This window comes from Sphingomonas metalli (assembly GCF_014641735.1).
Lineage (GTDB): Bacteria > Pseudomonadota > Alphaproteobacteria > Sphingomonadales > Sphingomonadaceae > Sphingomonas > Sphingomonas metalli.
In genome coordinates, this window is sequence record NZ_BMIH01000003.1 from 724450 (window position 1) to 780623 (window position 56174).

Sequence of the window (56174 nt, forward strand, 5' to 3'; positions counted from 1 at the left end):
CAATAGGCGGGGTCTTCCTCCGCAACGGCCGCGACGTAGAGCTGCGCGGTGAAGGCCGCCGCGACCACGGTGAAGGCGGTCGTCACCGCCGCCCCGGCCGCCGCCGCGACGAACGCGGTGACCACTTGCCCGCCCTGTCCCAGGATCAGGCGGAAGACCAGCCCCACCACCGACTGAACCGCCAGCGTCGGGATCAGGACGACGACCCCGAACAGCACCAGCAGCGCCACGAGGCGGAAGGTCATGCCCCGCGTCAGCCGCCACGAGCGGGCGATCGCGCCCACCCCGCGCCGCTCGTTGAGCACCACGGCATTGAGCAGCAGCATCCGCGCGCCGACGAACAGCAGCACGATCAGCAGGATCAGCGAGTAGAGCCCGACAAAGGTCGACAGCTGCGCCGGCATCGACTGCATCGCCGTCTGGCTCGTCAGGTCGACGCCCGCCCGCGCCATCATCACGATCGGCGGCACGACCAGCAGGAAGAAGAGAAGGCCGAGCAGCAGCAGTACTCCGACAGCAGGCAGGACGCGGCGGGTCGCCGCATGGCCGGCATCGGCCCGCGTCGTGGCGGGATGGGTGGCGATCGCCAGCATGGCCAATTGCCCCCAGACATTGGCGAACAGCACGGCAAGGGCGACCACCATCGCCAGGACGGCAGCCGTCGGCGTACCCTTTTTCAGGCCGAGCGACAGGGCGGTATTGACCAGCGACGGCAGGAAGATCGCGACCGCCGCGATCGGCGCCAGGATGCCGGCGCGCCCGCGCAGCACGTCGGTCGTGCGGTCCCACACCGTGCCCATTCTGACCATCGCTTCGTGCCTCCCTGCCCTGTTCGAGCGACCGTCGATACAGGTTGGCGGCGATTCCGCCAATGGCGCACCGGTTGCGCCGGCCGGCCCGCCGCGCCAGATGAGATGCGTGACCGACACACCCCTCGACACCCCTGCGACGATCCCCGCACCCGAATGGCGCGTGACCGCCGGGCTGACGCCCTATGCCGATGCCCTCGCCGCGATGGAGGCGCGGGTGGAGGCGATCGCCGCCGGCACCGCGACCGAGCAGATCTGGCTGCTCGAACATCCCCCCGTCTATACCGCAGGTACCAGCGCCGATCCCGCCGAGCTGGTCTCGCCACGCTTTCCGGTGGTGCCGGCAGGACGCGGCGGCCGCTATACCTATCATGGTCCGGGGCAGCGGGTCGGCTATCTGATGCTCGATCTCGGCAAGCGTGGCCGCGACGTGCGCTGCTTCGTCCACGGCGTCGAGGGCTGGGTGATCGCGGCGCTCGCGACGCTCGGCATTGAGGCATTCCGCGCGCCCGGGCGCGTCGGCATCTGGACCCACGATCGCGACGGGCGGGAAGCCAAGGTCGGCGCGATCGGCGTGCGGGTCCGCCGCTGGGTCACGCTGCACGGATTTGCGATCAACGTCGCGCCGGACCTGTCCCATTTCGGCGGTATCGTGCCCTGCGGGCTGCCCGACTTTCCGGTCACCAGCCTCGCCGCGCTAGGAAATCCCACGCCACTGGAAACCGTTGACCACGCACTTGCGTTGACCCTGCCAGGCTTCCTGCAAACTCTTTCTTGTGGGCAACAAAACGAGACTTGAGGGGCCTGCGTTATCCGGTTAACGTCCATGACGATTTGGGTGTGAAGGGCACATCGATAGCCTGCCAAATCTCGACACTAGGGAGCTTCCAATGCGTGCACTCATCACCAAGGTTCTGACCGGCTCGATGATCGCCGGCGCCGCGCTGGCCGTCTCGGCCTGCGGTCCGAAGACCGAGACCACGACCGACAACACGATGGTCACCGACATGAACACCACCGAGGGCATGGACACCATGACCGACAACATGACCGCGGTCGACAGCACCGCGAACGGTGGCATGATGGCCAACGACACGATGATGGCGAACGACACCATGATGTCGAACGACAGCACCATGTCGAACAACATGATGTAATCTCCCGCTCGGGATTTATGTCAGGATGAGGGGCCGTCCGGGCGACCGGGCGGCCCTTCTGCGTAGAGGCGCCGCCCCGAAGCGCGATCGTTACGTTTGCGACGGACGGTTCGGCGCATGCGATGAACAGGCGGGCCGCCCTTGTGCCGAAATGGGCTGCAACGCGGGCGCAAATGCTCTAGATTCCGCCGCGCAATGTCGATGCGGAGGCGGGTTCAGGTGACGAGTTGGGTGAGGAGCGTAACGGGGGTCGGGACGATGCTGGCGATGATGGCGATGCCGTCAGGTCCGGCAGCGGCGCAGTTCTTCCTCCAGCATCATGTCTACACGGGCGAGCCGGTCACCGGGGAGGAGCCGGGCATCGCGCAGATCCTGCCCGGCGCCACGCCCGAGGAACGACGCGCGGGGCTGATCTGGACGATGCGTTCGGCGCTCAACGTCGCGGCGCTGCAATGCCAGTTCGAGCCGATGCTGCTGACCGTCGGCAACTATAATGCCGCGCTGCTCGACCATAAGGACGAATTGAAGACGGCCTGGGACACGCTGGGCAAGTATTTCGCGCGGACTGCCAAGACGAAGCGCGACGGCCAGATGGCACTCGATAGCTACGGCACCAAGACCTATTCGAGCTTCGCGACCGTGGCGTCGCAATATGGCTTCTGCCGCACCGCTGGCTCGATCGGCCGGGACGTGCTGTTCGCGCCGCGCGGCAGCTTCGGCGACATCGCGGTCGCGCGGATGCGCGAGCTGCGCAACAGCCTGGTGCCTTATGGCGAGCAGCGCTTCTCGCGCTACATCAACGCCGTGCCCGTATCGCTGCCCCGCCTCGATCCCGTCTGCTGGAGCAAGAAGGGCGAGTGGGTGGTGAAGAAGTGCGGTGCGATCGCCTGGGGGCCGGCTGCCGCGCAGATCGCGTCAGCCAACTGACAGGCGGGGCCGTCGCGTAGGCAGGCGCGACGCCTTCGCCCCCCGATCCAAGTGTCACCCCGGCGAGGGCCGGGGCGGCACTTCTGGCCTGCCCGCCTCAGCGCAGCCCCAGAAGCTTGTGCGTCTGGAGTGACAGCCGCCACAGCGGCCGATCCATGACCAGCGCGATGCACGCCTGATGGTTCTCCGCGGCGCGGGCATCGTCGAGCGGCTGGACGAGGCGGTTGGCGAAGTCCCAGGTCTCCAGCGCGACCGGATCGATCCCCGCCTGCGGCCAGACGAGCTTGAGCTCGTCGCCGCGCCGCTGAACGACCTCGCTTCCCGCCTTGGGGCTGACGCACACCCAGTCGAGCCCCGGATGCGCCGCCAGCGTACCATTGGTCTCGATCGCGACGACGAACCCGGCATCGTGCAACCGATCGATCAGCGGGTCGTCGACCTGGAGCATCGGCTCGCCCCCGGTCAGCACGACGAAGCGGCGCTCGCAATCGGGACCCCAATGACCCTCGACCGCGGCGACCAGCGTGGACGCATCGGCGAAGCGTCCGCCGCCCGCCCCGTCCATCCCGACGAAGTCCGTATCGCAGAAGCGGCAGATCGCGCCGGCCCGATCCTCCTCGCGCCCCGACCAGAGATTGCATCCGGCGAAGCGCACGAACACGGCGCGGCGGCCGGCATGCACCCCCTCGCCCTGCAGCGTCAGGAACATCTCCTTGACGGCGTAGCTCATCGTCAGGCGTCGCCGGGCCGCACGGCATAGTCGGTCGGGTCGGCGATGCCGGCCTCGTCGAAGCCCTTGGCGCGGAGCCGGCAGCTGTCGCAGAGGCCGCAATGCAGCCCGCCCGGCGCCGGGTCGTAGCAGGACCAGCTGAGCCCCATGTCGAGCCCGAGCCGCGCGCCCTCGCGCACGATATCGGCCTTGGTCATCGCCTGGAGCGGAGCATGGATACGGAAGGGCTCGCCCTCCACGCCCGCCTTGGTGGCGATCTCCGCCAGTTGCGTGAAGGCCTCGATGAATTCGGGCCGGCAATCGGGATAGCCCGAATAGTCGAGCGCATTGACCCCGATGAACAGGTCGCGGCCGCCGGCCGCCTCTGCCCAGCCGAGCGCGAGCGACAGGAAGATGGTATTGCGCGCAGGGACATAGGTGACGGGAATCCCAGGCTGCACGCCCTCCTTCGGCACCGCAATGTCGGCGGTCAGCGCCGATCCGCCAAAGGCCGACAGGTCGAGCGGCAGCACGACATGACGCTCCGCGCCGAGCGCATGCGCGATGCGCCGCGCCGCCGCGAGCTCGACGTGGTGCCGCTGGTTGTAATCGACCGACAGGGCGAGCAGCCGGTAGCCCGCCTCGCGCGCGAGCGCGGCGGAAACCATCGAATCGAGGCCGCCGGAAACCAGCGCCACCGCAGGAGACTGAAGTGTCATGATGCGCCGGGAGCTAGTCCTTCGCCGCCCAAAAAGAAAGGCCGCGGAGGCGACGCCCCGCGGCCTGAAGGCAATCCGAAGGGCCGGGAGGGCCCATCAAGGGAGATAAGCGTGCCGCTAAGCACCCGTTCTCCTTAACCCGCAAAAGGTTAACGACGCGTTATAGCAGGATGGCGATCGGCCTGTGCTCCGTCCGCCATCGTCAGATCCTCCGCGAAAACCGGGAACTTGACCGCGCAGAAGGCGCAATCGACCTCGATCACGCCGCGCTCGTCGGCCATCTCGCGCCGCTCGGCCACGCCGAACTTGGCGAGGACGCCGCGGATATGCTCGGCAGTGCACCGGCAGCCGCGCCCGATCGGGGTGGACGCGAGCACGCGGACCTCCTCCTCCTCGTTGAACAGGCGCCAGACCAGCGTCTCGAGCGGCAGCGCGGCATCGGCCAGCTCGTCTGCGCCCATGGTCTGGCCAAGCGCGGCGACATGCTCCCATTCGGGATGGTCGAGCCGCGTGTGCAGCCGCTCGCGCCCTTCCTCGCCCTCGGGAAGATGCTGGAGCAGCAGCCCGCCGGCAATTCGTTGCCCGGCCGCATCCCGGTTCACGCCGACGCGCACCAGTGTCGGGATCTGTTCGGACTGGGCGAAATAGCTTTGCGCCGCCGCCGCCAGCGTATCGCCGTCGAGCGGCACGATACCCTGATAGCGCTCGCCGGTGGTCGCGAGATCGAAGGTGATGGCGAGATAGCCTTGGCCGAACAGCGCGAACAGGGTCGGCGCCTCCGGCATTTCGGCCAGCCGCTCGGCATCATATTCGATATAGCCGCGCAGCTCGCCGCCGCGATAGTCGCAGACGAGCAGCGTCACCACGCCCGTCTCGCTGCGGCTCTGCATCGTCAGCTGGCCCTTCTCGTCCTTCAGCGTCGCCCCCATCAGCGCGCACAGCGTCAGCGCCTCGGCCAGCAGCGCCTCGATCGCGGGGGGATAGTCGTGCGCGGCGAGGATCGCCTGCATCGCCGGGCCGAGCCGTACCATGCGGCCGCGCGCATGGCGTCCCGGAATGGTGAAACCGAGCACCCGATCAAGATCGGCCATGGGAAGATCGTTCATCGCAAACCATTCGGGCTGAACCGGACGAAGCCCTGCCCCTCCCCGCCGCCGACACGGTGGAGGACCAGCCCGGCGACGCGCCAGGCGGACGAGTTTCGGTGTTTGCGCCAAGATGGGCGGTCGGGGGGGTTCGATCAACCGGGCGCGGCTGTGGTTGGTGGTCTTGCTCGCATCGGGTACCGGTCGACCCATCAGAACGAAGCGCGCGCCACTCATCCCCCGTCATCCCGGCGCGGGCCGGAATCCATCTCTCCGCGAGAACAGACCCGTCGGCTCATCAGGCCACATGGATCCCGGCCTTCGCCGGGAGGACGGAAGAGGTTGAGGTGCGCGCGCTTCGCCTCTGCCGGCGATGGAAAGGAAGGACCCCGCCTAGCCCAGCTGCCCGAAGCACCAGCGCAGGATGCTCTTCTGGGCATGAAGGCGGTTCTCCGCCTCGGGCCAGATCAGCGACTGAGGGCCGTCGATCACCTCCTCGGTCACTTCCTCGCCGCGATGGGCGGGCAGGCAGTGGAGGAACTTGGCGTCGGGCTTGGCCAGCGCCATCAGCGCACTATCCACCTGATAGGGGGCCAGGGCGGCGAGCTTGGTCTCGGCATGGGCCTGTCCCATCGAGATCCAGGTGTCGGTGACGACGATGTCGGCGCCCTCTACCGCCTCCCGCGGATCGGCGACGACGCGGGCGCGGCCGGAGGCGGCGGTGATCGCCTCCTCCTCCGGCGCAAAGCCTTGCGGGCAGGCGGCGACGACGTCGAACTGCATCAGCGCCGCGGCCTCGACGATCGAGGCCAGCACGTTGTTGCCGTCGCCCAGCCAGGCGACCTTGAGGCCCGGCAGGCTGCGGCCGCTCTCGATGATGGTCAGCAGGTCCGCCATGATCTGGCAGGGGTGCGAGGCGTCGGTCAGTCCGTTGATGACCGGCACGGTGGCATGGCGCGCCATCTCCTCGACCTTGGCATGATCGTCGGTGCGGATCATGATCGCGTCGACATAGCCGGACAGGACGCGCGCGGTGTCGGCGATGCTCTCGCCCCGGCCGAGCTGCATCGACCCGGCATCCATCACGATCGAGGTACCGCCGAGCTGGCGGATCGCCATGTCGAACGACACGCGGGTGCGGGTCGAGTTCTTCTCGAACACACAGGCGAGAACATGGCCGGCGAGCGGCGCGTCGGCATCTGGCCGCCCCTTGGTCCAGCCGGCGCGGGCCGCCTTGCGGTCGATCGCATCGGCCAGCATCGCGGCGATCCCGTCCGCTCCGGCATCCGACAGGTTCAGGAAATGGCGCATGATATCAGCTCCTCCCCGCTGTGCGGGGAGGGGGACCGCCGGCGGAGCCGGTGGTGGAGGGGCGCCTCCACGCACGTGCCGCCTGTGGCTCTCCCCCTCCACCAGCCTGCGGCTGGTCCCCCTCCCCGCACAGCGGGGAGGATCTTCAGGTCAATCGTCCGCGACGGGCACGTAGACCCGCGCCGCCTCGGACAGTTTCTGCGTGAACTCGGCCACATGGCTCTCGTCGATGACGAGTGGCGGCAGGATGCGGACGACATTGTCGCCCGCCGCCACCGTCAGCAGCCCGTGATGATCGCGGCAATGCGCGACGAAGCGGCGACTGTCGCTCTTCAGCTTCAGCCCCAGCATCAGCCCGCGCCCGCGCACCTCCTGGAAGAGGTGGTCGTGATTGGGGATCATCTGCTCCAGGCTGGCGCGCAGCCGCTCGCCCATCGCGGTGACATGGTCGAGAAAGCCGTCGCCCATCAGTACGTCGAGCACCGCCTCGCCCGCCGCCATCGCCAGCGGATTGCCGCCATAGGTGGAGCCATGCGTGCCCGCGACCATGCCCTTGGCCGCACGTTCGGTGGCGAGGCACGCTCCGAGCGGGAAGCCCGCACCGATGCCCTTGGCCACCGCCATGATGTCGGGCGTGATGCCGTACAATTCGTGCGCGAAGAACTTGCCGGTGCGGCCGTATCCGCACTGCACCTCGTCCAGCACCAGCAGCAGGCCCTGCTCGTCACAGACCTTGCGCAAGCCCTGCAAGAAGGCATCCGTGCCGGCCATCAGCCCGCCCTCGCCCTGGATCGGCTCGACCAGGAAGCCCGCCGTCGTCTCGTCGATCAGCGCCAGCGCCGCGTCGAGATCGTTGAACGGCGCATAGCGGAAGCCGGGGAGCAGCGGCTCGAATCCGTCGCGCATCTTGGGCTGGTTGGTCGCCGAAATGGTGCCGAGCGTCCGGCCATGGAAGGCGTTGTTGAAGGTGATGAGCGTGTTCCGCTCCGGTCGGCCCTCGGCACAGTGATAGCGGCGCGCCGTCTTGATCGCGCACTCGACGGCCTCGGCACCCGAATTGGTGAAGAACACCGTGTCGGCAAAGGTCGCATCGACCAGCCGCTGCGCCAGATGCTCGCCCTGCGGGCTGCCATAGAGGTTGGACATGTGCATCAGCGTCGCCGCCTGATCCGCAATTGCCTTGACCAGATGCGGATGGCCGTGGCCGAGTGCGTTCACCGCGATGCCGCTGGCGAAATCCAGATATTGCTGCCCGTCCTCGCCATAGAGATAGACGCCCTCGCCTCGGACCGGACGCACCCCGCACCGTGGGTAGACGGGCATGAGCGGCGTGATGGTCACGGGTAAGCCTCCTCCAGACGAGAAAGGGCGGCCCCGTCGTGAGGCCGCCCGGAGCGCTCAAATACCGGCGGTGCGGGGGCAGCGTCAACATCGCGGCGCGGAGTCCGCTTGCCGGTCCGTTCGCGATCGGCAACATTCTTCCCATTTCGGGGCAATTGGGGGGAGAGTCGATCATGGGACTGGAGCAATCGCGCCTGGCGGTACGGGCCGGGCAGGTAATCAGCGCGCTGGTGGTGCTGTTCCTCGTGGCCGACGGGCTGACCGGGCTGTTCAATCCCGCGGTCCTGGCCGAGCCGATGGCCGCAACCGGCTATGGCGCCGACAAACTGCCCGTCATCAGCATCCTCGCCCTCATCGCTGCGCTCGTCTATGCGGTGCCGCAGACTGCGGCGGTCGGTGCGATCCTCGTCACCGGCTATGCAGGCGGAGCGATCGCGACCCACCTCCGGGTCGATCCGGGCGTGGTGCCCGAGCAGGTCATCTGCCTTCTGCTGGGCGTCCTCGCCTGGCTGGGGCTGTGGCTACGCGACGGGCGGGTCACGTCGCTTCTGCCGGTCCGCCGGTGACCGGTCAGACCGGCAGGGGCACGATCCGGCGGGCGGCAAGCGCCAGCAGCGCCGCCGCGCCGGCGGCCGCCCACAGGCTCCAGCCCTGCGAGTAAAGACCGGCGCCGAGCACCGCGCCCGCGACCAGCCCGCACCAGAGCAGCAACAGCGGAATCCACGCCCAGCGCGGCCCACCCGTCAGCGCGGCCGCGATCCGCTGGCCCAGCCTGACCAGCGCGCCGGTCATATAGGTAACGCCGATACTGACCTCGCCCTGTTGCTGGAAGACGCCGTTCTCGGCGCCCATGGCCGCGGCGAGGCAAAGCGCGACAAAGAGCGCCGGGCCCTCGCCGCGCAGCGCCGCCGCCGCGGCGAGCAGCAGCGAGACGAGGATCAGCACCGCGGCCTTGCGGTTCCGGCCGGCGTGCGACGCCAGCAGCGTCGCGGCGACCACGCCGGCCAGAAAGGCCGCGATCAGCGCCGCCGGCGGCCAGGGCGAGGCCTCGATCCCCGCCGCGGCCACCGCCATGCGCGTCGAATTGCCGCTCATGAACGAAACGAAATAGCCGCCGGCGGTCAGATAGCCGATCGCATCCACATAGCCCGCCAGCAGCGCGAGCAGCGTGGCGAGCAGCCAATGGCGCGGACCATAGCCGGGCGCCACGCCGCCCGCCTCGGTCATGCGTCCAGCGCTTCCTCGTCCAGCCGGGCCGCATTCTCCTGGATGAAGGCGAAGCGGTGGGCGGGATTGGTCCCCATCAGCCGGTCGACCAGGTCCTTCACCCCTGCCCGCTCCTCATATTCCTGCGGCAGGGTGATGCGGATCATCGCGCGCCTGGCGGGATCCATCGTCGTCTCGCGCAGCTGCTGCGGGTTCATCTCGCCCAGCCCCTTGAAGCGCGCGACCTCGACCTTCTTGCCCTTGAAGGCGGTCCGCTCCAGCTCGGCACGGTGCGCGTCGTCGCGGGCATAGAGGCTCTTCGTCCCCGCCGTCAGCCGGTAGAGGGGCGGCTGGGCCAGATAGAGGTGCCCGCGCCGCACCAGCTCAGGCATCTCCTGGAAGAAGAAGGTCATCAGCAGCGTGGCGATGTGGGCACCGTCCACATCGGCGTCGGTCATGATGACGATCCGCTCGTAGCGCAGATTGTCGGGCTGGCAGTCCTTGCGCGTGCCACAGCCCAAGGCCTGGATCAGATCGGCAATTTCTTGATTTGCCAGTATCTTGGCAGACGTTGCTGAGGCGACGTTCAGGATCTTGCCGCGGATCGGCAGGATCGCCTGCGTCTTGCGGTCGCGCGCCTGCTTGGCGCTGCCGCCGGCCGAGTCGCCCTCGACGATGAACAGCTCCGTCCCGGCCGGCGCATCGGCGGCGCAGTCGGTCAGCTTGCCGGGCAGACGCAGCTTGCGCGCGCTGGTCGCGGTCTTGCGCTTGACCTCGCGCTCGGCCTTGCGGCGCAGCCGCTCGTCCATCCGGTCGAGCACATAGCCGAGCAACGCCCGGCCCCGTTCCATATTCTGGCTGAGCCAGTGGTCGAAATGGTCGCGCATCGCCTTCTCGACCAGCCCCGCCGCCTCCGGGCTGGTCAGCCGGTCCTTGGTCTGGCTCTGGAATTGCGGCTCGCGGATGAAGACCGACAGCATCAGCTCGCTGCCCATCGACACATCGTCGGCGCTGATGTCCTTGGCGCGCTTGTTGTTCACCAGCTCGCCGAACTGGCGCAGGCCGCGCACCAGCGCCTGGCGCAGGCCCTGCTCATGGGTGCCACCATCGGGGGTCGGGATGGTGTTGCAATACCAGCTATAGCTGCCGTCGCTCCACAAGGGCCAGGCGACCGCCCATTCGACCCGCCCCTGCCCGTTCGGAAACTCCTGCGTTCCGGCGAAGAAATCGGCCGTGGCGCATTCGCGCCCGCCGATCTGCTCCTTCAGATGATCGGCGAGACCACCGGGGAACTGAAACACCGCCTCTGCCGGAATATCGCTGCCGTCGAGCAGCGCCGGGTCGCAGCGCCACCGGATCTCCACGCCCGCGAAGAGATAGGCCTTGGAGCGCGCCAGCCGGTAGAGGCGCGCCGGCTTGAAGCCCAGTTCCGGTCCGAAGATCTCGGGATCGGGCGTGAAGGCGACGGAGGTGCCGCGGCGGTTGGGCGCGGCACCGACATGCTCCAGCGGCCCCAGCGTCGCTCCGCGCGAGAAACGCTGGCGATAGAGTTGCCGGTCGCGCGCCACCTCGACCACCGTGTCGGTGGACAGCGCGTTGACCACCGATACGCCAACGCCGTGCAGGCCGCCGCTGGTCGCGTACGCCTTGCCGGTGAACTTGCCGCCCGAATGGAGCATGGAGAGGATCACCTCCAGCGCCGACTTGTCGGGAAACTTCGGATGCGGATCGACCGGCATGCCGCGCCCATTGTCGACGATGGTGAGCCGGTTGCCCGGCTCCAGCGTGATCTCGATGCGGGTGGCGTGGCCTGCCACCGCCTCGTCCATCGCATTGTCGAGCACCTCGGCGGCGAGATGGTGGAGCGCCCGCTCGTCGGTGCCGCCGATATACATGCCCGGGCGCCGGCGGACGGGCTCCAGCCCCTCCAGCACCTCGATCGACGAAGCGTCATAGGCAGCGGCCTGCGGCGTGGCGGCCGCGAACAGGTCAGAGGACATGGCGCCGCTTATGGAACAAAACGGCGTCAAAGACCAGCTTGGTGTGGCGCGTCGGCCACAGCCGTCCATAAACATGGATCAGGCCAGGATATTTCGGGAAGGCCGATCCGTTCCTTCGCGCGACCGCGCCAGCATCGCGGGTCAGGATCGGGAGACATCATGCGTTTCATCAGCTTCGCCGGCGCCGCGATCGCCGCCGCCACCCTCGCCGCCCCCGCCATGGCGCAGGACAGCGACACGCCCTTTTCGGGCGTCTATGTCGGCGGTGCGGGCGGCTATGATGTCCAGCCCAACGACGTCGGTTCGCGCATCCTGTTCGACCGCAATCTCGACGGCCGTTTCGGCGACACCGTGCTGACGGGCGCCGGCGGCAATGCCTTCGGCCCCGGCTTCTGCAACGGGTCGGCGCGTACCCAGCTGGCCCCGGGCAACGGTGGATCGTGCCGCAACGACAAGGACGGCTGGGCCTATTATGGCCGCGCCGGTGCCGATGCGCAGACCGGCAACATCGTCGTCGGCTTCGTCGGCGAGTTCGGCAAGAGCGAGATCCGCGACAGCGTGACCGCCTTTTCGGGCACGCCCGCCAGCTACGTGATGAGCCGCAACATCGACTGGGAGGGCTCGGTCCGGGGTCGCGCCGGCTATGCCGCCAACACGACGCTGTTCTACGGCACCTTCGGCGCGGGCTATGCGCGCATCGACCGCCAGTTCGCGACGACCAACACCGTCAACACCTTCACCGGCAGCGGCAAGCGCAACCAGTGGGGCATCCTGGGCGGCGGCGGCGTCGAGCAGAAGCTCGGCCGCAACTTCTCGATCGGCATGGAATATATGTACCACCAGTATCGCGACAACGACTATCGCGTACGGGTGACCGGGCCGGCGGGCACGCCCTTCACCAATGCGCTGAACGGCGGCACCGCCAGCGGCACCGATTTCCGCCGCTCGGACGACAAGTTCCGCTGGCACAGCCTGCGCGCGACGGCAGCGTTCCGGTTCTGAGGCGCAGGGCGGCCTGTGTCATGCAAGGCATGGCACAGGACTCGCCCAAGCCCGGCCAGCGCAGCGCACGCTGCGTCTGACGACGCGGCTTTGCCGCGGCGGGGCTGGGCCCTAGTTGTCGGGATACGGGCAAACAATCCCCCAGCCGTCATCCCGGCGAAGGCCGGGATCCAGTTGGGCGGACCTGCCTGCTTACTTACGACCGTCCCCCAACTGAGCCACGGCCTTCGCCGGGGTGACAGCCATCGAAAATCGGGCGCACCGCAAGCCAGCTCCCGATCATCGCCGGTTTTGGCCAAAGCCAATGCCGTCGGACGCTGTTGAGGCAGCGCCGAGCGGGCGGCCCTTCCGGATCCGCTAGCGCCCTGCGCCTAGCGGACGCGCGGGCCGCCGAAGGGCAACGGCGGCGGCGGACGGCGGTCGCGGCGCGGCAGCTGCGCCTGATAGGCGTGGCCGCAATGCTCGACGCAATAGGGGAAGCCCGGATTCACCTTGTCGCCGCAGAAGTGGAAATCGGGCTCGCCCGGATGGCCGATCGGCCATTTGCAGATGCGATCGTTGAGGTCGAGCAGGCTAGTCTTGCCCGCGATCTCCGGCGACGGCTTGGCCGGCACCAGCCGGCGCGGCGGCGCGGGAGCGATCGGCGGCTGCTGCTCGCCGGGTGCCTGACGCAAGAAGCCACCCGGTCCGACCGAGCGGAGGATCGGCTGCTGCGCCGGCGCGGGAGCGGCGACCGCCGGCTCGGCGGCAGCCCGCGGCTCCGACACGACGGGGGGCGGTGGCGGCGCGGCAGCCGTCACCGGTGCGACCGGCGCCGGGGCGGCGGCCGGCGCCGCCGCGGGCACCTCGACCTCATTCGGCTTGACCGGCGAGGGACGCGCCTGCAGCCCCAGCCGATGCGCCTTGCCGATCACGGCATTGCGGCTGACCCCGTCACCCAGCGCCTCGGCAATCTGGCTGGCGGTCTGGCCGGCTTCCCACATCGTCTTGAGCGTCTCGATCCGCTCGTCGGTCCAGGACATAATCTTCCTCAAACAGCTCGCCGATTGCGGGCGGCGCCGACAGCGGTTACGCGCTGTGGCGATGAGCAGCCAGCCCCCTATCGGCGAAATTCGCACCTTCGACCGCGAACCCGGTGTGCCCGTGATCCGGAACATCAACTGGGGCGGCCTTCGCACGCTCTATATCAAGGAGGTGCGTCGTTTCTTCAAGGTGCAGCTCCAGACGATCTGGGCGCCCGCCAGTTCGCAGCTGCTGCTCCTGATCGTCTTCACCACCGCGCTGGGCGCGCATGGCGCCGTGCCGCTGGGCGGGCAGGCGATCCCGTTCGGCGACTTCATCGCCCCCGGCCTGATCGTCATGGGCATGCTGAACAACGCCTTCGCCAATGCCAGCTTCTCGCTGCTGGTCGGCAAGATCCAGGGGACGATCGTCGACTATCTGATGCCGCCCTTGTCGACCATGGAGTTGCTGGCGGCACTGGTCGGCGGCGCGGTGACACGGGCCTTCCTGGTCGGCGCGACCGTGTGGCTGGCGATGCTACTGTGGCCGGGCGTGCATGTGACGCCGGTCAACCCGCTGGCGATCCTGTGGTTCGGGTTGCTCGGGTCGGTATTCCTCGCCTTTCTGGGCGTTCTCACCTCCATCTGGGCGGAGAAGTTCGACCATGCCGCGGCGGTCACCAATTTCGTGGTGACGCCGCTCGCGCTGTTGTCAGGCACCTTCTACTCGGTCGACCGGCTCGCTCCCGCCTTCCGCGCGGTGAGCCACTTCAACCCGATCTTCTACGTCATTTCGGGCTTCCGCTACGGCTTTCTCGGCGTCGCCGACTCGCCGGTGCTGCTGGGCAGCGTCGTGGTGCTCGGGATCGACATTGTCCTGGGTGTCGCCTGCTACGCCCTGTTGCGGCGCGGCTGGCGGCTGAAGAACTAGGGTCCGTATTCAGTCGGCTGCCAACGCCTCCACCAGCGCACGCACCTTCTTCTGGCGCCATTGCGGCGTCGGCGCGACCAGCCAATAGCCGAGCCGCGAGGGACGCGGCTCGCCGATGACCACGACGCGGCCGGCGGCGATGTCGCGCGCCGCGAGGAGTTCGGGCACGGTCGCACGGCCCAGCCCCGCCGCCGCCGCATCGATCGCTAGGCCGGCATCGGCGACGCGGACCGCGGCATTGACGTCGTCGAGGCCGCCCGGCCAGCCGATCGCGCCGTCGGCGCCACCGCCGGTCGCAGCGACGGTCACGAGCCCCTCGGACTCGATCGCCTCGCCCTCATGCTCGCCCGGCCCCTCGCCCCAGCGGATCGCGAGGTCGAGATTGGCCTGGGTGAAGTCGATCCCCTGATCGCCATGCGTGTCCGCCGCCAGCAGGACGAAGCGAAGATCGGCATCCCGCGCCGCGATCCCGGCGAGGCGCGGCATCAGCCACTTCTCGGTCAGGTCGCGCGGCGCGGCGATGGTCAGCGACTTGGAGGACTGGCCGGCCTGCATCGCGCGAACCGACTCCTCGAACTGCAGGAAGCCTTCGCGCAGCGGCGCCAGCCCCGCCTCCCCTTCGGGGGTCAGTTCCAGCCCGCGCGTGGTGCGCCGGAACAGGACGACGCCCAGCGTATCCTCCAGCGCGCGGATCTGCTGTCCCACCGCAGCGGGCGTCACCGCCAGTTCGTCCGCGGCGCGGGTGAAAGACAGATGCCGCGCCGCCGCGTCGAGCACGCGCAGGCCGTTGAGCGGCAGATGGGTGCGCTTCATTGCGCCACCGCCGGTGCGCTGAGCGTGAAGCGCGGAATGACGACATCGAAGCTGCTGCCGTCCTCGGCGACCATCCGGTAGCTGCCCTGCATCGCGCCCGACGAGGTCGCCAGCGGGCAGCCGGAGACATAGTCGAAGCTCGCACCCGGTTCGATCAACGGCTGTTCCCCCACGACCCCCTCGCCCTCGACCGAATGGCGCGCACCGCGCCCGTCGGTGATGATCCAGTGCCGGCTGATGAGCTGGACCGCGCCGGCCCCCTCATTCTCCAGCCGGATATGATAGGCCCAGAACCAGCGCCCCCGCGCCGGCTCGGACTGTTCGGCCAGATAGCTGACCGCGACGCGCACGGTCACCCCGCGCGTCGTCTGGGCATGGGCGAAGAGCGCGCGCATCGCCTCTGCGCCTACAGTCCCGCCCGCGTCAGCGCCTGGTCGAGATCCTCGATCAGGTCCTGCGGATCCTCCAGCCCGACGTTGAGGCGCAGCATGCCCTCGCCGATCCCCATTTCCTCGCGCTTCTCGGCGGTGACGCCGGCATGGGTGGTCGACGCGGGATGGGTCATGAGCGACCGCGAGTCGCCGATGTTGTTCGAGATGTCGATCAGCTCGAGCGCGTCGAGCAACGCATGCGCCTGCTCCCGCCCGCCATCGACCGCGAGCGCGAAGATCGGCCCCGCCGCCGCCATCTGGCGCATGGCCAACGCGTGCTGCGGATGGCTGGGCAGGCCCGGATGCAGGATATGCGGCACGCGACCTTCGAGGAAGCGGCCGACCGCGACCGAGCTTTCCGACTGGCGGCGGATGCGCAGGTCGAGCGTCTCGAGGCCCTTCAGCACCACCCAGGCGTTGAACGGCGACAGGGTCGGCCCCGTGTTGCGGGTGAAGGGCAGCAGCGTGTTGTCGATCCAGTCGCGCGTTCCGCACACGGCGCCGGCAAGCACGCGACCCTGTCCGTCCATCATCTTGGTCGCCGAATAGGCGACCACGTCCGCACCATATTCCATCGGCCGCTGGAGCGCGGGCGTGGCGAAGGCATTGTCGACGACGGTGGTGATGCCGCGCTCGCGCGCGATCGCACAGACCGCGGCCAGATCGACCACGTCCATCGTCGGGTTGGCCGGCGTCTCGAAGAAGAAGACCTTGGTCTCCGGCCGCACGGCGTCGAGAAAGGCCTGCGGATCGCGCGCGTCGACCACGGTTGTGGCGATACCGAACTTCGGCAGCAGCGTATCCGTCAGCCAGCGGCAGGAGCCGAAGGCCGCGCGGCCGCCGACCAGATGGTCGCCCGCCTGCAACTGACAGAGCAGCGCCGCGGTCATCGCCGCCATGCCGCTCGCCATGGTCCGGCAGGACTCGGCCCCTTCGAGCAGGGCGATGCGCTGCTCCAGCATCTCGACCGTCGGATTCTGGAGGCGGGAATAGGTCATACCCTCCTGCTCGCCGGCGAACCGCGCCGCCGCGTCGGCCGCCCGGTCGTAGCTATAGCCCGAGGTGAGGAACAACGCCTCCGACGTCTCGCCCCATTCGGAGCGTGCGGTGCCGCCGCGAACGGCCTGGGTCGCCGGGCGCCATTGGCTGGTGATGCTGCGGTCCTGGCCGGTCTTGCGCTTCATGACGGTGCGCTTTGCCCCCTCCGCCCCGCCCTTGCAAGCGAGGCGCGAGTCAGGAACAAGGCAGCGCCGTGCCCGACATCCTCCGCCGCCCCCTGCCGCTCGCCCTGCTGATCGCGCTGGTCGCGGAGGCGCTGTTCCTGTGGCGGCTGAGCGTGCCGCACATCCTGGTGTTCGATGAGACGCACTATGTTCCCGCCGCGCGCAAGCTGCTGGCGCTGGCGGGGCCGACGAACATCGAGCATCCGCTGCTCGCCAAGACGCTGATCGCGGCCGGAATCGCGTTGTTCGGCGACAATCCGTTCGGCTGGCGGTTCCTCTCTACGCTGGCGGCGACCGCAGTGGTGACGGGCGTGTTCGCGATCCTGTGGCTCGGGCTGCGCCGGCTGCGTCCGGCGGCGATCGGCGCGATCACGACGCTGCTGGGCTTCACCGTCTTCGTCCAGGCGCGGATCGCCATGCTCGACGGCTTCATGGCGGCGTTCGTCGTCGCGGGCGCGGCCAGCCTGCTCTGGGCGATGCGGGGTACGGGCGCGCAGGTGGTCCGCCGCTGGATCGCGGGCGCGATCCTGCTGGGACTCGCGACCGCCTGCAAATGGACCGCGGCGCCCTATGTCGCCTTTGCCGGTGTCGCGCTGATCCTTCTGAAGCGGCGCCGGCCCGACCGCTGGAGCGGCCTGAGCGTGGCGGAGGGGCTGGCGCTGCTCGGCGCGACCAGCATCCTCACCTACTTCCTCACATTCGCCCCCGCCTTCTTCTACACGAATGATCCGCTGACCATCGGGCGGCTGGTCCCCTTCCAGCTGACGATGTTCCAGCAGCAGACCCAGGTCTTGCCGCCGCATACCTATCAGTCGAGCTGGTGGAGCTGGCCGCTCGACATCCGCCCGATCTGGTATCTTTACGAGCCCGTCGACGGCGCGCAGCGCGGCATCCTGCTGGTCGGCAATCCCGTCGTGCTGTGGGGCGGGTTGGTCGCGGTGGCGGCATGCCTGATCGGCTGGCTTCGCATCCGCGACGTGCGCCTCGGCTGCGCGGCGGGTTTGTGGATCGCGGGCTTCGGCATCTGGCCGGCGATCCCCAAATCGCTCGGCTTCTTCTACTACTATTATCTGCCGAGCATCTGGCTGGGGATCGCGATCGCCGTCGCCTTCGATCACTGGCGGGTGCGGCTGCGCTATTGGGACGAGGCGTTCCTGATGCTCGCGGCGGGGCTGTTCATCCACTTCTACCCCATTCTCTCCGCAGCCCCGCTGGCAGGACCCCGCAGCTTCGAGCGGTGGATGTGGTTCTCGAGCTGGCCGTGACGGACCGGTATAGCCGTTCGGTCCGAAAAGCTCTCAGAGCCCCGCCAGGACGCGCTCCGCCATCGCCTCCGTCGACAGCGAGCCGCCCAGATCGGCGGTGCGCGCGCCTTCCGAAATCGCGCGGGCGACCGCCGCCTCGATCCGGTCGGCGTCATCGCCGCGGCCGAGCGAATGGCGCAGCATCATCGCCGCGGACAGGATGGTGGCGCATGGATTCGCCCTGCCCTGACCGGCGATGTCGGGCGCCGAGCCATGGATCGGCTCGTACAACCCCTTGCCCGTCTCGCCGAGCGCCGCGGAGGCGAGCATTCCGATCGAACCTGCGCACATCGATGCCTGATCGGACAGGATGTCGCCGAACAGATTGCCGGTGACGATCGTGTCGAACTGGCCGGGATCGCGGACCAGCTGCATTGCGGCATTGTCGACATACATGTGCGCCAGCTGCACGTCGGGATAGTCGCGCGCGACCTCCACCACCACGTCGCGCCACAGCTGGGAGGTTTCGAGCACATTGGCCTTGTCGACCGACAGCAGCCGGCCGCGCCGGGTGCGCGCGGTGCCAAAGCCGACATGGGCGATGCGCGCCACCTCTTCCTCGTCATAGCGCATCAGATCGTGGCCGACGCGCAGCCCGGCCGGGGTGAGATCGCGTCCCTTGTCGCCGAAGTAGACGTCGCCGGTCAGCTCGCGCACGATGACGAGGTCGATGGTGCGCGCGATCTCCGGCTTCAACGCCGACGCGTCCTCAAGACCCTCGAACAATCGCGCCGGCCGCAGATTGGCGAACAGGCCGAGCGACTTGCGCAGCCCCAATATCGCCTGTTCGGGGCGGAGGGCACGCTCCAGCCCGTCGAACTCGGGGTCGCCCACCGCGCCGAACAGGATCGCGTCGGCGCGCTCTGCCAGCGCCAGCGTCGCCTCCGGCAGGGGGTGCCCGGTCTGACGATAGGCCGCACCGCCGACCAGTCCCTCTTCATAGGTGAGGTCGGGCGCGACGACCTCCAGGACCCGTCGCGCCTGCGCCGTCACTTCGGGTCCGATGCCGTCGCCGGCGAGCACTGCGATCAAGGTCATGGCCAATAACTCCCGCGCCCGCCCTTGCCGGGGCGGACCCCGTCACGCAACCGCTCTCTTCAGCCGGTCGACCAGCCGCTCGCGCGCGGCAAGGGCCACCGCCAGCCGGTCGGTCAGGATATCGCGGGCGAGGAAATGGCCGGTCAGGCGCAGGCCCTCGATCAACGCCGCGCCGTCGGGCGGGCCGCCGCCGGTCAGGAAGTCAGGCAGCGGCAGCAGTGCGTGCTCATAGCCGGCAGCGGCGCTGCGACTGACCGCGGCGGCGCTGCGCGGGCTGACAAAGCCCAGGTCCTCGACGGCGCCGGTCACCACACAGGCTTCGAGGTCGAGGCCGAAGCCCAGTTCGGCGAGAAGCACCAGCTCGAACCGCACCAGCCCACCGGCCCAGCCGCGCGCCGCCGACGCCGCCTCGATCGCGCTCAGCATGCCGTCGAGCGCGTCGTAAAGCCGCGGATAGGGCTGGGCTTCGGGCAGGGCGGCGGCGACGAGCGCGGTCAGCCACTCGATCGCCGCGGCGGCGAGCGGCTCGCCATGAAGCGCGGCGCGGCTGCGGACCGGCTCCACCGTCAGCGCCGGCAACTGCTCGGCGGTGCGCCCCCGCCAGCTGCCGCGGATCGTGTTTCCGGGTTGCAGCACCGGCCGCCACTGGCGCGAGCGGGCACCGCGGACATAGCCCGGCTGGACGCCATGCTCGCGGGTCAGCGCCCGCACCACGCCGCCATGCTCGCCATGTGCGCGAACGGCGAGAATGACGGCGTCGGCGACGATCTGCATCGCCGGATTGTCGGCTGCGCAGGCCCTGAGGGCAATGGGGATCGGCCAACCGCGTGCCGGATCGCCGCTTCCCGATCGACCCTAAGGCTTGATCCCCCAGCGTGCATATTGGGCATCGATCAGCGGCGCGATCGTCCGGGCGGTGGCAAGTGCCGCGGTGGCTTCGGCGGACTTGCCCTGCTTCTGGAGTACGATGCCGCGCAGATAGAGGCTGGCGGGCAGATCGGGTGCCGTCTCCAGCGCGGCGCCGAGATCGGCCAGTGCCGCATCCATCTGCCCCAGACGATAATGGACCATGGCGCGGCTATCGAGCGCCTGCACGCCCGTATCGGTGAGTTCGATCGATCGATTGCAGTCCTTGAGCGCCGTATCGAGCTGGACCGAGAGCGTGGCCTTCATCCAGCACCGCGCGTTGAGGAGCTGCGCATCGGTCGGGTTCGCGACCACCAGCTCGTCCAGCACCGCCAGTGCACCGTCGCGCTCGCCGAGGTCGGCAAGCATGTCGGCCTTGGCCATCTGGTAGGTCAGCACCTCCTTGCCGCCCGCGTCGATCCGTTCCTGCATCAGGGCGAGCCCCGCGTCGCGCTCACCATGTTTCGCCTGGTAGCTGGCCAGTCCGATCGCGGCCGCAGCCGCGCCGGGATCGAGCGCGATCGCTTCATCCAGATCGGCGCGCTGGCGCTTGGCGTCGCCGGCAATCTCGTAGAGCGAGGCCCGCCAGACATAGTCGTCCACCGTAGGTTCAATCTCGATGGCACGGGTCACGTCGGGGATCGCGCCCTTATAGTCGTAGATGCCCGCCAGGAATCGCGCCCGGTTGAGGTAGTTTTCGCGATCCTCGGGGTCGTTGGCGATCGCCTTCGCATAGGCGGCAAGCAGCGGCTGGAGCGTGCCGTTGCGCCGGGCCTCGGCGACGTCGGCGACATGGGATTGTCGGACGGCGGGCCCCACCACCTCCAGCTTTCGCGCCTTGACCAAGGCAACCCGTGCGCGCGTTGCGGCCACCGCGTCGGCGGGGACGTCCGGCGCGACGGTCACCACCTCGTCGTCGAGGGTCACGGTACCACCATCGAGCGCCACGCGGCGGTTGATCGTGCGGGCCGCCATCGTCTCGGCCAGCGTCTGGTCGCCGGCGAGCGTATAGCCACGGCCGTTCTGCGGCAGGCGCAGCGTTTCGTGATAGCGCGTCCGTCGCGGCTCGCCGATCTGGACCGGGATGGACCGCCAGGCCGGGCGGGCCCGGTCGGGCTGGAAGTTCAGCTCGCTCATACCGCCGTCGAGCGCGATGCGGTGCCGCCCGCGATCCCATTGCCAGCCCGACGAAGCGAGCCCCGACGCGCTGATCGTCGCGATGCCGGTCGCCGCGTCATAGGCCACCGACTGTTCGGTCAGGCGGGCGCCGCTCATCAGCTCGTTCATCACCTGCTGCACCATGTCGCGCTGCTGTTCCGGCGCGGCCTGGGTGGCGACCAGACCGACCATCGCCGCCTGTGGCCCGCGCATCCGGAGGGTCGTCTTCATCAGCACGGGCATGGTGACGCCGGCGCGCTGGTCGACGTCCATCACGACCTCGCCGACCGGGCGGGCGGGTGCCCGGAAGGGAACCGGCATCAGCCCAGCCCCCGCCGGCCGCAGCGGCAGGACGGTGCGGAAGGTCGGCACGTCGTCGAGGTCGGCCAGCCGCGTGCCGCTCATCGTCCCGTCCAGCCACACGCTCTCGCCGCCGATCGTCGCACGGACGATGACGTGGTCGAAGGCGCCGGGGATCGGCAGCCGTCCGTCGATGACATCGCCCGCCTGCGCCGGCGCGACGACGGCCTCCGCCTCGATATCGAGGCCGCGAAGCAGCGCGAGCAGCAGCAGCGTCTTCGCCTTGCAGTCGCCATAGCGCAGCGACCAGGTCTCGGCCGGCGGCTGCGGCAGATAGTTGCCACCATTCATGCCGTTGAACAGGTAGCGGACCTTGTCCTGCACCAGGTCGAGCGCCAGCGCCGCCCGCTTGCGCGGGTCGCTTTCCGCCGCCTTGATCCGCGCGACCTCTGCGGCGAGCGGGCTGCCGGGCGCTATCAGCCCCTTCGTATCGTAGAGCGGCGCCATGGTCCGCGACACGGCCGGCCAGTCGGCGAAGCTGGTCGCCTCCAGCAAGGTCGGTTTGGCGAAGCGGACCGGCATGTCCTGGGGCATGTCCGGCAGCTTGGGCAGCGGGCTTTCGATCAGCACCTCGCGATAGCCGTTCGCGGTGGTGACCACCGGCTTGGCCCCGTCGGCATAGATCTTCCACTGCACGGGTTCCGCCACGGGCCAGATCATCCGCGCTCGCAGGAAGCCGAACCGGGCGGGCGCGGTCGGCAGCGGCATCAGCGCCTGCATCCGCCCCCCCAGCGCCGTGTCGCGGTTGGTGGTCGAGAAGGCGACATGGAGCACGTCGCCGATCCGCAACCCTTCGATCGCCATCGTCGCCGACAGCACGCCGTTGACTTCGAGCTGCTCGAGCTGCTGCTCGCGCCGCAGGACGTTGAAGCGCTTGCCGCCCGCCAGCAGGTCGATCCGCTCGCCGCCGCGGACGATCTCGACGCGGTGGATGACGAGGTCGCCATGGTCGGGTTGCCAGGGCAGTGTCAGCGTGCCGTTGCGTGTGACGACATCCGCGTTCGCCATTCGGGTGGCACTGTCGAAATAGCTCCACACCTCCCCGTCCTGCAGCCGCTGCTGCATGTCGTAGAGGACGGTGAGCGGCGCTGAGGGGGCGAGCTGCGCCGGGGTGAAGGGAGGCGCGGGCTTCACCCAGTCGGGCGTCGGCTTGTAGAGCGGGGCCTCGCTCGCCTGCGCCGCGCCCGCCACCACGATCGCGACGGTCGCCGCGATTGCCCCTCTGATCATCTCTTCCCCCTCGTTACGCCGAACAGTGTAGCGAGGGCCGGTGCAGCCGCAACGGCGAAACCGTGATGATGCGGTGCAGATACAGGGCATCCCGGCGCCCCTGCACGCCCCGGTCAGCGTGCGTGGTAGAAGTCGTAGACCTGCTGGGCGACGCCCGCCGACACGCCCGGCGCCTTCTTGAGATCGTCGAGGCTCGCATTCCGTACCGCCCGCGCAGTGCCGAAGTGCATCAGCAGCGCCTTCTTGCGAGCCGGGCCGATGCCGGGCACCTCGTCCAGCGGACTGGCACCGATCGCCTTGGCCCGCTTCTCACGATGCGCGCCGATCACGAAACGGTGGACCTCGTCGCGCAGCCGCTGGAGGTAGAAGAGCACCGGCGCATTGACCGGCAGCTGGAACTCGCGCCCGTCCATCAGGTGAAACACCTCGCGCCCCTCGCGGCCGTGATGCGGCCCCTTGGCGACGCCGACCAAGCAGACATCCTCGATCCCCAGATCCTCCAGCACCGCCTTGGCTGCATTGAGCTGGCCGCGGCCGCCGTCGATCAGCACCAGATCGGGCCAGGTGCCGTCGTCGCGGTCCGGCGCTTCCTCCAGCTGGCGGGCGAAGCGGCGGCGGAACACCTCGCGCATCATGCCGAAATCGTCGTTGGTCGCCGCCTCGTTCCCCTTGATGTTGAACTTGCGATACTGTCCCTTGCGGAAGCCCTCCGGCCCGGCGACGATCAGCGCACCGAGCGCGTTGGTGCCTTGAATATGGCTGTTGTCATAGACCTCGATCCGGTCGGGCGGCTCGGGCAGCTCGAACAGGTCGGCGACCTCGCGCAGCAGCTTCGCCTGCGTGGTCGACTCCGCCAGACGGCGCTCGAGCGCCTCGACCGCGTTGCGCTTGGCCTGCTCCATCAGCCGCCGCCGGTCGCCCCGCTGCGGCACCGACAGCGCGACCTTGTAGCCCGCCGCCTCGCCCAGCGCCTGGCCCAGCAACTCGCCCTCCGGCAGGTCGCGGTCGAGCAGGATCTGCCGGGCGGGCGGCACCTCCTCGTAGAACTGGGTGAGGAAGCTCGTCATCACCTCGTCCTCCGGCACATCGGCGGTGTGCGCGGGGAAGAAGCTGCGATGGCCCCAGTTCTGGCCGCCGCGAATGAAGAAGGCCTGGATGCCGATCACCCCGTCCTTGCAGGCGAGCGCGAAGACGTCGGCGTCCCCAACCCCCTCCGCATTGATCGCCTGCGTCCCCTGCACGAAGGTGAGCGCGCGCAGCCGGTCACGCAGCAGCGCGGCCAGCTCGAAGTCCATCGCCTCCGCGGCGGCCTGCATCTGTGCGCCCAGCTTCGCCTGCACCTGCGTGGACTTGCCGGCGAGGAAGGTCTTGGCGTCCTCGACGAGTTCGGCATAGCCCGTCTTGTCGATCCGCCCGACGCACGGGGCCGAGCAGCGCTTGATCTGGTAGAGCAGGCAAGGCCGGTCGCGCGTCTTGAAGAAGCCGTCGGTGCAGGAGCGAAGCAGGAACAGCTTCTGGAGCGCGTTCAGCGTGTTGTTGACGTTGCCGGCACTGGCGAAGGGGCCGTAATAGTTGCCCGGCGCACGACGGGCGCCGCGATGCTTCTGGACGCGCGGGAAATCGGTATCGGCGCGCAGCAGGATGAAGGGGAAGCTTTTGTCGTCGCGCAGCAGCACGTTGTACGCCGGGCGGTAGCGCTTGATCAGCTGCGCCTCGAGCAGCAGCGCCTCCGCCTCGTTGTTGGTGGTGACGATGGTCATCGACCGGGTCTGCGCGACCATGCGCTGGAGCCGCTTGGGCAGCGCCTTGATCTGCGTGTAATTGGCGACCCGCTGGCGCAGCGAGCGCGCCTTGCCGACATACAGCACCTCGCCCCGCGCATCCTGCATCCGATAGACACCGGAACGCTGGGGCAGCGTCTTCAGCACATTACGGATCGCGGCGACCCCCGCCTCCAGATCGGGCGTGTCGGTGCCGCGGATCGTGTAGGTCGCGTGCTCTTCGTTGAAACGGTCGGTGGTGGATGGCGGCATCGTGCGGAGAATTTAGGGAGTCGCGGGGGGGACGGCTAGGGTTTGCGGGGGGAGTTTGATGCCGGGCGGGCGGTCTGGCCGGCAGACTTAGGACCTCTCTCCCCCGTCATCCCCGCGAAGGCGGGGATCCAGACGCGCGGGAGTGTTCCGCATTACTCGCAAAGGTCAGAGAATATGGATCCCCGCCTTCGCGGGGATGACGAGAACGGAAAGTCACCTCCCATGTCCCACAGCGTCACCCCGTCGCGAAGAGCTTCGTCCCCACCACCCCCACCACGGTCAGCGCCATGAACGCCGCCTGCGCCGGCGGAACGCGGTCGCCGAAGACGATGACGCTGCCGATGATCACGCCCACCGCGCCCAGCCCGGTCCACACCGCATAGGCGGTCCCCGCCGGGATGCCGCGCATGGCGAGCGCGAGCAGGCCCATGTTCACGAAGCTGAGGACGATCGGTACCGTCGATGCCTGCCATGTCGCGGCCGTGGCCGCCCATTTCAGGCTGAGCGCCCAGCAGATCTCGGTGACGACGGCGATGGCGAGGACGAGCCACGACATGGGCGAAACTCCCACGGGCTCGGACTGTCAGAGGCGGGGCCGCCGGAAACCCGGAAAGAGGCGGACCGGCCGGAAGAGATTAATTGGGGCGGCCGAGTCCCGCGATCGCCGAATCGACCATGCGACGGTCGGCATCGGCATTGTGATGCTCCGCGATCAGCAGCCCGGCAGCCTTGGCCGCCGCCTCGGCAGCGCGGGCGCGGACCTCGGCCAGAGCGGCGCGCTCGGCGGCGGCGATCTTGTCCTCCGCCATCCGCGCACGACGGTCCATCAGCGCCTCGGCATCCGCCTTCGCCTTGACGACGATCGCGTGCGCTTCCTGATGCGCATGGGCGCGGATGGTGGCGGCCTCGGCTTCGGCCGACTTGGCCTTGGCGGCATATTCGGCGCGCAGCGTCTCCGCCTCGGCGCGCAGCTTGGCGGCCTCGTCGAGCTGGCTGCGGATCGCGGCGATGCGGGTGTCGAGCATCGCGCCGATCGTCGCGGGCACGCGCTTGACCAGCATCAGGATCAGCACGACCAACGCCGCGATCGCGACCCAACCGGTGGTGTCGAAGCCCAACGCCTTCGCCTCGGCGACATGCTCCGTCCCGCCCGGCGCGGTCACATGTCCCTCCAGCCCGTCACCGCCGCGCATGTCGCGCTCGGTCATCGGGGTGGCGGAGGCCGCGTCGGCCAGATTGTCGGCGACAGCCGCATCGGCCTGCACGGTCGGGTTAGCCATGAGCGCGCACCTCCCGGACCGCATGGGCGGCCTGATCGACCGTCACGTCGACGCCGGACAGCTTGGCGACCAGATCGCGCGCCGCCTCGGCGGCGACCGTCTCCAGGCTCGCCAGCGCCTCTGCCTTGGCATTGGCGATGGCCAGATCGTGATGCCCCAGACGCTCGGCCAGTTCGGCATCGGCCGCCTTGACCTGCGCCTCGGCGGACTGGGCTGCCTGCGCCTTGGCCGCGTTGGTCTCGGCCAGCGCCGCAGTCCGCGCCGCGTCCATGTCGGCCCGCCACGCCTCTTCGGTGCGGTCGGCCTCGAGACGCGCCGCTTCGGCCGCGGCGAGATCACCCTCGACCCGCGCCTCGCGCGCATCGACGGTGGCCACGATCTTCGGCACCATCCCGCGGCCCACCACGAAGTAGAGCAGGCCGAAGGTGATCAGCAGCCAGAAGATCTGCGACGCATAGGTGGCGGCGATCTGGGATATCTGGGGCATCAGAGTCCTCTGGGGAACCCTAGGGCGCCGATCGGACAGCGGGTGCTGCCCGGGCCGGCGCCGACAGGGATCAGGCGACGAAGACCAGGATGATCATCGTCACGAAGGCGAGCAGGCCGAGCAGCTCGGCGCCCGCGAAACCGATGAACAGGCGGCCCTGCTGGCTGTCCGCCGCACCCGGATTGCGCAGCGCGCCCTCGAGGAACTTGGCGAACACGTTGCCCACGCCGAGCGAGGCGATGCCCATGCCGATCGCGGCGAGGCCGGCACCGATCAGCTTTGCGGCTTCTGCGTCCATTTCAATCACTCCAGTTCAGAAACAAGGTTGGTTGCGAAAACTCAGTGCAGGTTCACGGCGTCGTTCAGATAGACCGACGTCAGCAGCGCGAACACATAGGCCTGGATGGCGGCGACGAGCAGCTCGAGGAGCGTGATGCCGATCATCAGCAGGAAGCTGGGCAGCGTGATGAGCGCGGCATAGCCCGGACCCATGTTGATGCCGTTGATCACGAACGCGGCCAACACCTTCAGCAGGATATGCCCGGCGGTCATCGCGACGAACAGACGCAGGCCGAGGCTGAAGGGGCGCACGAGGAAGCTCATCAGCTCGACCACGAAGATCAGCGGGATCATCAGCGGCGGGGTGCCGTGCGGCACGAAGAGCGAGAAGAAGTGGAAGCCGTGCTTGCCGAAGCCGACGATCAGCACGATCGCGAAGGAGATGATCGCCAGCACGCCGGTGACCGTCAGATGGCTGGTCACGGTAAAGGGATGGACACCCGGCACGACGCCGAAGGGCAGCAATCCCAGGATGTTGGCGAACAGGATGAACATGAAGAGCGAGAAGACATAGGGCACGAACCGCTTGCCCGCGGGCCCGACGTTCGAGGTCAGCATCGACGAGACGAAGCCGGTGAAGCCCTCCACCGCCGCCTGCCAGCGTCCCGGCACCAGTTCGCGCTTCATGCCGCCCAGCATGAACAGCCACAGCGCGACCAGCGTCACGACCATCCACAGCGCCGAGTTCGTGAAGGACAGGTCGTATCCGCCCACCACCCAATGCGAGCCGCCCACCGGCTCGATCAGGAATTGGTGCATCGGGTCGATCTTGCCGCCTTCCGCTGCCGCCACTGTGTCACGCTCCAGATTACGAAAAAGCGCTCGGATCACTCCGGGCGCTCGTTTCCGATACGAATGATCTGCCTGAACGCGACGGCTATTCCGAGGAACAGCATCACGATCAATCCCCAGGGCGTCGTGCCGAACCAGCGGTCGATAAGCCAGCCGATCAGCGCGCTGCCAACAAGACTTCCGATCAGGGCGGCGATCACGCGGTTGCCCTGGGCATAGCCCCGGCCCCCGTCCTGTTTCACCCCGCTCCGCGCCGCTTCGGCCGCCCGCGCCTGGCGCAAGCGCTCATCGAGCGCGGCCAGCCGCGGATCCTCCGCGTCGTGGAAGTCCTGCCCGGAACCGTCATCCGCCACGCGCCATCCCCTGCCAAAACCATGTTGAAGCGGGGGAAACACGCAAGTGCGGCGAGCGACCCCGCCAAGGCGCCGTCGCTTTAGAAAGGGGGGCCGGCCAAGTCAACCGCGCCTTGTGACAGCTGTGTTAATGCGGAGTGTAGGGCATGAAGACGCTCCATCCCCGCTCAGGGAAAGATCGGCTACACGCAGCGCGGGTCGCGGGTGGGGGCACCGCCGCCGCGGGTCTGCCAGTTGCCCGACGGGTCGCGATACTTCTCGCCCGCCTGGGTCTGCGCGATCAGGTTGCAGCCGCTGGTGAAGGCGAGCTGCTCCACCGTCGCGCCGCTCGCGGCCGCCTTTTGCGTATAGGCGGCCTTGCGCTGGATGTTGATGTTGTTGACCAGCGCCCGCAGCTCGGGCGTGGCGGTGCCGACGATGCCGAGATAGCCGTCCGGCTGCTCGCCCACCTGCCCCGCAGAGCGCGCCGCGGCATAGGCCGGGTCGCGCTGCGCCCAGGCGGCGACCGACAGGCCGGCGAGGCCGAACGCGGCGGCGGTCAGGATAAGGGCCTTGCGGTTCATCAGAAAATCCCCGGGTTCTGCTGGATCAGCGACTTGGCCTCACTGTCGAGGCGGTACACCACTTCCTGCGTGACATTGATGTTCAGGTTGATCTCGATGGGTTTGTCCGGCGCGGTGATGTTGACGCAGCCACCGGCCAGCAGGCCCGCCGAACAGATCGTCATCCTTCGCATCGTCGTCAACATGGAACGGTTCATCGCACGGTCTCGCTTGCGGGGGGCTGAATGGGGGTGGCGGGTGCGGGCTGGTCAGGCGGAGCGGTGCGGCGGTTCTGCTCCTCGAGCAGCGCGGGCAGGTTGCGCTGGATGAGGCGCCGCGGATCGTAGAAACTGGCAGCCGAATCGATCAGGCCGCGAAACGGCGCACGGATGCGCACGTTGAAGACGAACGGCAGCCGCTGGAGGCGGCGGATGAGGAAATTGCTCTTCGCCCCCTGCCCCTGGCTGACCCCGGCGAAGCGCACATCGGTCACCATCTCGCCCGCCAGCGGCCCGTTGAGGGTGAGGGCGAGGCTGCGATAGCGCAGCGAGCGCAGCGCCTGGAAGGCGAGATTGCCCCAGATGCCCAGCTGCTCCTGCCCGAGCGCGCCGACATAGGCGATCGTGCCCCCGCCCGGCCGCACGACGAGGCTGCCATTCTCGATCCGTCCGCCGGCCTGGTCGAAGATCATCGGCAGCGTTCCGTCGAACGTGCCGGTGGCGTTGAGATTGTCGAAGTCGAACTGCTGGAGGAACTGGTCCGCCCGCGCGCCCGCGACATGGAAGGTCAGCCGCCGCGCCCGCTGCGCGTCGAAGTCGAGCAGCGACGGATCGAGCGTCAGCGCGCCGCCGGCAAAGGGCCATGCGGCCCCCTCCACCTGCACCTGGGTGCCGCCGAGCAGCTGGTAGCGGACGGTGCCGTTCTCCACCGCGATGCCGGGGTTGACGCTGGCGACGCGCGCGACCTGGTGCGGCGGGGTGTGGAGACCAAGCAGGTCGTCGAACCGCACGCGGCCCGCGATGCCGGTGGCTGGGCCGAAGGCGGCGGCGAGGTCGATCCCCTTCGTCCCGAACTCGCCGCGGCTGGTGACGCCCGCCGGACTCCAGTCGATCCTGCCGGCGCCGTCGATCGTTCCGCGCACATCGGCGACGACTCCGAAGGTGAGCGGGGTCAGCAGCTCGGGCTGGAATCCGTCGAGGAAGGTGATCGCGGGCACGGCGATATCGGCACGCCCTGACCCCGAGGGCAGATCATGGCCGATCGTGACGGCGGCGACGCGCGTTGCGGTGGTCGGCTCGTAGAGCGCGCCCGCCACCGCGATCCGGCTGCCCTTGAGGGTGAAAGCGATATCCCGCGCGTCGAGCGCGCGGAAGCGCGGGGTGGGGTCTGCATCGGCAACGGTAGCGCGGCCTTGCAGCGACAGCGCGCCGCGATCGAACCGCCAGTCTCCGGCGGCGGCGGACAGGAGCAGCGGGACCGTGCCGATACGCCCGCCCGCGCCGGCGAACCGCCCGGCGACGGCTCCGTCGGCGAGCCGTCCGTCGATCTGCGCCGCGGCGAGGCGGGTGGCGGCCGCACCGGTGCCAAGAGTGGCCGCGACGTCCTCCAGGGCGAAGCCTCGATCTCCGAGCCGAACCAGGCCGCCGCGCATCGCGACGTCGAGCGGCGTCGCGCCGAGCCTGCCGGTCAGGCGGGTGGCGGCCAGTCGGGCGCCGCCGCTCACGCCGCCGGGGCCGCTGGCGACCAGCGCGGAGCCGGTCGCGCACAGGCGCAGGCGTGCGGGGTCGAGCGTCAGGCCGCTGATCGCCAGCCGCCGAAACGCGACGGGCGTGCAGCCGGGATCGATCGCGAAACCGCCATCCGCGCTCCGGGTCACGACCAGCGGCATGGCGAGACCCTCGATCCGTCCATCGCCGATCGGGCCATCGAGCGAGACCCGTGTCGCCAGCCGCAGCGCGCCCGAGGGTCGCCACGACACCGTCACCGGCGATAGCGCGAGCCTTGCATCGCCGGCGGCGTAAGGCCCGACGGCCACCGATCCCTCGATCGTCCCGCCGCGACGGGTCAGCGAGGCGGAAAGGTCCGGCAGCCCTCCCCCACCGGCGCTGACCGTCGCGGCGAGGTTGCGCACCGCTCCGTCACGCCAGGTCACGGCCGGTCGGCCGTCGACCGCCAAACGCGCGCCGCTGGACGCGAAGAGCGCGGCGGACTGGATGCGCAGCATAGTTTGCGGACCGGATTTTACCGAGACCCTCGCCTCTCCCGACAGGTCGCCCGCCGCAGCGCCGAGCGCGCGGTCGAGCCTGGCGAGGAGCGGCGCCACCGGCGTCCCCGCGACAACCGGCCATCGCGGCAGACGCGCGCGCAGGTCGGCACCGCCGACCGCGACACGCCCATCGAAGCCGGTGCCGTCCGGCGTGACGCGTAGCCGCCCGTCGAGACGCGCGCGCCGGGCGCTGACGCCCTGCGCGCTCACGCCGGTGGCGGTGAGATCGACCGGACCGGCAAAGGCGGTGCCGCCGCCATGATCGAGCTGCACCACGCCATCCGCCCCATCTGCGCGCAGGCCCGGGATCTGGACCGGGCCGCTTGCCAGCCGCGCCGCCAGAGTGGATCCACGGTCTTGGCCGAGCAGCAGTTGCGAGGCGATGTCCGCGCGCAGCGCCGCGATGCGGGCCTCACCGCACGCCAGGGTCCCGACCCGGGTCGGCCCGGTCAGCGCCACCCGATCCCGTCCTTGGCTGGTCACCCGCAGCGCTGCGCGCACGCCGGCCAGATCGCAGCCCGGCACGGAGAGGCGCGGTGCAACCAGTGCGAGCGGCCCGGCAAAGCCGTCATCGAGGCGACCCTGCCCTGCCGCCGCGAGCAGCACCGGACCCCAGGGGGTCGTCAGTCGCAGCTCGCCGCGCGCCAGTGTCAGGTCCAGCGACGGCAGCACCGGCCCCCCGCCCCCGCCCCTCGGGATCAGCCGGTCGAGCGTGCCGAGCGACAGACGTCCGTCCACGATGCGGCCGCTGATCTTGACGCGACCCACTTCGAGCGATTTCAGCCAGGGTCCGGTCAGGCCCAGGCCGGTGCGGGTCTCGATCCAGTCGGCGACCAGGTCGGGCGCCGCGGGATCGCCGATCACGACATTTTCCAGCCGCTGGTGACCCGGCTCCAGTTCGGTCAGCGTGTAGCGGATCGGCAGGTCCGCGGGCAGGACGCGCGCATCGATCACCCGGGTCGCGATCGGCCGCCGTTCGATCCAGGCCAGGGCTCCGATCGACACCGCCACCATCAGCGCGATGTAGCGGCGCTTAGGGCGGAAGCTGCGTGGGGTCGGTGCGGCGGGCGCGCCCTCGATCTCCTGCACGCCCGTGTTCACTCCCGTCTACCGCGTAGCCCGGCTTGTAGATGGCCCGCCGGTCGGCCGCAATGGACGGCGCGGGATGCACGAACGGGCTCCCGCAGCGGCCGTGCGGAAGCCCGTTGCGAATATCTCCGGCGCTTACTTGGCGTCGTCGGCGGTCTTGGCGACGGTATTGCCGGCCGAACTCACGTCGCGGCCCACGCCCTCGACGGTGTTGCAGGCCGAGACCAGCATGACGCCGGCGACGAGCGCCAGTCCAACCAACTTACGCATTGCTATTCTCCTGACGGCGGAACTGCCGCCCATCGCAATGATCCGGGGGAATAATCGTTCCGCTAGCCGCACGATCGGCACCGCCTCGACGGCAATCTGCGCCGGACACGATTAAGGCCCGAAAACGTCACCGGGGGGGGGAGGGGGTGGACGCCTTCGGGCCTATGTCGTGGATCGCGAGAGCGGGGGGGCATAAGGTCGCGATCCGCATTGCATAACCACCCTCCCGATCCGGAGTTCCCAACTTTTCTCCACTCGAAGCAGATTTTTTCAGTCGCGGCCGGTTACGGCGAAGGCGATCTCGTAGGCGCCGGTGAGCGGGTCGTGATGGAGCTTCGAGCGGAGCTGTCGCGACAGCCCTTCCATGACCCGGCCATAGCGAGTGCTGGACAAGGTCTGGAGCGCATCGCCGTCGGTCAGCGCCCGCGACACGACGCGCAGCACCGCCCTGCCCTCGTCGGCCCCGGGCTTGACCGAGACCCGGATCTGCGCCGCCGGATCGCAGCTCGCCGCCAGCTCGATCGTCTCGGTGACGAGGAAGGCGAGCGCGACGGCGACGTCCTGGTTGACCAGGAAGGCGTCGACATCCAGCGTGAGGCCGATCGACTGGCGCTGGTCGGACGCGGTCGCGCGGATGTTCGATGACAGTTCGCCGATCATCGTGCGTAGGTTCAATCCGCGATGCTCCTCCATCTCGGCGAAATGGTGGCGGTGGACGACCGCCAGCGCGTCCACCCGTCGCTGGATCGAGGCATAGGCCGCGGTCGCGTCCGGGCTTTGTGCGCCGCGGGCATGGAAGGCGATCAGGCTGGAGATGACCTGAAGGTTGTTCTTGACCCGGTGGTGCACCTCCCGGGTGAGCTTGGTCTGGCGGCGGAGTCCCTCCGCCAGCCCCGCCTCGTGCGTCGCCACCGTCTCGCTGATCGCGCGGAAGGTCTCGCCGAGTGCCCGGATCTCCTGCGACGGCAGGCTGGTGGTGCGCGAATCGATCACCTCGCCGGGCGTGAAGGCCGCGACGCTGGTGCGCAGCTGGCGCAGCGGGCGCAGCAGCAGCCGGTCGACGACGAACCAGGCGATCCCCGCGGCGGCCGCCCACATCACCATCGGCAGCAGCAACGCGACGACCAGCGACGAGGTGACCGGCGCGCTGCTCACCGTGGTACGCAGGCCCAGCCCGGCGATGCCGAGATCCGTCTCCACCATCTCACGCCGCACGGGAACTCCGCCCTCCGGCGCCGGCTCCAGCGGCAACGCCTCGTCCTCCAGGATGAGCGAGGAGGAAAACGGCGTGGCGCGACTGGCGGGGCGCCCCAGCTCGCGCAGGAAGCTTTGCGGGAAGAAGGCCGTCGCACTGACCTTCGAACGATCGCCGGCCAGGGTCAGCAGCACCCCCTGCCCCTCGACGATCGCGGCGCGTACGCCCTCACCCGGCTGGGCGCGCGGACCCGGCGGCAGCTCCTCGCCGCAGAGCAGGCGTCCCTGCCGGTCGGCGATCTCGAAGCGGGCCCCGGCGGACGATTGCTGGGCGAAGACGCCTTGTGCCCGCGCGCAGCTGGGCAGATCCGCAGGGTCGCTGCCGAGCGCATCGAGCGCGACGCGCAGCGCGGTGGTGTCGCCGGACAGCTCGGTACGGATAGCCCGCGCGCTCTCGTTGGCGGCGATGCGCAGCCGGGAGCGCGCCTCGGCATCGGCGAGGCGCGTCGTCTGAAGCGTCGCGATGACGGCGATGAGCGCGAGCGGCAACAGCGCGCCGCTGAGGATTAGGAACAGCTTGGCGCCGGTCGGCAGCCTGCCCAAAGCGGAAAAGCGCGAGGTCGCCGCGCGGTCGGTCGGCGTGTCGGCAGCTTTGGGCGAGGCGTCTTCGGAAGCGGGCATGGCCCGCCGTCTATTTCAACTTGCCGAGAAGATCGAGAAGATCGTCAGGCACCGCCTCGTCGACGGCTTTCTGATAGACCGAGCGGAGCGCATTGCCGACATCGCCTTCCTTTCCGGTCTCGCCCTTGCCGGGCGAGCGCTTGGTGGTGGCGGCCTTCCTGTTCGTGTCCTGACCCAATCTACCCGTCTTCCCCCTTGGAGCCGCGTCCAGAATGCGCGGACGGCGCCTACATGATGGACGCAACCGCACAACCCGCTGCTTGCGCAGGTGCGACGCGAATATGTCCGATGAAACCAAATATGGTCTCGATGGTTCCCCGGTCAGATGCGATTTTTAGGCGCGGCTCGCGGGGAGCCGGCGGCTGTGTTTTCGCGTTGCATTGCGTCCCGTCCCCAGCGTTAATCGGGGGTGGTCGTCACTCAGGGAGTATCCATCGCTCATGTCGCTTGGTCAGCAACTCGCACCGCATCTTCCATTCCTGCGGCGCTACGGACGCGCTTTGACCGGCAGCCAGAGCCACGGCGACCGCTATGTTCGCGCCACGCTCGAGGCGATCGTCGCCGCACCCGACCAGTTCCCCCGCGACGTCGATCCGCGGCTCGGCCTCTACCGCATGTTCCAGGGCATCTGGAACTCGGCCAATTACGACGAGATGGAGGATCATCTCGGCAGCGAATTGCAGGGCGCCGAGGCGGTGACCCGTGCACGTCTCGCCCGGATGACCCCGTTGTCGCGCCAGGCGCTGCTGCTGACGGCGATGGAGGGCTTCACGCCGGAAGACGCCGCCTATCTGATCGACGTCGAGCCGAGCGAGGTCGATGCCCTCGTCGCCGAGGCGCTGGCCGAGATCGAAAAGCAGACCCGGGCGCGCGTCCTGATCATCGAGGACGAGCCGATCATCGCGATGGACATCGAGTCGATCGTCCGCGATCTCGGCCATGACGTGACCGGCGTCGCCGTGACCCGCGACGAAGCGGTCGGGCTGGCGATGGAGGATCGCCCCGGCCTCGTCCTCGCCGACATCCAGCTCGCCGACGACAGCTCGGGCATCGACGCCGTCAAGGACATCCTGGCCGAATTCGAGGTGCCGGTGATCTTCATCACCGCCTTCCCCGAGCGCCTGCTGACCGGCGAGCGCCCGGAGCCGACCTTCCTCATCACCAAGCCGTTCCAGCGCTCGACCGTCAAGGCGGCGATCAGCCAGGCGCTGTTCTTCGACCAGTCCACCGCGCCGGTCGCCGCGGCGGAGTGACCGGCAAAAAGTTGCGGACCCAAAACGATCGCGGAAGGTTGTACGCCCATGGCTGACAATGACGAAGGCGTTCATATCTCGGGCCAGGAGGCCCGGGCGGGGTCGACCCCGCATATGACGCGCTACATCCTGCCGATCTCGCTGGCGCTGATCATCATCATTTTCGCGGTGATGGTCTTCCGGTGAGGGCGATCGAGCCGGCGGGCGGGTTGGAAAGCCCCGCCCCGCTCCCTATTTTGGCCGGGCGGCGTGCTAGCCCGAGCCACATGATCGGACAAGAATGACTGAGTCCCAGTTGCGCGACGACGCAGCCGACGAGAATGCGGGTGGCGAAGTGGCGCCGGTGGAGCACGTCTCGCTCTCCGATCCGGAGTTCAAGACGCAGCTGGCGCAGGTGATCCCGCATCTGCGCGCCTTCGGCCGCTCGCTGTCGGGCAGTCGCGATCTGGCCGACGATCTCGTCCAGGAAACGCTGCTGAAGGCTTGGGCGGCACGCAAGCGCTTCCAGGCAGGCACCAACATGCGCGCCTGGACGTTCATCATCCTGCGCAATCTCTATCTTTCCCAGATGCGCCGCGCGCGCTTCAAGGGCGAGTGGGACGATCTGGTGGCGGACCGGATCCTCGCCGCTCCGGCGAGCCAGGACCGTCATGTCGAACTGGGCGACATGCAGCGTGCCCTGATGCACCTGCCGCAACCGCAGCGCGAGGCGCTGATCCTGGTCGGCGCGGGCGGCTTCGCCTATGAGGAGGCGGCCGAAATCTGCAACGTCGCGGTCGGCACGATCAAGAGTCGCGTCGCCCGCGGCCGCGTGGCGCTGGACGCGCTCCTGACGCAGGGCGCGCTGCCCTCACGGCGGGAGCACGAGGTCGACCCGAACAAGACGGCGCTGGATTCGATCATGAGCGACGTGGATAATCTCAGCCGCGGTCGGTGAGCGGCTGAGATTTTGACGGGGAGGCGCGGAGGGCTCGGAGCGGTCGCGCCCTCTCTACCCGTTCGTGCTGGGCTTGTCGGCGCACTGATCTTCCCGGCCCCGAGCAAGCCGCTCAGACATAACGGACCGGCCCTTCGACTACGCTCAGGGCGAACGGGATCGGCGGGGACAGGCGCTCGCAACGGAGCGCCCACCAATCAATCGAAGCCGCGCTCCAGGAAGCCAGTGGCCATCGCGCAATGCAGCGCGATCCCCTTCGCCATGATACGCTCGTCGATCGTCATATGCGTGTTGTGCAGGGGCGGGTTCGTCGCCGGATCGGTCCCTTCCGGCGCCGCGCCGATAAAGGCCATCGCGCCCGGCATCTCTCGCAGGACGAAGGCGAAATCCTCGCCCCCCATCATCGGCGCGCGCATCGGCTGCCATGCGTCTTCGCCATCGAGCGCCACCGTCGCGCGGCGGAAGAGCTCGACCGCGCGCGGATCGTTCTGCGTCACGGGGTAGCCGGTATCGATCCACGCTTCCGCGCTCGCGCCATGCGCTGCGGCGATCCCCTCGACGATACGGTGGAACGCCTGATGCATGATCGCGCGCGTATCCTCCGACAGGGTGCGGAGCGTGCCGAGCAGTTCGACCGTGTCGGGGATGATGTTGTGCGCACCCGAGCCCGCCTTGATCGAGGTGATCGAGAGGACGGCGGGGTCGTGGACCGCGATGCGGCGCGCGATGAAGGTCTGGAGCGCCAGCACGATCTCGCAGGCGATCGGGGTCGGATCGATATTCTCGTGCGGCATCGCCGCATGGCCGCCACGCCCGGTGATGCGGGCGTGGACCGTCTCCGCCGAGGCGAGAAGCGGGCCGTTGCGGGTCACCACCGCGCCCATCGGCATGTTGGGCGAGATATGGAGCGCAAAGGCGGCATCGGGTGCGGGATCGGCGAGCAGCCCGTCGTCGAGCATGTGCTTGGCGCCGTGATAGCCTTCCTCGCCCGGCTGGAACATGAAGACGACCGTGCCGGGAAGGCTGTCCGCCCGCGCGCACAGCGCCTTGGCCGCGCCGACCAGCATCGCGGTGTGCGAATCGTGGCCGCAGGCGTGCATGCGGCCGGGAATCGTGCTGGCGAAGGTCAGCCCGGTTTCCTCCTGCATCGGCAGCGCGTCCATGTCGCCCCGCAGCAGCACGGTACGGCCATTGTCGCCTGCCCGGCCCTTCGGCCGCAGGATCGCGATCAGCCCGGTGGTGGAGGGACCTTCCCGAAACTCCAGCGGCAGTCCGGCGAGCGCCGCCTTGATCTTGGCGGTGGTCATCGGACAGTGGAGGCCGATCTCCGGCTCGGCATGGATCGCGCGGCGCAGCGCCACGGTCTCGCCGAGCAGCGCTTCGGCGCTGTCGGTCCAGTCTGCCACGGTGTCGGTATAGTCGAGGGACATGGAGTCGCTTCCTTCAGCCGCGGAAGAGGTTGCCGAGCACGCCACGCGCGATCTGGCCGATCAGACCGCCGCCCGACGACCCGCCCCGCCCCCGCGAGCTGGTGCCGAACACCTGCTTGCCGATCTCGTTGGCCACCTGCCGCCCGATCGAGGAACTGGCGGAGCGCGCGGCGGAACTGGCCATCTTGGTCCAGGGATTGTTCGCCACCTCGCGCTCGGCCTGACGCTGAGCCTGCGCGTCGAGCCGGGCCTGTCGATCCGCGTCTCGCTGCGCGGCCAAACGGGCCCGCTCAGCGTCCTTGGCGGCGCGGGCGTCGTCCTTGGCCTTCAGCGCGGCATCCTTCTCCGCCTGGTCCGCCGCCTTGGCGGCAGCCGCGGCGGCGGCGGCCTCGTTGGTCTTGGCGGCAAGGATCTCCTCGGCCGACTCCCGGTCGATGGCGTGGTCGTATTTGTCGCCGATCGCGTCGGTCTGGACTAGCACCTTACGCTCGTCGGGCGTGACGGGACCGACCCGGCTCTGCGGCGGCTTGATCAGCGTCCGCTCGACCGGCGAGGGAGATCCATCGGGCTGGAGCAGCGACACCAGCGCTTCGCCCACCTTGAGCTCGGTGATGGCGGTCGCGACGTCGACGCCGGGATTGGCGCGGAACGTCTCCGCTGCCGCGCGCACCGCCGCCTGATCGCGCGGGGTGAAGGCGCGCAGGGCATGCTGGACGCGGTTGCCGAGCTGGCCGGCCACCTTGTCGGGGATATCGAGCGGGTTCTGGGTGATGAAGTAGATGCCGACACCCTTGGAGCGGATCAGCCGCACGACCTGTTCGATTTTGTCGAGCAGCGCGTCGGGCGCCTCGTCGAACAGCAGATGGGCTTCGTCGAAGAAGAAGGCCATGACCGGCTTGTCGGGATCGCCCACCTCGGGCAGCTGCTCGAACAGCTCGCTGAGCAGCCAGAGGAGGAAGGTGGCGTAAAGCTTCGGGCTCGCCATCAGCTTGTCGGCGGCGAGGATGTTGACCACGCCGCGCCCGCTGTCGTCGAGGCGGATCATGTCCGTCAACTCCAGCGCCGGCTCGCCGAAGAAATGTTCGCCACCCTGCGACCGCAGCTGGAGCAGCGCGCGCTGGATCGCGCCGACCGATTGTTTGGAGACGTTGCCGTAGGTGGTGGTCAGCTCCTCCGCGCGCTCGGCGCAATGGGCGAGCAGTGCCTGGAGATCGTCGAGGTCGAGGAGCAGCAGCCCCTCCTTGTCGGCGAGGTGGAAGGCGATGGTGAGGACGCCTTCCTGCACCTCGTTGAGCGCCATGAGCCGGGCGAGGAGCAGCGGACCCATTTCGCTGACCGTGGCGCGGACGGGATGGCCCTGCTCGCCGAACAGATCCCAGAATTGCACGGGATTGTCCCGATAGGCCCAGTCGGCCTCTCCGACCTCTTGCGCACGGGCGGCGAAGGTCGCGTGCATCTTGCCGGTCGGCGATCCCGCCATGGCGAGGCCGGACAGATCGCCCTTCACATCGGCGACGAAGCAGGGAACCCCCGCCGCCGAGAAGCCCTCGACGATGCCCTGGAGCGTCACCGTCTTGCCGGTGCCGGTCGCGCCCGCGATCAGCCCGTGACGGTTGGCGCGGCGAAGCTCGATGGCCTGCGGCTTGCCGCCGCCCAGGCCGATGAAGATAGCGTCGGTCATCGACGCGAACTCTACTGCGCGGACCGGTCAAAAGAAAAGGGCCGCCATCCGGGTTTCGGAGGGCGGCCCCGGTCCTATGCTCACCGTTCGCGCTGAGGAGGCATCGAGCTTGCCGAAATGCCGTCTCGAAGGGCAGCTGCCCTTCGACGAGGCTTCGACTTCGCTCAGCCCCCCCTCGGGACGAACGACGACGCGCGCGGCCTCAGCTCTTCAGGCGCAGCGGCACGAAGGCTGGATTGCCGCGTCCGCGCTGGACGAGGGCAAGGACCTGCGGACGGTTGGCCGCCTTGGCCTGCGCCACGACCTGCGTCATGTCGCCCGAGCTGCGTACCGGCACTCCGTTGATTGCGGAGATCACGTCGCCGCGGCGCAGCTTGCCGGCCGCGTCGCTCGACGGATCGACCTGCGCGACGACGACGCCCTGCACGGTCGAGTCGACGCCGATCTGTCGCGCGATCGCCGGGGTGAGCGGCTGCACGACGAGCCCGAGCGCGCTCGACGCCGGCACGGCCTGGGTCGGCGCATCATCCCCGCCCGAGAAGTCGTCACCCTGCCCGGTCAGCGCCGCCAGTTCCTGGTTGGAAGGCCGCGCCGCGACGGTGACGTTCACCGTCTGCGGACGGCCGTTGCGCAGCACGTCGAGACGGGCGGTCTGCCCCGGCTGGACGTTGGCGACGAGATAGGACAGCGTCGTATCCGGCGTCACGGTCTGGCCGTTGACCTTGGTCACGACGTCGCCCGGGCGCAGCCCCGCCTTGCCAGCCGGACCGTCTGCCGTCACGCCGGCGATCAGCTCGCCCTGGTTCTTGGGGATGCCCAGCGCCGCGGCGGCATCGTCGTCCACCCCGCCGCCCAGCGTCACGCCCAGATAGCCGCGCTGGATCTTCACGCCCTTCATCAGCTTGTCGATGATCGGCTTGGCCTCTTCGGCCGGGATGGCGAAGCCGATGCCGATATTACCGCCCGACTGCGAGAAGATCTGGCTGTTGATGCCGATCACGTCGCCGTTCAGGTTGAACATCGGGCCGCCGGAATTGCCCTGGTTGATCGAGGCGTCGGTCTGGATGAACCGGTCATAGGCGCCGCCCTGCCCGGTCACGCGATGCACCGCCGAGACGATGCCTGCGGTCACCGAACCGCCGAGGCCGAACGGATTGCCGATCGCGACCACCCAGTCACCCGGACGCGCCCGCGCCGAGTCGCCGAACTTCACATAGGGCAGGTTCGCCGCGTCGATCTTGAGCAGCGCGAGGTCGGAAGCCTCGTCGCGGCCGATCAGCCGGGCGGTATATTCCTTGCGGTCGGGCAGCGTGACGGTGATCGACTCGACGGTGGCGCCCTGCGCCGGCGCGACGACGTGATTGTTGGTCACGACATAGCCATCGGCCGAGATGATGAAGCCCGATCCGAGCGACTGGCCCTCCCGCTTCTGCGGGCGGCCGTTCTGCCCCTGCTGCTGGCCGAAGAACTGCTCGAACGGCGTGCCGGCGAACGGATTGGTCTGCTGCTGCGGAACCTGGATGCTCTGCTTGGTCGAGATGTTGACCACCGCAGGCTGAAGCCGCGCAACCATGTCGGCGAAGCTCCCCGGCGCACCGGCACGGGGTGCGGCCGCCTGGATGGCGCCGGGCTCGTTCTGCGCGGTCTGTGCGGTACCCGGCTGGAGGGCGAGGGTCGCGGTCGCGCCGCCGAGCAATAGGGCACCGGTAATGGCGTATGCGTAGCGCACTGTATTCAGTTCCTCTCGTTCGTCGTTCGAACCCGGCGGCTTGTCGCCGAAATCGGCTGAACGATGGTTGAATATGAACGGACGGTCAGCGTCCCCGTCCCTCGAACTCACGTAGATACGAATTGTTCGGAGACAAGATGATCTGCGTCGCTCCATGGCCATCTGTATTGCCATCGGCCGCGAAGGTTCGGCGGTAGGACTGCATCGCACGATAGAAGTCGTAGAAATCGGCATCCTTGCCAAAGCTTTGAGCATAGATGCGGGCGGCCGTCGCATCCGCATCGGCCTGGACGATACGGGCCTGGCGCTGTCCCTCGGCGGCGATGGTGATCGCCTCCTGCTGGCGCGCGGTCTGCATCCGGCGCAGCGCGCTTTCGAGCGGCGTGCCCTCCGGAAGCTCGGCCTCCTTGATGCGCACGTCGACGATCTCGACACCATAGCGGTGCGCACGCCGGTCGAGGCTGTCCTGGATCGCGTCCATCACCTCTCCCCGTTCCGGGCTGAGCAGCGCGGTGAACGGCACCTTGCCCAGTTCGTTGCGGAGCGTCGAGCCGAACAGCGGACGCAGCTGGTTGGCGACATTCTCTTCATTGCCGGCGGTCGCGATCATCAGCCGCGGATCGACGACCCGAAAGCGCGCGAAGGCGCCGACGTTGAGCCGCAGCTGGTCGTTGGAGAGGACCTGCGTATTCTCGAGATCAAGGTCAAGCACGCGCTTGTCGACCCACACAATCCTATCGAGAAAGGGCACGCGCACGATCAGCCCCGCGCCCGAGCTGCCGATCGTCTGCCCCGCCTCGTAGCGGTTCACGACGCGGATCGGCTGGGCCAGGCGATAGATCACCGCCTGCTTGGTTTCCGGCACGATGGAGAAGGTCGCCGCCGCCAGGATGACGACCAGCAGCGCGGCGATGCCGAGCGCGACGGGATTGCGCCAGAGGGCGGGGTTCACTGCGCGCCTCCCTGCTGGGGCGCGGGCGTCGGCTCGGCCACCTGGCGCGCATTGGGCACGGGCAGATAGGGAACGACGCCCTGCGGCTCGACGATCGTCTTGTTCGACTTGGCCAGCACGGCCTCCATGGTCTCGTAATACATGCGCCGGCGGGTGACCTCCGGCGAGAGGCGATACTGTTCGTACACCCGGTCGAAGGCGGCGGCCTCACCCTGCGCGGAGGCAATCACCTGCTGGGCGTAGGAGCGCGCCTTGTTGACCGCGCCCACCGCCTCCTGCTGGGCGGCAGTCACCTTGTTGAAGTCGTCGACGATCTGCTGGGGTGCGGCGGCACGGTTGATCGACACGTCCTGGATCCTGACGCCGGAGCGATAGGAGTTGAGGATCGCCTGCATCGTCTCGGCGACACGCTGCTCGATCGTAGTGCGGCCGGCGCCGAGTGCCTGATCGAGCGTGGTCGTCGCCACGACCGCCCGCATCGCGCTCTCCGCCGCCGCGCGCACCGTCTCCTCCGGCTCGGCGAGCTGGAAGACGAAGTCGCGCGGATCGGCGACGTTCCAGCGCACCGAATAGGTCAGGTCGACGATGTTCTGGTCGCCCGTCAGGGTCAGGTTGACCCCGTCGCCGCGCGGAAAATTCTCGATGCGGACGCGCTGCACGTCGACCGTCTCGACCCGCGCGATCGGCGCGGGCGGGGTGAGCTGAAGCCCGGGTGCGAGCGTGCCGGCATAGCGACCGAAATAGGTAACGACGCCGCGTTGCTGGGCGCCGATCTGGTGGATCGAGGTGAAGACCAGCCAAGCGCCGACGAGCAACGCGGTGCCGATCGCCCAGAGCAGCCGCGGGCTGGCGCCGGAGGGCAGGCCCGGAAAACCGCCATTGCCGCCACCGCCGCCCGACCCGCGAGCCTTTTTGAGGAACTCGTCGAGCGCCGTCGGCTTGGCGGGGCCGCGCCGGCCGCCAGGCGGGAGCGACCAGGGATTGCGCGGGCCCTCCCCGTCGCCGTCGCCCTGGCCCCAGGGGCCCTTGGCATTGTCCGAAGCGAGGATAATTCGGCGCTTCCCCCAGCGCGGCAGGATGGTCATCCTCCTTCTATAGGAAGGGCGGCCACCGAAAAACAGTGGCAAGCGTGCGCCGTCGCCCTATCTGCCGCGCATGGCAGATACGGGATCGGTGAAGGCGGCGATCGCCGCGGTGGCGGGCACACGCGCGACGGTACGCCGGACGGGCGACAGGATCGGCGTGGTGCTGGACGCGACGGGCCTCGCCCCCGCCGCCCGCGACGCGCTGGAGGCCGCGGTGAAGGCCGCCGCGCCCGAGGCGCGCGTCATCGTCACCGCCGAGCGGGCGCAGCGCGCCCTGGTCGCAGTCGCCAGTGGCAAGGGCGGGGTCGGCAAATCGACGCTCGCCGCCAACCTCGCCATCGCGCTTGCGCGCGGCGGGCGGCAGGTCGGGCTGGTCGATGCCGATATCTATGGTCCGTCGCAGCCGCGGCTGATGGGTGTGGAAGGGAGCAGGCCCGAGGCGCTGGAGAAGCAATTGATCCCGGTCGCCACGCCCTGGGGCGTGCCGATCCTGTCGATGGGCCAGCTCGTCGCGCCCGGTCAGGCGATCGCGTGGCGCGGGCCGATGGCGGCGGGGGCGCTCGGCCAGCTGGTCGAGGGGGCGTGGGGCGCGGCGGACACGCTGCTGCTCGACCTGCCGCCCGGCACGGGTGACGTGCAGTTGACGATGGTCCAGAAATATCGCCCGGCCGGCGCGGTGATCGTCTCGACTCCGCAGGATCTGGCGCTGATCGACGCAACGCGCGCGATCGACCTGTTCACCAAGGCGGGTATCCCGATCATCGGGCTGGTCGAGAATATGGCCGGCTATGTCTGCCCGCATTGCGGCGAGGCGTCCGACCCCTTCGGGCAGGGCGGCGCAGAGGCGGCGGCGGCCGAGCTGGGAATCCCCTTTCTCGGCCGGGTGCCGCTCGAGCTGGCGATCCGCCGCGCCTCCGACGCCGGTGCGCCGCCGGCGGCGCACGGTGACGACCGCGTGTTCGCGCCGATCGCCGCGCGGGTGGCGGACTGGCTGGCGGCGCGCTGAACCGCGAGGCGCGCGTGGCGTTCTGCCCTGACCGACAGGAAAGGACGTGCCGCCATGCCGCTCACCGACGATGCCGATCTGCGCGAGTTGCTGGAGAATGCGCGAACGATCGCGATGATCGGCGCGTCCGACCGGCCGAACCGCCCCTCCTTTGGCGTGATGGCGATGCTCCAGCGGCACGGCTATCGCGTGATCCCGGTCAATCCGCAGATCACCGGCGAGCATGTCCATGGCGAATTCGTGTTCCGCGACCTGTCGCAGCTGGGTGATCGGATCGACATCGTCGACATCTTCCGCAACTCCGCCGCCGCCGGCGAAGCGGTCGATCAGGCGATCGCGGCGGGGGCGAAGGCGGTGTGGATGCAGCTCGGCGTCGTCAACGAAGAGGCCACGGCGCGCGCCGAGGCGGCTGGACTGAAAGTGGTGATGAATAGGTGCCCCGCGATCGAGATCCCGCGGCTGGGCGTGGCGCCGGTCGCCGGCTGATCGCCTTTACGTTACGCCGGTGGTACGGTAGATCGGCGACCTCCCCGGAGGACCGCCGATGCTGCCGTTGCTGATGCTGATGCTGGCGACCGAACCGGAGGCGATGGTCGATACCGCCCGCCGCCTGACCGCCGCAGATCCCGGTTGCCGGAAGAGTGCCGACAGCACCGACATCACCGTGTGCGGGCTGCGCAACGCCGACCGGTTCCGGGTGCCCTTCGTCGGCTATGACCCCGGCGATCCACGCGCGGAGAGCGTATCGGGCGAGCGGAACCGGCTGCTGGCGAAGACCGATAATTGTCAGGAGCGTCGCGCAATCCTCGTCGGTTGCGGCTTCGTCGGCGCGCATATGACGACCAGCGCCCGCGGCACCAGCGTGACCGGCGCACGGAAGCTGGCGCCGTGATCGCCGCGGTGCTGCTGACACTGCAAGCCGCAACGCCCGCGGTGCGGCTGCCGCCGCCGGGCCCGCCGGAACGGATCGTGCTGCTCAATTGCCCGAAGAGTACGGGCGACGAGGTGGTGGTGTGCGGCGAATCAACCGACGCGCTGCCGCCGGAGGAACGCGGGTCGAAGGACCGGCCGCGGGCGTCGAACCCGGATATGACCGGCATCGGTGCGCTGGCGGCGGCAGCGCCCGTCTGCGGAGCGCGACAGGGCGGGTGCGCGAGCGGCGTCAACCTGTTGGGTATGGGCACCGCGGCGGTGCGGCTGGTGGGCAAGCTGATCGATCCCGACAGCTGCTGCGACCAGCCGGGCGAAGCGACCAGTGTCGGCAAGCTGGTCGGCGACGTTGCCAAGGCCTTTCGGAAGAAGCCCGACAAGTCGCAGCGGGTCGCGATCGATCTGGACGCGCCCCCGCCGTCCACCGCGGGGAGGCTAACACCTTAGGCTGCCTCTTAACCCACCCGACGCCGTCCCAGCAAAGGCGAGACCTTTGAAAAGTCTTCGGCCCACCCCGGCGAAGGCTGGGGCCCAGTTGGGGGACGTCCGTAAGTTACTGCAAAGCTTCACCCAGCTGGACCCCGGCCTGCGCCGGGGTGGACGCGAAATGTTGAGCGCCCGGACTTTCGCAAAGGTCTCCCTGCGAACTTCCGGTGATCGCGCCGGGAAGGAGCCGCGGGAGGCCCCAGCCTTCGCTGGGGCGACGGTTTGAGCTGGGGACCTTCGGCAACAACCCGTTCGTGCTGAGGAGAGGCTGAGCGCAGCCGAAGCCCCGTCTCGAAGCACCTGCCGCACAGGCCATACTGGCCCTTCGAGACGCCGTTTCGACTTCGCTCAACGGCTCCTCAGGGCGAATGGCGTCCTGCGGAAACAAGCCTATCCCAGGATCGGCATCCACAAGGGTTGGCCCGCCAGGCTCTGCGACCCGCGCAGCCGTTCCAGCGCCTGCGCCACGCAGCGTTCCGGCCCTTCATGCGTCACGATCGCGACGAGGACATGGCCCTCCACCGTCACGCCGCGCTGGATCAGGCTTTCGATCGACACGCCCGCATCGCGCATCGCCGCGGCGATCTCGGCGAGCACGCCGACCCGGTCCTCGACGGTGAAGCGCAGATAGGCGCGGCCGCGGCGCTCGCCGCTGTCGGCGGCCGTCGGCGCGGCGAGAAGCGCGGCGGGCATGGCGAAGGGCGGCCCGGCGACCCCGCGGGCGATGTCGATCAGGTCGGCGACCACCGCACTCGCGGTCGGCCCCTCGCCCGCCCCGGCGCCCTGGAAGAAGAGGCGGCCGACATGATCGCCCTCCGCCACCACCGCGTTGGTCGAGCCGGTGACATGCGCGAGCGGATGATCGAACGGCACGAGGTGCGGATGGACCCGCTGGAACAGCCCGTGCGGCCCCGCCTCGGCCAGACCGACCAGCCGGACCCGATGGCCCAGCGCCGCCGCCTCGGCGATGTCGGCGCCCAGCACATGGCGAATCCCCTGCGCCTGCACCGCGGCGAAGGCCGGCCGTGTGCCGAAGGCGATGCTGGCGAGGATCGACAGCTTGTGTGCCGCATCGATCCCGTCGATGTCGAAGGTGGGATCGGCTTCCGCGTAACCCAGCGCCTGCGCCTCGGCGAGCACCTCGGCGAAGTCGCGGCCCTCCGCCTCCATCTTCGACAGGATGAAATTGCAGGTGCCGTTGAGGATGCCATAGACGCGGCCGATCGCATTCGCCGCCGCGCCTTCGCGCAAGCCCTTGATGACCGGGATGCCGCCGGCGACCGCCGCCTCGAACTTGAGCGGTGCGTTGCCACGCTCGGCCAGCTCAGCCAGCTCGAGGCCATGGTGCGCCAGCATTGCCTTGTTCGCGGTGACGAAACCCCGGCCCGCGGCGAGAGTCGCCCGGGCGAGGGTCAGCGCGGGCCCGTCCGAACCGCCGATCATCTCGGCCACCACGTCCACATCGTCCTGCGCGGCGAGCGCGCTGGTGTCGTCCACCCAGGCGAAGCGCGACAGGTCGATGCCGCGGTCTCGCGTACGATCGCGGGCGGAAATGGCGACGACCTCGATCGGGCGCCCCGCGCGGCGGGTAATCAGGTCGCGGTTTGCGTCGAGCAGCCGGATGACGCCGCCGCCTACCGTGCCCAGCCCTGCCAATGCCACCCGCAACGCGTCCGCCATCCGTCCTGTCCCCGCTATCGTGTTGTCATACTCATCGTCATGCCGGGCTTGTCCCGGCATCGACCGTTGCGCATGGCCAACGGCCGTTGCCTATGCGGAACAGTGGCCTCCGGAACAAGTCCGGGGTGACGGCGCGGTCTTGTCCGGCGCTTTGCAAAGCGGCTGGCATCGGCCATGCTGGCGACATGACCACCTCCTCCGTCCGGCCGATGGCCGAGCTGACCGTACGCGGCGTCCTGCTCGGCGGGCTCATCACGCTGCTGTTCACCGCCGCAAACGTCTATCTGGGCCTGAAGGTCGGGCTGACCTTCGCCACTTCAATCCCGGCGGCAGTGATCTCCATGGCGATCCTGCGCTATCTGCCCGGCGCGACGATCCTGGAAAACAATATCGTCCAGACGGTCGCCTCGGCCGCCGGCACGCTGGCGGCGATCATCTTCGTGCTGCCGGGTCTCGTCATGATCGGCTGGTGGCAGGGCTTTCCCTATCTGACGACCGCCGCGATCACCGCGTTCGGCGGCATCTTGGGCGTGATGTTCTCGGTCCCGCTGCGCCGCGCGCTCGTGGTCGACACGCCCCTGCCCTATCCCGAAGGCCGCGCCGCCGCCGAGGTACTGAAGGTCGGCGCCGGCAGCCGCGAAGGCGCGGCGGAAAGCGCGCGGGGGCTGATGATGATCGTGTGGAGCGCGGTGACCTCCGCCGCCTTCGCCATCCTGACCCAGACCCGGCTTGCGACGGCGGAGGCGGCGCTGTGGTTTCGCGCGGGGAGCGGCGCGACGGGGATCGCGGGCGGCCTGTCCTTCGCGCTGATCGGCGCTGGGCATCTGGTCGGCCTGTCGGTCGGCCTCGCCATGTTCGTCGGGATCGTCGTGGGCTGGTGGATCGTGCTGCCGATCCTGACCGCCGCGGCGCCGATCGCGGCGGGCGGCGACGTCGCCGCCTGGGCGGGCGGCGTGTTCCGCAGCGACGTGCGCTTCTTCGGCGCGGGCGTGATCGGAGTGGCGGCGATCTGGACGCTGCTCAAGATCATCGGGCCGGTCGTCCGTGGCATCCAGTCGGCGATCGCCGCCTCCGCCGCCAAGCGCGACGGCGCCACCGTGGAACTGGGCGAGCGCGACCTGCCGATCGGCATCGTCGCGGGCGTGACGCTGGCGATGCTGGTGCCGATCGCACTTCTTCTCTGGACGGTGATCCGCGGCGGGCCGCTGGCCGGATCGGAAGTCGCGCTGATCGGCGGCGCGCTCCTGTTCATCCTCGTCATCGGGCTCGTGATCGCGGCGGTGTGCGGATACATGGCCGGGCTGATCGGTGCCTCGAATTCGCCGGTATCGGGAATCGGCATCCTGTCGGTGCTGGCGGCCAGCCTGATGCTCGTCGGGTTCTTCGGCCGCGGCACCTCGCCCGACGTCACGCAGGCACTGGTCGCCTATGCGTTGATCGTGACCGGGATCGTGTTCGGCGTGGCGACCATCTCCAACGACAATCTTCAGGATCTGAAGACCGGCCAGCTGGTCGGCGCGACGCCGTGGAAGCAGCAGGTGGCGCTGGTCTTCGGCGTGATCTTCGGCTCGATCGTGGTGCCGCCGGTGCTCAACCTGCTCGGCTCGACGCTGGGCTTCGTCGGCACGCCGGGCGCGGGGCCGAACGCGCTGGCCGCGCCGCAGGCTGCGCTGATCTCCGCGCTCGCCAAGGGCGTGCTCGGCGGGGACCTGAACTGGGCGATGATCGGCTGGGGCGCACTCGCCAGTGCGGTCATCATCGTGATCGACGAGGCGCTGGGCCGGGCGGGCAAGCTCCGCCTGCCGCCGCTGGGCGTCGGCCTCGGCGTGTATCTGCCGATGGCGGTGACGCTGCCGGTGGTGCTGGGTGCGGTGATCGGCGCGATCTACGACCGCTGGGCGCGACGACAGCCCGATGCCGAGGGCGCCGAGCGGATGGGCGTGCTCGCCGCGACGGGCATGATCGTGGGCGAGAGCCTGTGGGGCGTGGCATTTGCCGGGATCGTCTACGCGACAGGCTCGGATGCGCCGCTCGCGATCGTCGGTCCGCCCTTTGAAACCGCAGCCCTGATAGGGGGCACGCTGCTGTTCCTGGCGCTTGTGGCCATGCTCTACCGCTATGCGCGCGTGCAGGTACGGGGGTGACTCCGTGCCTGGGGGCTGCGGAGAGCGGCCCCTCCACGCTTGCGAACCGATCTAATCCCGCGCTGCCTGCATGATCCTGGCTACGGCGGCGTCCTGAGGGCGACCGGTAGCGGCGAGGCCATCGATCACACTGTCGGTTGGCGTCCGGATGGTGCTGCGCCATCTTCCAGGTTCCGGAGAGGGCCGTGATCGACAAGCGCATGCCCACGATCCCGCGGAGCAGGCGATCACGATAATCGGCGGGCGCGTCTTCCACGCGCCAGGGTTCGTCGCGCTCCGCCTCGTGCCGGTCGGTCAGCGCGGCGACATGGGCGCGGAGCCAATCGGGATCGCGCTCGACCGAGAGGTCGCCACGCGCTTTGACCACGACATAGTTCCAGGTCGGGACGGCACGGCCGTCGACCCGTTTGGACGGGTACCAGCCGGGATGCAGATAGGCGTGCGGACCCTGGAAGATGGCGAGCGCGGTCCCGCCCCGCTCCGCGATCCGCCAGAAGGGGTTTGCGAGCGCGACATGCCCTTCCAGCCGCGTCGCGCCGTGATCGGCGAGCAGCGGCAAGTGCACCGCCTCGATCCGGCCGTCCGGATCGGCCGCGACCAGCGACGCGAAGGCGATGTCGCGCATCGCCGCGGCGAGCACCGCCGGCCGCTCCTCGCGGAACTGGCGCGGCGGGTACATCGGAGTTTTCGTCAGGCCATGGCGGCGAGGAGCTCGTCCACGCCGACAAAGGCGAAGCCGATCGAGCTGTCGGCGATGCCATAGGGCAGGAACAGACGGTCGCCGTGCAGGATCGCGCCGCACGAATAGACGACGTTGGGCACATATCCCTCGCGGTCCTGATCCTTGGCGGCGAGGATCGGCTCGCGCGTCCGGCCGATCACCTTGGACGGATCATGCTTGTCGAGCAGCACGGCGCCGATCGAATATTTGCGCATCGCGCCGACCCCGTGGGTCAGCAGCAGCCAGCCCTCGTCCAGCTCGATGGGCGGACCGCAATTGCCGATCTGCACGAGCTCCCACGGATAGACGGGGGTGAGGATCTTCTCGCCATTGTCCCAATGGGTCAGATCGTTCGACTTGAGCAGGAACAGGTTCTCGCCGTCCGATCGGCCGATCATCATATACTGGCCGTCGACCGCGCGCGGAAACAGCGCCATGCCCTTGTTGTGGCTGGCGGTGCCGCTCATCGGCACGAGATCGAAGGCGCGGAAGTCGCGGGTGCGCATCAGCTCAGACTGGATCGACGAGCCGTTATAGGCGGTATAGGTGCCGATCCATTCGAAGCTGCCGTCCTCATGCTGGAAGCGGACGATGCGCATGTCCTCCAGCCCCTTGGACTGGGCACCGGTCATCGGGAAGATGACGGTGCCCGACAGGGTGGAGTCGCGATGGCGATAGACGGTGATCGGCCCTTCGAGCACCGACTCGCGATCCTGCCCGACCGCGTCGGTCGCGGTGGCGAAGGGCGGTTCGGGCGCGAGCCTCATCTCGTCGCGATCGGTGATGATGCCTTCCCGGAACGCGACGGAGGAAATGTGCCCCTCGCCCACCGACCGCATCGACATGAGGATGCGCAGCGACCCCGGGGGCATGCCCGACTGGTCGAAATGCGGGACCGCCGACGGATTCATCAGCGCCGCGGCGGCATAGCTGTATTCGTGGCAGAAATAGGCGCCGATCAGCTGCCGCTTCTCGTCGTCGATGCGCGCACCGTCGAGGCCGAGCAGGTCCTCGATCTCGTCATAGCGGGTCATGAAGACGCGCCGCGTCTGCCAGTGCCGCGCCTCGAAATCCTTGAGCACGGTCTCCAGCTCGGCGCGCGCCTGCGCCGTGGTCATGGCCAGCACCTCGCCCACCAGCCGCTCGGTGCGGCTGGGCGGGGCGCCGTGGCCGCCGAACGCGATGTGGAACGGGCGAACCACCACGCGCGAGGGATCGGCGTGCAGCCGCAATTCGTGGTTGAAGAGCTTCATCGCGTCTGGCGGCCCCGATACTGGTCGTCACTGGCGCGGCGACACGAGCGTGGCTACGCGACGGCGCGCGACGCTCCTGCCACGGGGATAGCCTTGCGCGCCAGCCCCGAAATCGCACAATTCGCCAGTTGCAGCGCGAGGATCGACTCGGCGCCCTGGTTGCGGTTGAGCCCGTTGGGCATCAGTCCGTCGAAGCATCCGCCATCGGCGACGCTGGCCAGCGGCAGGTCGAGGTCGTTGGCGCCGAGGAACCAGCCATAGGCGCGCATAGCCTCGTCCACCCAGCGCTGCTCCCCGGTCGCCGCGTGCGCGGCAAGGCAGGCATCGACGGTCGCCTGCGCCTCCAGCGGCTGCTGATCGAACTGAAGCGGTTCGGCATAGGGTCGGCCGAAGCTCTCGGTGCCGACCGCGCGGAACCGGCCCTCGGGCGATATCTGCTTGCTGCAGATCCATTCGAGCGTGTGGAGACCGCAGTCGATCAGGTCCTGACGATTAAGCGCCATGCCGGCGCGGATCAGCGCCTCCGGCAGACGGGCATTGTCATAGGCCAGCACGATCTCGAACCACTGCCATTCCGGGCGCCGCGTTTCGGCGAGCAGTTCGAGATGGGTGTCCGGAAAGCGCTGCAGGATGGTACGCGCCAGTTCGTGCCCGGGCTTGGCCTCGAGCATCGCCGCGGCGCCGAGCATCGCAAAGGCCTGGGCGCGCGGCGAATGGAGGTCGAGCGCCACCGCGGCGGTCGCGTCGAACATCACGCTCGCCCAGTCGCGGTGCTTGGCGGCGCGGGCATCGCGCGCGGTGACGCCGAGCGCCCAGATGGTGCGGCCGTTCGAATCCTCCGACCCGACATCCTCGCACCAGCTGCGATCGAAGTGCATGAAGTTGCGGAAGCGACGCTTGTCCGGGTTCCAGGCATATTGGACGAAGGACGCGTAGACGGTTGTCCACTTGTCGCACCGCTCGTCGTCGAGTTCGGGCATCGCGCTCATCAGCATCAGCGCGCGGGCATTGTCGTCGATGCAATAGCCGTGACGGCGGTCGGGCACCGAGTAGATCGAGTGCTGGAGCATGCCGGTCGCATCGCTCATCCGCTCGACAGCGGAAAAGTCGGGCGCGAGCGGGCGAAGCGCCGGCGCGGACGCCACGATCCGCCGCGGTCGCGCCGCCACTGCTGCTTCGGTCTCCGCCATCGCCGCCTCCGCCAGTCGCGGCCAGATCATCGTGCGGCCCCGCGCATAGGCCCGCCGCGACAGGGCCAGCCGATCGCGATCGTTGGACAGCAGCCGGTCGATATCGCGTGCGAACGCCTGCGCGTCGCCGAAGTCGACCAGCACGCCATGGCCGTCCGCCAGAATTTCGGTGGCGTGCACATAGGGGGTCGAGATCACCGGCTTGCCGACGCCGATCGCGTAGGACAGCGTGCCGGAAGTGATCTGCGCCGGATTGGTGTAGGGCGTCGCGTAGATATCGGCCGCCTGGAGATATTCGAGCAGCTCGTCATGCTCGAGAAAGGCGTCGACGAACTCCACATTGGCGGCGACGCCCTTCTCGGCGGCGAGCGCCTTGAGATGGTCGCGGTACCGCTCGCCCTCATGCGCAACGAGATTGGGGTGGGTGGCCCCGAGAACGACGTAGAGCAGGTCCGGGTGGCGGGCGACCGCGGCCGGTAGTGCAGAGATGATCGTCTCGATCCCCTTGTTGGGCGCGAGGAGACCAAAGGTCAGGACGACCGGACGGCCTTCCCAGCCGAAGCGTGGCTTGAGCTGGTTGGGATCGAGCAGCGGCCGATCGGGAACGCCATGGGGGATCATGACGATCTGGCGTGGGTTGGCGCCATAGACGCGCTGGAGAATCTCGCGCCCCTTCTCCGCCATCACCACGATCCGCGCCGCGCGCTGGAGCAGGCCCTCCAGCACCCGGCGCTCGTCGGCACTCGGCTTTTCGAGCACCGTGTGGAGGGTGACGATCAGCGGCAGCGTCGTGCGGTCGAGAAGCGACAGGATATGCTCGCCGGCCGGGCCGCCATAGATGCCATATTCGTGCTGGAGCCAGATGGCCTGGGCGCCGGATGCCTCGATCGCACGCGCCGCGGCGAGATAGGCGGAGAGGTCATGCTGGGCGATCGCGCCGGTGACGGCCGGCGGATAGGCGTAGCGTCCCGGGTGGTCGTCCATCGCCCATACATCGACGCGAACGTCGGGAAAGCGATCGCGCACCGCCTTGTAGACGTCGGTGGTGAAGGTGGCGAGGCCGCACTGACGCGGCAGGAAGTTACCGATCAGCGCCAGATGATTGATCGTACCCGCACCCACGCGCTCCACCATCGCCTTCCTCATGCCCCATAACAGGACAGGGACTCGCCCCGTCATGGCTGAACGAACCGTTCATCGGGCCGAAGGTTGCATGGATTGCCGCAGCGCAACACGAAAATGTCACGATACATCGCTAGGGTAGATGATGCTGTTCCGTAAGCGCGAACGGCTGATCAGTTCGTTGACCACGCAGCGCGTTGCAAAGACGAAGAAATTTCAGCCTCGACCGCGATAGGGCGCGACGCCCTGATCGGGCAGCCACAGTCCCTCGGGCGGCGCGCCGGACTGCCAGAAGACGTCGATCGGGATACCGCCGCGCGGATACCAAAATCCGCCGATTCGCAACCAGAGCGGCTTCATCTCGTCGAACAGACGCTGTCCGATCCCAACGGTGCAATCCTCGTGAAACGCGGCATGATTGCGGAACGCGCCGAGGAACAGCTTGAGCGACTTGGATTCGACGATCGTCTCGCCCGGCGCATAGTCGAGGACGAGATGGGCGAAGTCGGGTTGGCCGGTCACCGGGCAGAGCGAGGTGAATTCCGGTACGGCGAAGCGCACGAGATACAGGCTGCCGGGGCGGGGATTGGGAACATAGTCGAGCTCCGCCGCCTCGGGCGAGGCGGGCAGCGCGCTGGACTGGCCGAGATGCTTGGGGGTCATGGCCGCGCATGTAGGGGCGCGGTGACCGGAAGCAAAGTTTGCGCGCGCTCGTGCACCCGAATGAGCGCAAAGTGCCTCTTTGCACTCCCTCGACGCCGCCGGGCCGGAAGATTAGGGAGCCGGCGCATGGAATCGCTTGTATCGACCGATTGGCTCGCAGGCGCGCTCGGCGCCCCCGATCTCGTGGTGGCCGACGCGACCCTGCTCGCGGGCGAACTGGGGCGCGACGCCCGCGCCGAATATCGCGGCGGCCATATTCCCGGTGCGGTGTTCCTCGATCTGGCGTCGCTGCGCGACACGACTTCGCCGCTTCCGAACACGCTGCCCGATGCGGCGACGATGGCGCGGCACCTCGAGCCGCTGGGCCTGGGCGACGGCGCACGGATCGTGCTCTACGACGACTCGCCATGGCGCTCGGCGGCCCGGGCCTGGTGGCTGCTGCGCAGCTTCGGGATCGGCGACGTCGCGATCCTCGATGGCGGCCTCGCCAAATGGCGTGCGGAGGGACGGCCGCTATCCACCGGGGACGAGGTGGCGCCGCCCCGCCCCGTCACCCCACACTTCAACGAAGCGCGGCTGCGGACCCGCGAGCAGGTGCGCGGCAATCTGGCGACGGGGGCCGAGCAGCTGCTCGACGCCCGCTCGCGGCCGCGCTTCACCGGCGAGGAGCCGGACCCGCACGGCGCGGCGCCCGGCCATATCCCGGGGGCGCAGTGCATCCCCTATCCCCGCTTCTTCGAAGGCGACGGGACGTGGAAGCGGGGAGACGCGCTGAAGGCTGTGTTCGCCGACGTCGATCTGGACGCACCGCTGGTCGCGACCTGTGGATCCGGGGTCACCGCGGCAGTAATCGCCTTCGCCGCGCATCTGCTGGGTCGCGAGGCGGCGATCTATGACGGCAGCTGGTCCGAATGGGGCAGCGATCCGGCCAGCCCCAAGGCGCTCGGCCTGTGAGCGGCGGCAAATCCGACAAGCCCGCCACGCAGGTGGTGCAGGCCGGGCGGCGGCCCGAATGGACGGGCGGGATCGTCAACCCGCCGGTCTGGCGCGCCTCCACGATCCTCTACGATTCGGTCGCGCATCTGCGGGCCACGGGCGCGAAGGACACGCACCACACGCTGTTCTACGGACGGCGGGGCACGCCGACCCAATGGTCGCTGGCCGATGCGCTCACCGAACTGGAGCCGGGGGCGGAGGCGACCTTCCTCTATCCATCCGGCGTGGCGGCGGTGGCGGCGGCGCTGCTGACCGTGCTGTCGCCGGGCGACGAACTGTTGCTGGTCGACAGCGCCTATGACCCGACCCGCTCGCTGGCGACGGGCCTGCTGGCGCGGATGGGGATCGCCACCCGCTTCTACGACCCCATGATCGGCGCCGGTATCGCAGAGCTGATCGGGCCGCAGACGCGCGCGATCTTCATGGAAAGCCCGGGCAGCCTGACCTTCGAGGTGCAGGACGTGCCTGCGATCGTCGCTGCGGCCCGCGCGCGAGGGGTCGCGACACTCATCGACAATACCTGGGCGACCCCCCTCCTCTTCCCGACGATCGGGCTCGGGGTCGACATGGCGATTCTCGCCTGCACCAAATATATCGTCGGCCATTCGGACGTGATGCTGGGATCGGTCACCGCCAATCCCGCCTGGTTCAAGCGGCTGCGTGAGACGAGCTTCCAGCTGGGCCAGCATGTCAGCCCCGACGATGCGTGGCTCGGCAGCCGGGGATTGCGAACGATGAAGCTGCGGCTCGACCGGCATGGCGAGAGCGCGTTGGCGGTGGCGCGATGGCTGGCGACGCGGCCAGAGGTAGCCCGGGTGCTTCACCCCGCCCTGCCCGACTGCCCCGGCCATGAGACCTTTCTGCGCGATTTCCGCGGACCGGCGGGGCTGTTCGCCTTCGAGCTTGCGGGCGGCGACGATGCGGCGCGG

55 protein-coding genes and 1 pseudogene (3 of these 56 cut by a window edge) are annotated in these 56174 nt (G+C 69.0%); 18 read left to right on the top strand and 38 right to left on the bottom strand.

Features of this window, described 5'->3' with window-relative positions:
• Positions 1-6: the end of a GNAT family N-acetyltransferase gene (locus IEX18_RS13840; RefSeq protein WP_188659311.1), read on the top strand. 603 nt of this gene lie to the left of the window's left edge; 6 of the gene's 609 nt are visible here — the last part of the coding sequence; its start codon lies off the left edge, out of view; its stop codon occupies positions 4-6.
• Here the strand turns inward: IEX18_RS13840 and IEX18_RS13845 are convergent.
• A protein-coding gene (locus tag IEX18_RS13845; protein ID WP_188659312.1) for a DUF7847 domain-containing protein crosses the window boundary here: on the bottom strand, positions 1-809 show its 5' portion. Its footprint begins 1 nt before the window's first position; only the first 809 of its 810 coding nucleotides appear in the window; its start codon is at positions 807-809; its stop codon straddles the left edge of the window (only 2 of its three bases are visible, at positions 1-2). The two genes, IEX18_RS13840 and IEX18_RS13845, sit on opposite strands and share 7 nt — an antisense overlap.
• A gap of 100 nt (positions 810-909) precedes the next feature.
• On the opposite strand from IEX18_RS13845, the gene lipB reads away from it, so the two are divergent.
• From lipB to IEX18_RS13860, 3 genes are all read left to right on the top strand, one after another.
• Positions 910-1608 (top strand): lipoyl(octanoyl) transferase LipB, encoded by a 699-nt coding sequence (lipB, locus tag IEX18_RS13850; RefSeq protein ID WP_188659313.1) that lies wholly within the window; start codon positions 910-912, stop codon positions 1606-1608.
• Between the two features lie 91 nt (positions 1609-1699).
• Positions 1700-1966 (top strand): hypothetical protein, encoded by a 267-nt coding sequence (locus IEX18_RS13855; RefSeq protein ID WP_188659314.1) that lies wholly within the window; start codon positions 1700-1702, stop codon positions 1964-1966.
• A gap of 231 nt (positions 1967-2197) precedes the next feature.
• Positions 2198-2893 (top strand): hypothetical protein, encoded by a 696-nt coding sequence (locus IEX18_RS13860; protein ID WP_308419349.1) that lies wholly within the window; start codon positions 2198-2200, stop codon positions 2891-2893.
• Between the two features lie 97 nt (positions 2894-2990).
• Here IEX18_RS13860 and queE read toward each other — a convergent pair whose 3' ends face one another.
• From queE to IEX18_RS13885, 5 genes are all read right to left on the bottom strand, one after another.
• Positions 2991-3623, bottom strand: a complete 633-nt coding sequence (gene queE / locus IEX18_RS13865) for a 7-carboxy-7-deazaguanine synthase (RefSeq protein ID WP_188659315.1) — start codon at positions 3621-3623, stop codon at positions 2991-2993.
• 2 nt (positions 3624-3625) lie between these two features.
• Complete coding sequence (gene queC / locus IEX18_RS13870; RefSeq protein ID WP_188659316.1) at positions 3626-4321, bottom strand: 7-cyano-7-deazaguanine synthase QueC; 696 nt, start codon at positions 4319-4321, stop codon at positions 3626-3628.
• A 149-nt stretch (positions 4322-4470) separates the two neighbouring features.
• Positions 4471-5427 carry an Hsp33 family molecular chaperone HslO gene (hslO, locus tag IEX18_RS13875; protein WP_188659317.1) on the bottom strand — a complete coding sequence of 319 codons (957 nt, stop codon included), beginning with the start codon at positions 5425-5427 and terminating at the stop codon, positions 4471-4473.
• Between the two features lie 372 nt (positions 5428-5799).
• Positions 5800-6717: an ornithine carbamoyltransferase gene (gene argF / locus IEX18_RS13880; protein ID WP_188659318.1), complete on the bottom strand. Its 918-nt coding sequence runs from the start codon at positions 6715-6717 to the stop codon at positions 5800-5802.
• A gap of 150 nt (positions 6718-6867) precedes the next feature.
• The gene (locus IEX18_RS13885; protein WP_188659319.1) at positions 6868-8058 is read right to left on the bottom strand and encodes an aspartate aminotransferase family protein; all 1191 of its coding nucleotides are present in this window, start codon (positions 8056-8058) and stop codon (positions 6868-6870) included.
• Between the two features lie 38 nt (positions 8059-8096).
• On the opposite strand from IEX18_RS13885, the gene IEX18_RS13890 reads away from it, so the two are divergent.
• A complete protein-coding gene (locus tag IEX18_RS13890) occupies positions 8097-8624 on the top strand; it encodes a DoxX family protein (protein WP_229664570.1) in 528 nt (175 codons plus the stop codon).
• Positions 8625-8628: 4 nt separating this feature from the next.
• Here the strand turns inward: IEX18_RS13890 and IEX18_RS13895 are convergent, their stop codons facing one another.
• A complete protein-coding gene (locus IEX18_RS13895; protein ID WP_188659320.1) occupies positions 8629-9285 on the bottom strand; it encodes a YoaK family protein in 657 nt (218 codons plus the stop codon).
• The gene (gene parE, locus IEX18_RS13900; protein ID WP_188659321.1) at positions 9282-11264 is read right to left on the bottom strand and encodes a DNA topoisomerase IV subunit B; all 1983 of its coding nucleotides are present in this window, start codon (positions 11262-11264) and stop codon (positions 9282-9284) included. The genes IEX18_RS13895 and parE overlap by 4 nt, the downstream gene beginning before the upstream one ends.
• A gap of 159 nt (positions 11265-11423) precedes the next feature.
• Here parE and IEX18_RS13905 point away from each other — a divergent pair, with 159 nt between their 5' ends.
• Positions 11424-12266, top strand: a complete 843-nt coding sequence (locus IEX18_RS13905) for an outer membrane protein (RefSeq protein WP_188659322.1) — start codon at positions 11424-11426, stop codon at positions 12264-12266.
• 371 nt (positions 12267-12637) lie between these two features.
• On the opposite strand, the gene IEX18_RS13910 is transcribed toward IEX18_RS13905, so the two are convergent.
• The gene (locus IEX18_RS13910; protein ID WP_188659323.1) at positions 12638-13288 is read right to left on the bottom strand and encodes a GcrA family cell cycle regulator; all 651 of its coding nucleotides are present in this window, start codon (positions 13286-13288) and stop codon (positions 12638-12640) included.
• A 61-nt stretch (positions 13289-13349) separates the two neighbouring features.
• Between IEX18_RS13910 and IEX18_RS13915 the strand changes: the two genes are divergently transcribed.
• Positions 13350-14198: an ABC transporter permease gene (locus IEX18_RS13915; protein ID WP_188659324.1), complete on the top strand. Its 849-nt coding sequence runs from the start codon at positions 13350-13352 to the stop codon at positions 14196-14198.
• Between the two features lie 9 nt (positions 14199-14207).
• Here IEX18_RS13915 and IEX18_RS13920 read toward each other — a convergent pair whose 3' ends face one another.
• From IEX18_RS13920 to IEX18_RS13930, 3 genes are read right to left on the bottom strand one after another with little or no spacing between them, the layout of a single operon-like run.
• Positions 14208-15011, bottom strand: coding sequence for a LysR family transcriptional regulator (locus IEX18_RS13920; RefSeq protein ID WP_188659325.1), 804 nt, complete (start codon positions 15009-15011; stop codon positions 14208-14210).
• Positions 15008-15406 (bottom strand): Co2+/Mg2+ efflux facilitator ApaG/CorD, encoded by a 399-nt coding sequence (apaG, locus tag IEX18_RS13925; protein ID WP_188659326.1) that lies wholly within the window; start codon positions 15404-15406, stop codon positions 15008-15010. Before apaG ends, IEX18_RS13920 begins: the two co-directional genes overlap by 4 nt.
• An 11-nt stretch (positions 15407-15417) precedes the next feature.
• Positions 15418-16626: a trans-sulfuration enzyme family protein gene (locus IEX18_RS13930; protein WP_188659327.1), complete on the bottom strand. Its 1209-nt coding sequence runs from the start codon at positions 16624-16626 to the stop codon at positions 15418-15420.
• Positions 16627-16694: 68 nt separating this feature from the next.
• Here IEX18_RS13930 and IEX18_RS13935 point away from each other — a divergent pair, with 68 nt between their 5' ends.
• Complete coding sequence (locus IEX18_RS13935) at positions 16695-17930, top strand: phospholipid carrier-dependent glycosyltransferase (protein WP_188659328.1); 1236 nt, start codon at positions 16695-16697, stop codon at positions 17928-17930.
• 33 nt (positions 17931-17963) lie between these two features.
• On the opposite strand, the gene leuB is transcribed toward IEX18_RS13935, so the two are convergent.
• From leuB to IEX18_RS14015, 16 genes are all read right to left on the bottom strand, one after another.
• A complete protein-coding gene (gene leuB, locus IEX18_RS13940; RefSeq protein WP_188659329.1) occupies positions 17964-19007 on the bottom strand; it encodes a 3-isopropylmalate dehydrogenase in 1044 nt (347 codons plus the stop codon).
• A 42-nt stretch (positions 19008-19049) separates the two neighbouring features.
• Entirely contained in the window at positions 19050-19781 is a 732-nt protein-coding gene (recO, locus tag IEX18_RS13945; RefSeq protein WP_188659330.1) for a DNA repair protein RecO, read from the bottom strand.
• A gap of 81 nt (positions 19782-19862) precedes the next feature.
• Entirely contained in the window at positions 19863-22661 is a 2799-nt protein-coding gene (locus IEX18_RS13950) for a DUF3857 domain-containing protein (RefSeq protein ID WP_188659331.1), read from the bottom strand.
• A gap of 113 nt (positions 22662-22774) precedes the next feature.
• Complete coding sequence (uvrC, locus tag IEX18_RS13955; RefSeq protein ID WP_188659332.1) at positions 22775-24694, bottom strand: excinuclease ABC subunit UvrC; 1920 nt, start codon at positions 24692-24694, stop codon at positions 22775-22777.
• 235 nt (positions 24695-24929) lie between these two features.
• Positions 24930-25250, bottom strand: a complete 321-nt coding sequence (locus IEX18_RS13960) for a DMT family transporter (protein WP_188659333.1) — start codon at positions 25248-25250, stop codon at positions 24930-24932.
• Positions 25251-25329: 79 nt separating this feature from the next.
• Entirely contained in the window at positions 25330-25974 is a 645-nt protein-coding gene (locus IEX18_RS13965) for a F0F1 ATP synthase subunit B (RefSeq protein WP_229664571.1), read from the bottom strand.
• Positions 25967-26461, bottom strand: a complete 495-nt coding sequence (locus IEX18_RS13970) for a F0F1 ATP synthase subunit B family protein (RefSeq protein WP_188659334.1) — start codon at positions 26459-26461, stop codon at positions 25967-25969. The genes IEX18_RS13965 and IEX18_RS13970 overlap by 8 nt, the downstream gene beginning before the upstream one ends.
• 70 nt (positions 26462-26531) lie before the next feature.
• On the bottom strand, positions 26532-26759 hold the full coding sequence (locus IEX18_RS13975; RefSeq protein ID WP_007406947.1) for a F0F1 ATP synthase subunit C: 228 nt from the start codon (positions 26757-26759) through the stop codon (positions 26532-26534).
• A gap of 41 nt (positions 26760-26800) precedes the next feature.
• The gene (locus IEX18_RS13980; protein ID WP_188659466.1) at positions 26801-27559 is read right to left on the bottom strand and encodes a F0F1 ATP synthase subunit A; all 759 of its coding nucleotides are present in this window, start codon (positions 27557-27559) and stop codon (positions 26801-26803) included.
• A gap of 68 nt (positions 27560-27627) precedes the next feature.
• A complete protein-coding gene (locus IEX18_RS13985; protein ID WP_188659335.1) occupies positions 27628-27945 on the bottom strand; it encodes an AtpZ/AtpI family protein in 318 nt (105 codons plus the stop codon).
• A 182-nt stretch (positions 27946-28127) separates the two neighbouring features.
• A complete protein-coding gene (locus tag IEX18_RS13990) occupies positions 28128-28508 on the bottom strand; it encodes a YdbL family probable chaperone protein (protein ID WP_188659336.1) in 381 nt (126 codons plus the stop codon).
• Positions 28508-28705 carry a YnbE family lipoprotein gene (locus IEX18_RS13995; protein WP_229664572.1) on the bottom strand — a complete coding sequence of 66 codons (198 nt, stop codon included), beginning with the start codon at positions 28703-28705 and terminating at the stop codon, positions 28508-28510. The genes IEX18_RS13990 and IEX18_RS13995 overlap by 1 nt, the downstream gene beginning before the upstream one ends.
• A complete protein-coding gene (locus tag IEX18_RS14000) occupies positions 28702-31842 on the bottom strand; it encodes an intermembrane phospholipid transport YdbH family protein (RefSeq protein ID WP_229664573.1) in 3141 nt (1046 codons plus the stop codon). The genes IEX18_RS13995 and IEX18_RS14000 overlap by 4 nt, the downstream gene beginning before the upstream one ends.
• 135 nt (positions 31843-31977) lie before the next feature.
• Positions 31978-32112, bottom strand: coding sequence for an entericidin A/B family lipoprotein (locus IEX18_RS14005; protein ID WP_188659337.1), 135 nt, complete (start codon positions 32110-32112; stop codon positions 31978-31980).
• A 270-nt stretch (positions 32113-32382) separates the two neighbouring features.
• Positions 32383-33987 carry a sensor histidine kinase gene (locus tag IEX18_RS14010; protein ID WP_188659338.1) on the bottom strand — a complete coding sequence of 535 codons (1605 nt, stop codon included), beginning with the start codon at positions 33985-33987 and terminating at the stop codon, positions 32383-32385.
• Between the two features lie 10 nt (positions 33988-33997).
• Positions 33998-34165, bottom strand: coding sequence for a NepR family anti-sigma factor (locus IEX18_RS14015; RefSeq protein ID WP_188659339.1), 168 nt, complete (start codon positions 34163-34165; stop codon positions 33998-34000).
• 262 nt (positions 34166-34427) lie between these two features.
• Here IEX18_RS14015 and IEX18_RS14020 point away from each other — a divergent pair, with 262 nt between their 5' ends.
• The 3 genes from IEX18_RS14020 (at position 34428) to IEX18_RS14030 (ending at position 36177) form a co-directional block, all read left to right on the top strand.
• Positions 34428-35240: a response regulator gene (locus IEX18_RS14020; protein WP_188659340.1), complete on the top strand. Its 813-nt coding sequence runs from the start codon at positions 34428-34430 to the stop codon at positions 35238-35240.
• 48 nt (positions 35241-35288) lie between these two features.
• Complete coding sequence (locus tag IEX18_RS14025) at positions 35289-35426, top strand: hypothetical protein (RefSeq protein WP_188659341.1); 138 nt, start codon at positions 35289-35291, stop codon at positions 35424-35426.
• A 94-nt stretch (positions 35427-35520) separates the two neighbouring features.
• Positions 35521-36177 (top strand): sigma-70 family RNA polymerase sigma factor, encoded by a 657-nt coding sequence (locus IEX18_RS14030; protein WP_188659342.1) that lies wholly within the window; start codon positions 35521-35523, stop codon positions 36175-36177.
• 197 nt (positions 36178-36374) lie between these two features.
• Here IEX18_RS14030 and IEX18_RS14035 read toward each other — a convergent pair whose 3' ends face one another.
• The 5 genes from IEX18_RS14035 to hflK all read right to left on the bottom strand — a co-directional run bounded on the left by IEX18_RS14035 (position 36375) and on the right by hflK (position 43054).
• On the bottom strand, positions 36375-37607 hold the full coding sequence (locus tag IEX18_RS14035; RefSeq protein ID WP_188659343.1) for a M20 metallopeptidase family protein: 1233 nt from the start codon (positions 37605-37607) through the stop codon (positions 36375-36377).
• 13 nt (positions 37608-37620) lie between these two features.
• A complete protein-coding gene (locus IEX18_RS14040) occupies positions 37621-39288 on the bottom strand; it encodes a helicase HerA-like domain-containing protein (protein ID WP_188659344.1) in 1668 nt (555 codons plus the stop codon).
• Between the two features lie 202 nt (positions 39289-39490).
• Positions 39491-41017, bottom strand: a complete 1527-nt coding sequence (locus tag IEX18_RS14045; protein WP_188659345.1) for a Do family serine endopeptidase — start codon at positions 41015-41017, stop codon at positions 39491-39493.
• 85 nt (positions 41018-41102) lie between these two features.
• Entirely contained in the window at positions 41103-41969 is an 867-nt protein-coding gene (hflC, locus tag IEX18_RS14050; protein ID WP_229664574.1) for a protease modulator HflC, read from the bottom strand.
• Complete coding sequence (gene hflK / locus IEX18_RS14055) at positions 41966-43054, bottom strand: protease modulator HflK (RefSeq protein ID WP_188659346.1); 1089 nt, start codon at positions 43052-43054, stop codon at positions 41966-41968. The genes hflC and hflK overlap by 4 nt, the downstream gene beginning before the upstream one ends.
• 70 nt (positions 43055-43124) lie before the next feature.
• Here hflK and IEX18_RS14060 point away from each other — a divergent pair, with 70 nt between their 5' ends.
• The 4 genes from IEX18_RS14060 to IEX18_RS14075 are packed head-to-tail and all read left to right on the top strand — an operon-like array spanning position 43125 to position 45437.
• Positions 43125-44060 (top strand): Mrp/NBP35 family ATP-binding protein, encoded by a 936-nt coding sequence (locus IEX18_RS14060; protein WP_188659347.1) that lies wholly within the window; start codon positions 43125-43127, stop codon positions 44058-44060.
• Between the two features lie 54 nt (positions 44061-44114).
• A complete protein-coding gene (locus IEX18_RS14065) occupies positions 44115-44546 on the top strand; it encodes a CoA-binding protein (RefSeq protein ID WP_188659348.1) in 432 nt (143 codons plus the stop codon).
• A 58-nt stretch (positions 44547-44604) separates the two neighbouring features.
• Positions 44605-44952, top strand: a complete 348-nt coding sequence (locus tag IEX18_RS14070) for a hypothetical protein (RefSeq protein ID WP_188659349.1) — start codon at positions 44605-44607, stop codon at positions 44950-44952.
• Positions 44949-45437 (top strand): hypothetical protein, encoded by a 489-nt coding sequence (locus IEX18_RS14075; RefSeq protein ID WP_188659350.1) that lies wholly within the window; start codon positions 44949-44951, stop codon positions 45435-45437. Before IEX18_RS14070 ends, IEX18_RS14075 begins: the two co-directional genes overlap by 4 nt.
• A 429-nt stretch (positions 45438-45866) precedes the next feature.
• Here IEX18_RS14075 and IEX18_RS14080 read toward each other — a convergent pair whose 3' ends face one another.
• Positions 45867-47156 carry a homoserine dehydrogenase gene (locus IEX18_RS14080; protein WP_188659351.1) on the bottom strand — a complete coding sequence of 430 codons (1290 nt, stop codon included), beginning with the start codon at positions 47154-47156 and terminating at the stop codon, positions 45867-45869.
• Between the two features lie 185 nt (positions 47157-47341).
• Between IEX18_RS14080 and IEX18_RS14085 the strand changes: the two genes are divergently transcribed.
• Positions 47342-49300 (top strand): OPT family oligopeptide transporter, encoded by a 1959-nt coding sequence (locus IEX18_RS14085; RefSeq protein WP_188659352.1) that lies wholly within the window; start codon positions 47342-47344, stop codon positions 49298-49300.
• Positions 49301-49544: 244 nt separating this feature from the next.
• On the opposite strand, the pseudogene IEX18_RS18870 reads toward IEX18_RS14085, so the two are convergent.
• The 4 genes and pseudogenes from IEX18_RS18870 to queF all read right to left on the bottom strand — a co-directional run.
• Positions 49545-49979, bottom strand: a pseudogene (locus IEX18_RS18870) (FMN-binding negative transcriptional regulator); the annotation flags it as partial.
• Positions 49980-49990: 11 nt separating this feature from the next.
• Complete coding sequence (locus IEX18_RS14095; protein ID WP_188659353.1) at positions 49991-51274, bottom strand: glycoside hydrolase family 130 protein; 1284 nt, start codon at positions 51272-51274, stop codon at positions 49991-49993.
• Positions 51275-51327: 53 nt separating this feature from the next.
• Positions 51328-53610, bottom strand: coding sequence for a glycosyltransferase family 4 protein (locus tag IEX18_RS14100; RefSeq protein WP_229664576.1), 2283 nt, complete (start codon positions 53608-53610; stop codon positions 51328-51330).
• A gap of 192 nt (positions 53611-53802) precedes the next feature.
• Positions 53803-54249: a preQ(1) synthase gene (gene queF, locus IEX18_RS14105; protein ID WP_188659354.1), complete on the bottom strand. Its 447-nt coding sequence runs from the start codon at positions 54247-54249 to the stop codon at positions 53803-53805.
• Between the two features lie 126 nt (positions 54250-54375).
• Here queF and IEX18_RS14110 point away from each other — a divergent pair, with 126 nt between their 5' ends.
• The gene (locus IEX18_RS14110) at positions 54376-55203 is read left to right on the top strand and encodes a sulfurtransferase (protein WP_188659355.1); all 828 of its coding nucleotides are present in this window, start codon (positions 54376-54378) and stop codon (positions 55201-55203) included.
• Positions 55161-56174: the 5' portion of a cystathionine beta-lyase gene (gene metC, locus IEX18_RS14115; protein ID WP_188659356.1), read on the top strand. It continues 219 nt past the right edge of the window; only the first 1014 of its 1233 coding nucleotides appear in the window; the start codon lies at positions 55161-55163; its stop codon lies off the right edge, out of view. Before IEX18_RS14110 ends, metC begins: the two co-directional genes overlap by 43 nt.

Bases quoted from the DNA above. Each gene is read 5' to 3' on its own strand.
- lipB (WP_188659313.1), top strand. From the start codon at position 910: ATGAGATGCGTGACCGACACACCCCTCGACACCCCTGCGACGATCCCC.
- IEX18_RS13855 (WP_188659314.1), top strand. From the start codon at position 1,700: ATGCGTGCACTCATCACCAAGGTTCTGACCGGCTCGATGATCGCCGGC.
- queE (WP_188659315.1), bottom strand. From the start codon at position 3,623: ATGAGCTACGCCGTCAAGGAGATGTTCCTGACGCTGCAGGGCGAGGGG.
- queC (WP_188659316.1), bottom strand. From the start codon at position 4,321: ATGACACTTCAGTCTCCTGCGGTGGCGCTGGTTTCCGGCGGCCTCGAT.
- hslO (WP_188659317.1), bottom strand. From the start codon at position 5,427: ATGAACGATCTTCCCATGGCCGATCTTGATCGGGTGCTCGGTTTCACC.
- argF (WP_188659318.1), bottom strand. From the start codon at position 6,717: ATGCGCCATTTCCTGAACCTGTCGGATGCCGGAGCGGACGGGATCGCC.
- IEX18_RS13895 (WP_188659320.1), bottom strand. From the start codon at position 9,285: ATGACCGAGGCGGGCGGCGTGGCGCCCGGCTATGGTCCGCGCCATTGG.
- parE (WP_188659321.1), bottom strand. From the start codon at position 11,264: ATGTCCTCTGACCTGTTCGCGGCCGCCACGCCGCAGGCCGCTGCCTAT.
- IEX18_RS13905 (WP_188659322.1), top strand. From the start codon at position 11,424: ATGCGTTTCATCAGCTTCGCCGGCGCCGCGATCGCCGCCGCCACCCTC.
- IEX18_RS13910 (WP_188659323.1), bottom strand. From the start codon at position 13,288: ATGTCCTGGACCGACGAGCGGATCGAGACGCTCAAGACGATGTGGGAA.
- IEX18_RS13915 (WP_188659324.1), top strand. From the start codon at position 13,350: ATGAGCAGCCAGCCCCCTATCGGCGAAATTCGCACCTTCGACCGCGAA.
- IEX18_RS13920 (WP_188659325.1), bottom strand. From the start codon at position 15,011: ATGAAGCGCACCCATCTGCCGCTCAACGGCCTGCGCGTGCTCGACGCG.
- apaG (WP_188659326.1), bottom strand. From the start codon at position 15,406: ATGCGCGCGCTCTTCGCCCATGCCCAGACGACGCGCGGGGTGACCGTG.
- IEX18_RS13930 (WP_188659327.1), bottom strand. From the start codon at position 16,626: ATGAAGCGCAAGACCGGCCAGGACCGCAGCATCACCAGCCAATGGCGC.
- leuB (WP_188659329.1), bottom strand. From the start codon at position 19,007: ATGACCTTGATCGCAGTGCTCGCCGGCGACGGCATCGGACCCGAAGTG.
- recO (WP_188659330.1), bottom strand. From the start codon at position 19,781: ATGCAGATCGTCGCCGACGCCGTCATTCTCGCCGTTCGCGCACATGGC.
- IEX18_RS13950 (WP_188659331.1), bottom strand. From the start codon at position 22,661: ATGATCAGAGGGGCAATCGCGGCGACCGTCGCGATCGTGGTGGCGGGC.
- uvrC (WP_188659332.1), bottom strand. From the start codon at position 24,694: ATGCCGCCATCCACCACCGACCGTTTCAACGAAGAGCACGCGACCTAC.
- IEX18_RS13960 (WP_188659333.1), bottom strand. From the start codon at position 25,250: ATGTCGTGGCTCGTCCTCGCCATCGCCGTCGTCACCGAGATCTGCTGG.
- IEX18_RS13965 (WP_229664571.1), bottom strand. From the start codon at position 25,974: ATGGCTAACCCGACCGTGCAGGCCGATGCGGCTGTCGCCGACAATCTG.
- IEX18_RS13970 (WP_188659334.1), bottom strand. From the start codon at position 26,461: ATGCCCCAGATATCCCAGATCGCCGCCACCTATGCGTCGCAGATCTTC.
- IEX18_RS13975 (WP_007406947.1), bottom strand. From the start codon at position 26,759: ATGGACGCAGAAGCCGCAAAGCTGATCGGTGCCGGCCTCGCCGCGATC.
- IEX18_RS13980 (WP_188659466.1), bottom strand. From the start codon at position 27,559: ATGCACCAATTCCTGATCGAGCCGGTGGGCGGCTCGCATTGGGTGGTG.
- IEX18_RS13990 (WP_188659336.1), bottom strand. From the start codon at position 28,508: ATGAACCGCAAGGCCCTTATCCTGACCGCCGCCGCGTTCGGCCTCGCC.
- IEX18_RS13995 (WP_229664572.1), bottom strand. From the start codon at position 28,705: ATGAACCGTTCCATGTTGACGACGATGCGAAGGATGACGATCTGTTCG.
- IEX18_RS14005 (WP_188659337.1), bottom strand. From the start codon at position 32,112: ATGCGTAAGTTGGTTGGACTGGCGCTCGTCGCCGGCGTCATGCTGGTC.
- IEX18_RS14010 (WP_188659338.1), bottom strand. From the start codon at position 33,987: ATGCCCGCTTCCGAAGACGCCTCGCCCAAAGCTGCCGACACGCCGACC.
- IEX18_RS14020 (WP_188659340.1), top strand. From the start codon at position 34,428: ATGTCGCTTGGTCAGCAACTCGCACCGCATCTTCCATTCCTGCGGCGC.
- IEX18_RS14025 (WP_188659341.1), top strand. From the start codon at position 35,289: ATGGCTGACAATGACGAAGGCGTTCATATCTCGGGCCAGGAGGCCCGG.
- IEX18_RS14030 (WP_188659342.1), top strand. From the start codon at position 35,521: ATGACTGAGTCCCAGTTGCGCGACGACGCAGCCGACGAGAATGCGGGT.
- IEX18_RS14035 (WP_188659343.1), bottom strand. From the start codon at position 37,607: ATGTCCCTCGACTATACCGACACCGTGGCAGACTGGACCGACAGCGCC.
- IEX18_RS14040 (WP_188659344.1), bottom strand. From the start codon at position 39,288: ATGACCGACGCTATCTTCATCGGCCTGGGCGGCGGCAAGCCGCAGGCC.
- hflK (WP_188659346.1), bottom strand. From the start codon at position 43,054: ATGACCATCCTGCCGCGCTGGGGGAAGCGCCGAATTATCCTCGCTTCG.
- IEX18_RS14060 (WP_188659347.1), top strand. From the start codon at position 43,125: ATGGCAGATACGGGATCGGTGAAGGCGGCGATCGCCGCGGTGGCGGGC.
- IEX18_RS14065 (WP_188659348.1), top strand. From the start codon at position 44,115: ATGCCGCTCACCGACGATGCCGATCTGCGCGAGTTGCTGGAGAATGCG.
- IEX18_RS14070 (WP_188659349.1), top strand. From the start codon at position 44,605: ATGCTGCCGTTGCTGATGCTGATGCTGGCGACCGAACCGGAGGCGATG.
- IEX18_RS14080 (WP_188659351.1), bottom strand. From the start codon at position 47,156: ATGGCGGACGCGTTGCGGGTGGCATTGGCAGGGCTGGGCACGGTAGGC.
- IEX18_RS14085 (WP_188659352.1), top strand. From the start codon at position 47,342: ATGACCACCTCCTCCGTCCGGCCGATGGCCGAGCTGACCGTACGCGGC.
- IEX18_RS14095 (WP_188659353.1), bottom strand. From the start codon at position 51,274: ATGAAGCTCTTCAACCACGAATTGCGGCTGCACGCCGATCCCTCGCGC.
- IEX18_RS14100 (WP_229664576.1), bottom strand. From the start codon at position 53,610: ATGAGGAAGGCGATGGTGGAGCGCGTGGGTGCGGGTACGATCAATCAT.
- queF (WP_188659354.1), bottom strand. From the start codon at position 54,249: ATGACCCCCAAGCATCTCGGCCAGTCCAGCGCGCTGCCCGCCTCGCCC.
- IEX18_RS14110 (WP_188659355.1), top strand. From the start codon at position 54,376: ATGGAATCGCTTGTATCGACCGATTGGCTCGCAGGCGCGCTCGGCGCC.